Source organism: Bartonella harrusi, assembly GCF_024297065.1.
Classification (GTDB): domain Bacteria; phylum Pseudomonadota; class Alphaproteobacteria; order Rhizobiales; family Rhizobiaceae; genus Bartonella; species Bartonella harrusi.
On the sequence record NZ_CP101114.1, the window covers coordinates 2,106,199 to 2,163,869 of the forward strand.

At 38.8% G+C, this 57,671-nt stretch carries 37 protein-coding genes and 4 pseudogenes (2 of these 41 only partly in view); 13 read left to right on the plus strand and 28 right to left on the minus strand.

Features of this window, described 5'->3' with window-relative positions; translation table 11 throughout:
- Together NMK50_RS09935 and NMK50_RS09940 are read left to right on the plus strand one after the other, a co-directional pair.
- Window positions 1–826 carry the final stretch of a lysine--tRNA ligase gene (locus NMK50_RS09935; protein ID WP_254770325.1) on the plus strand. It extends 836 nt beyond the left edge of the window, so 826 of the gene's 1,662 nt are visible here — the last part of the coding sequence; its start codon lies off the left edge, out of view; the stop codon is at window positions 824–826.
- A complete protein-coding gene (locus NMK50_RS09940; RefSeq protein ID WP_254770326.1) occupies window positions 826–2,403 on the plus strand; it encodes a peptide chain release factor 3 in 1,578 nt (525 codons plus the stop codon). The genes NMK50_RS09935 and NMK50_RS09940 overlap by 1 nt, the downstream gene beginning before the upstream one ends.
- Before the next feature lie 114 nt (window positions 2,404–2,517).
- Here the strand turns inward: NMK50_RS09940 and trxA are convergent, their stop codons facing one another.
- The 11 genes and pseudogenes from trxA to NMK50_RS09995 all read right to left on the minus strand — a co-directional run bounded on the left by trxA (window position 2,518) and on the right by NMK50_RS09995 (window position 20,982).
- Window positions 2,518–2,841 (minus strand): thioredoxin, encoded by a 324-nt coding sequence (gene trxA, locus NMK50_RS09945; protein WP_254770327.1) that lies wholly within the window; start codon window positions 2,839–2,841, stop codon window positions 2,518–2,520.
- A 109-nt stretch (window positions 2,842–2,950) separates the two neighbouring features.
- On the minus strand, window positions 2,951–6,427 hold the full coding sequence (gene addA / locus NMK50_RS09950) for a double-strand break repair helicase AddA (RefSeq protein ID WP_254770328.1): 3,477 nt from the start codon (window positions 6,425–6,427) through the stop codon (window positions 2,951–2,953).
- Window positions 6,424–9,537 (minus strand): double-strand break repair protein AddB, encoded by a 3,114-nt coding sequence (addB, locus tag NMK50_RS09955; protein WP_254770329.1) that lies wholly within the window; start codon window positions 9,535–9,537, stop codon window positions 6,424–6,426. The genes addA and addB overlap by 4 nt, the downstream gene beginning before the upstream one ends.
- Before the next feature lie 274 nt (window positions 9,538–9,811).
- Complete coding sequence (gene tsaE / locus NMK50_RS09960) at window positions 9,812–11,305, minus strand: tRNA (adenosine(37)-N6)-threonylcarbamoyltransferase complex ATPase subunit type 1 TsaE (protein ID WP_254770330.1); 1,494 nt, start codon at window positions 11,303–11,305, stop codon at window positions 9,812–9,814.
- Window positions 11,306–11,357: 52 nt separating this feature from the next.
- Window positions 11,358–13,823 (minus strand): PAS domain-containing sensor histidine kinase, encoded by a 2,466-nt coding sequence (locus tag NMK50_RS09965; protein WP_254770331.1) that lies wholly within the window; start codon window positions 13,821–13,823, stop codon window positions 11,358–11,360.
- Window positions 13,824–13,859: 36 nt separating this feature from the next.
- On the minus strand, window positions 13,860–15,257 hold the full coding sequence (gene ahcY, locus NMK50_RS09970; protein ID WP_254770332.1) for an adenosylhomocysteinase: 1,398 nt from the start codon (window positions 15,255–15,257) through the stop codon (window positions 13,860–13,862).
- 399 nt (window positions 15,258–15,656) lie between these two features.
- Window positions 15,657–15,911, minus strand: a pseudogene (locus NMK50_RS09975) (Arm DNA-binding domain-containing protein); the annotation flags it as partial.
- 516 nt (window positions 15,912–16,427) lie between these two features.
- Window positions 16,428–17,426 (minus strand): complex I NDUFA9 subunit family protein, encoded by a 999-nt coding sequence (locus NMK50_RS09980; RefSeq protein WP_254770333.1) that lies wholly within the window; start codon window positions 17,424–17,426, stop codon window positions 16,428–16,430.
- A gap of 42 nt (window positions 17,427–17,468) precedes the next feature.
- Complete coding sequence (locus tag NMK50_RS09985; protein ID WP_254770334.1) at window positions 17,469–18,788, minus strand: bifunctional folylpolyglutamate synthase/dihydrofolate synthase; 1,320 nt, start codon at window positions 18,786–18,788, stop codon at window positions 17,469–17,471.
- A gap of 4 nt (window positions 18,789–18,792) precedes the next feature.
- Window positions 18,793–19,713, minus strand: coding sequence for an acetyl-CoA carboxylase, carboxyltransferase subunit beta (accD, locus tag NMK50_RS09990; protein WP_254770335.1), 921 nt, complete (start codon window positions 19,711–19,713; stop codon window positions 18,793–18,795).
- A gap of 546 nt (window positions 19,714–20,259) precedes the next feature.
- Entirely contained in the window at window positions 20,260–20,982 is a 723-nt protein-coding gene (locus NMK50_RS09995; RefSeq protein ID WP_254770336.1) for a sulfate transporter family protein, read from the minus strand.
- Between the two features lie 663 nt (window positions 20,983–21,645).
- On the opposite strand from NMK50_RS09995, the pseudogene NMK50_RS10000 reads away from it, so the two are divergent.
- A pseudogene (locus tag NMK50_RS10000) lies at window positions 21,646–21,926 on the plus strand (integrase arm-type DNA-binding domain-containing protein); the annotation flags it as partial.
- Between the two features lie 220 nt (window positions 21,927–22,146).
- On the opposite strand, the gene coaBC reads toward NMK50_RS10000, so the two are convergent.
- The 4 genes from coaBC to gyrB all read right to left on the minus strand — a co-directional run bounded on the left by coaBC (window position 22,147) and on the right by gyrB (window position 28,531).
- Window positions 22,147–23,544, minus strand: coding sequence for a bifunctional phosphopantothenoylcysteine decarboxylase/phosphopantothenate--cysteine ligase CoaBC (coaBC, locus tag NMK50_RS10005; protein WP_254770337.1), 1,398 nt, complete (start codon window positions 23,542–23,544; stop codon window positions 22,147–22,149).
- A gap of 62 nt (window positions 23,545–23,606) precedes the next feature.
- Window positions 23,607–25,193 carry a 2-polyprenylphenol 6-hydroxylase gene (gene ubiB, locus NMK50_RS10010; RefSeq protein WP_254770338.1) on the minus strand — a complete coding sequence of 529 codons (1,587 nt, stop codon included), beginning with the start codon at window positions 25,191–25,193 and terminating at the stop codon, window positions 23,607–23,609.
- A gap of 1 nt (window position 25,194) precedes the next feature.
- On the minus strand, window positions 25,195–25,977 hold the full coding sequence (ubiE, locus tag NMK50_RS10015) for a bifunctional demethylmenaquinone methyltransferase/2-methoxy-6-polyprenyl-1,4-benzoquinol methylase UbiE (RefSeq protein WP_254770339.1): 783 nt from the start codon (window positions 25,975–25,977) through the stop codon (window positions 25,195–25,197).
- A 121-nt stretch (window positions 25,978–26,098) separates the two neighbouring features.
- Window positions 26,099–28,531, minus strand: a complete 2,433-nt coding sequence (gene gyrB / locus NMK50_RS10020) for a DNA topoisomerase (ATP-hydrolyzing) subunit B (RefSeq protein ID WP_254770340.1) — start codon at window positions 28,529–28,531, stop codon at window positions 26,099–26,101.
- Between the two features lie 898 nt (window positions 28,532–29,429).
- Here gyrB and NMK50_RS10025 point away from each other — a divergent pair.
- Window positions 29,430–30,314, plus strand: a complete 885-nt coding sequence (locus NMK50_RS10025; protein ID WP_254770341.1) for an ABC transporter substrate-binding protein — start codon at window positions 29,430–29,432, stop codon at window positions 30,312–30,314.
- Window positions 30,315–30,326: 12 nt separating this feature from the next.
- On the opposite strand, the gene NMK50_RS10030 is transcribed toward NMK50_RS10025, so the two are convergent.
- The gene (locus tag NMK50_RS10030) at window positions 30,327–31,859 is read right to left on the minus strand and encodes a YifB family Mg chelatase-like AAA ATPase (RefSeq protein ID WP_254770342.1); all 1,533 of its coding nucleotides are present in this window, start codon (window positions 31,857–31,859) and stop codon (window positions 30,327–30,329) included.
- A gap of 400 nt (window positions 31,860–32,259) precedes the next feature.
- Here NMK50_RS10030 and NMK50_RS10035 point away from each other — a divergent pair, with 400 nt between their 5' ends.
- Together NMK50_RS10035 and NMK50_RS10040 are read left to right on the plus strand one after the other, a co-directional pair.
- Window positions 32,260–34,221, plus strand: a complete 1,962-nt coding sequence (locus NMK50_RS10035; RefSeq protein WP_254770343.1) for an autotransporter assembly complex protein TamA — start codon at window positions 32,260–32,262, stop codon at window positions 34,219–34,221.
- On the plus strand, window positions 34,221–38,867 hold the full coding sequence (locus NMK50_RS10040; RefSeq protein WP_254770344.1) for a translocation/assembly module TamB domain-containing protein: 4,647 nt from the start codon (window positions 34,221–34,223) through the stop codon (window positions 38,865–38,867). The genes NMK50_RS10035 and NMK50_RS10040 overlap by 1 nt, the downstream gene beginning before the upstream one ends.
- Window positions 38,868–38,975: 108 nt before the next feature.
- Here NMK50_RS10040 and NMK50_RS10045 read toward each other — a convergent pair.
- The 3 genes and pseudogenes from NMK50_RS10045 to infC all read right to left on the minus strand — a co-directional run bounded on the left by NMK50_RS10045 (window position 38,976) and on the right by infC (window position 43,892).
- A pseudogene (locus NMK50_RS10045) lies at window positions 38,976–40,158 on the minus strand (tyrosine-type recombinase/integrase).
- Between the two features lie 1,228 nt (window positions 40,159–41,386).
- Window positions 41,387–43,153, minus strand: coding sequence for an ABC transporter ATP-binding protein (locus tag NMK50_RS10050; protein ID WP_254770345.1), 1,767 nt, complete (start codon window positions 43,151–43,153; stop codon window positions 41,387–41,389).
- Window positions 43,154–43,373: 220 nt separating this feature from the next.
- The gene (infC, locus tag NMK50_RS10055; RefSeq protein ID WP_254770346.1) at window positions 43,374–43,892 is read right to left on the minus strand and encodes a translation initiation factor IF-3; all 519 of its coding nucleotides are present in this window, start codon (window positions 43,890–43,892) and stop codon (window positions 43,374–43,376) included.
- A 191-nt stretch (window positions 43,893–44,083) separates the two neighbouring features.
- Between infC and NMK50_RS10060 the strand changes: the two genes are divergently transcribed.
- Window positions 44,084–44,875: an alpha/beta hydrolase gene (locus tag NMK50_RS10060; protein ID WP_254770347.1), complete on the plus strand. Its 792-nt coding sequence runs from the start codon at window positions 44,084–44,086 to the stop codon at window positions 44,873–44,875.
- Here NMK50_RS10060 and NMK50_RS10725 read toward each other — a convergent pair.
- Window positions 44,872–45,012, minus strand: a pseudogene (locus tag NMK50_RS10725) (PBSX family phage terminase large subunit); the annotation flags it as partial. The gene NMK50_RS10060 and the pseudogene NMK50_RS10725 sit on opposite strands and share 4 nt — an antisense overlap.
- The gene (locus NMK50_RS10070; RefSeq protein WP_254770348.1) at window positions 44,993–45,325 is read right to left on the minus strand and encodes a hypothetical protein; all 333 of its coding nucleotides are present in this window, start codon (window positions 45,323–45,325) and stop codon (window positions 44,993–44,995) included. The gene NMK50_RS10070 and the pseudogene NMK50_RS10725, both read right to left, overlap by 20 nt.
- A gap of 173 nt (window positions 45,326–45,498) precedes the next feature.
- On the opposite strand from NMK50_RS10070, the gene NMK50_RS10075 reads away from it, so the two are divergent.
- The 4 genes from NMK50_RS10075 to dapE all read left to right on the plus strand — a co-directional run bounded on the left by NMK50_RS10075 (window position 45,499) and on the right by dapE (window position 49,283).
- Window positions 45,499–46,104, plus strand: coding sequence for a hypothetical protein (locus NMK50_RS10075; protein ID WP_254770349.1), 606 nt, complete (start codon window positions 45,499–45,501; stop codon window positions 46,102–46,104).
- Between the two features lie 215 nt (window positions 46,105–46,319).
- The gene (locus NMK50_RS10080; RefSeq protein ID WP_254771242.1) at window positions 46,320–47,111 is read left to right on the plus strand and encodes an alpha/beta hydrolase; all 792 of its coding nucleotides are present in this window, start codon (window positions 46,320–46,322) and stop codon (window positions 47,109–47,111) included.
- A gap of 17 nt (window positions 47,112–47,128) precedes the next feature.
- Window positions 47,129–47,896, plus strand: a complete 768-nt coding sequence (locus NMK50_RS10085; protein ID WP_254770350.1) for a M48 family metallopeptidase — start codon at window positions 47,129–47,131, stop codon at window positions 47,894–47,896.
- Between the two features lie 205 nt (window positions 47,897–48,101).
- Complete coding sequence (gene dapE / locus NMK50_RS10090) at window positions 48,102–49,283, plus strand: succinyl-diaminopimelate desuccinylase (protein WP_254770351.1); 1,182 nt, start codon at window positions 48,102–48,104, stop codon at window positions 49,281–49,283.
- Between the two features lie 89 nt (window positions 49,284–49,372).
- On the opposite strand, the gene hemW is transcribed toward dapE, so the two are convergent.
- Both hemW and rdgB read right to left on the minus strand, forming a co-directional pair.
- Entirely contained in the window at window positions 49,373–50,572 is a 1,200-nt protein-coding gene (gene hemW, locus NMK50_RS10095) for a radical SAM family heme chaperone HemW (RefSeq protein WP_254770352.1), read from the minus strand.
- Window positions 50,569–51,219: an RdgB/HAM1 family non-canonical purine NTP pyrophosphatase gene (rdgB, locus tag NMK50_RS10100; protein WP_254770353.1), complete on the minus strand. Its 651-nt coding sequence runs from the start codon at window positions 51,217–51,219 to the stop codon at window positions 50,569–50,571. The genes hemW and rdgB overlap by 4 nt, the downstream gene beginning before the upstream one ends.
- A gap of 332 nt (window positions 51,220–51,551) precedes the next feature.
- Here rdgB and hrcA point away from each other — a divergent pair, with 332 nt between their 5' ends.
- The gene (gene hrcA / locus NMK50_RS10105) at window positions 51,552–52,622 is read left to right on the plus strand and encodes a heat-inducible transcriptional repressor HrcA (protein WP_254770354.1); all 1,071 of its coding nucleotides are present in this window, start codon (window positions 51,552–51,554) and stop codon (window positions 52,620–52,622) included.
- A gap of 126 nt (window positions 52,623–52,748) precedes the next feature.
- Window positions 52,749–53,411, plus strand: coding sequence for a nucleotide exchange factor GrpE (gene grpE, locus NMK50_RS10110; RefSeq protein WP_254770355.1), 663 nt, complete (start codon window positions 52,749–52,751; stop codon window positions 53,409–53,411).
- A 101-nt stretch (window positions 53,412–53,512) separates the two neighbouring features.
- On the opposite strand, the gene thpR is transcribed toward grpE, so the two are convergent.
- The 5 genes from thpR to NMK50_RS10135 form a co-directional block, all read right to left on the minus strand.
- The gene (gene thpR, locus NMK50_RS10115) at window positions 53,513–54,052 is read right to left on the minus strand and encodes an RNA 2',3'-cyclic phosphodiesterase (RefSeq protein WP_254770356.1); all 540 of its coding nucleotides are present in this window, start codon (window positions 54,050–54,052) and stop codon (window positions 53,513–53,515) included.
- 575 nt (window positions 54,053–54,627) lie between these two features.
- On the minus strand, window positions 54,628–54,924 hold the full coding sequence (locus tag NMK50_RS10120) for an HPr family phosphocarrier protein (RefSeq protein ID WP_254770357.1): 297 nt from the start codon (window positions 54,922–54,924) through the stop codon (window positions 54,628–54,630).
- Between the two features lie 24 nt (window positions 54,925–54,948).
- Window positions 54,949–55,338: a PTS sugar transporter subunit IIA gene (locus tag NMK50_RS10125; protein ID WP_254770358.1), complete on the minus strand. Its 390-nt coding sequence runs from the start codon at window positions 55,336–55,338 to the stop codon at window positions 54,949–54,951.
- 132 nt (window positions 55,339–55,470) lie between these two features.
- Window positions 55,471–55,935, minus strand: a complete 465-nt coding sequence (locus NMK50_RS10130; protein WP_254770359.1) for an HPr kinase/phosphatase C-terminal domain-containing protein — start codon at window positions 55,933–55,935, stop codon at window positions 55,471–55,473.
- 22 nt (window positions 55,936–55,957) lie between these two features.
- A protein-coding gene (locus tag NMK50_RS10135; RefSeq protein WP_254770360.1) for a sensor histidine kinase crosses the window boundary here: on the minus strand, window positions 55,958–57,671 show its 3' portion. The gene runs 68 nt beyond the window's last position; 1,714 of the gene's 1,782 nt are visible here — the last part of the coding sequence; its start codon lies beyond the right edge, outside the window — the gene reads right to left on this strand; the stop codon is at window positions 55,958–55,960.

A 57,671-nucleotide genomic window follows, 5' to 3' on the forward strand; every position in this document is an offset into this window, starting at 1 on the left:
AATTTGCAAAGTGCTTGGTGGAAATCCACCAGAAGGCTTTAACTATGAGCTCTTTTTGGATGATAAGGGGCAAAAAATTTCTAAATCCAAAGGAAATGGTTTAACCATTGATGAATGGTTAACCTATGCACCAACGGAGAGTCTCGGGCTTTATATGTTTTCAAAGCCCAAAACAGCCAAACGACTTTATTTTGATATCATTCCAAAAGCCGTTGATGAATATTATGCACATCTTTCAGCTTATGATCGTCAAGGATGGCAAGAACGGCTTAATAATCCTGTATGGCATATTCATAATGGTTTTCCTCCGCAGGTTGATTTGCCTGTATCCTTTGCCATGCTCCTGAATTTGGTAAGCGCTTCAAATGCTGAGAATAAAGAGGTTCTTTGGGGCTTTATTTCTCGTTATGCTAATGGTGCAAATGCACGAACTTATCCGGAACTTGATCAGTTAGTGCAATTTGCCATTAAATATTTTGAACTTTTTGTCAAACCAAACAAAAAATTTCGAACACCAGATGACAGTGAACGAACAATATTAGCACAAATAGATGCAAAATTAGCCAGTTTGCCTGAAAATTCTGATGGAAACATGCTTCAAAATGCGCTTCTTGATGTTGCACGTTTAACGGAGCGCTATCAAGATTATAGTAAAAAAAGTCCTGAGGGGGGGCCGGGTGTTTCAAATGTCTTTTTTCAAATGCTCTATGAAGTTTTATTAGGGCAAGAACGAGGACCACGATGGGGATCCTTTATTGCCTTATATGGGATTAAGGAAATGCGTGCATTAATTGCTGAAGCGCTTGCACGATCTGCGGGGGAATAATGGAAAAGAGAGTGCAAGAAGTAAAGCGGCGTCGCACCTTTGCGATTATCGCTCATCCAGATGCGGGAAAAACAACGCTAACAGAGAAGCTGTTATTATTTGGTGGAGCTATTCAACTTGCTGGTGAAGTGAAAGCGAAAAAAGATCGTATTCAAACTCGTTCTGATTGGATGAATATAGAGCGGGATCGCGGTATTTCCGTTGTGACATCAGTGATGACGTTTGAATATGAAGATCATATCTTTAATTTGTTAGATACTCCAGGGCATGAGGATTTCGCTGATGATACCTATCGCACGCTTACGGCTGTTGATAGTGCTATCATGGTGCTAGATGGTGCGCGGGGAATTGAGCCTAGGACACTGAAATTATTTGAGGTGTGTCGGATGCGCGATATTCCTATCATTACTTTTATTAACAAAATGGATCGTGAAGCGCGTGATCCTATAGAACTGTTAGATGAAATTGAAGAAAAACTCGCACTTGATACCGCGCCAATAACTTGGCCGATTGGTACGGGTAGAGATTTCGTTGGAACATTTGATTTTCATCATAATCGTTTTCGTCAAAAAGATAGTGAGGTGATGCAACAGACGGTTTCTGGATCAGATGAGGTTGCAAGTTTGCTTCCTGAAAACCAACGTTTGTCTTTTATTGAAGGGGTCGAACTTGCGCGAAGTGCCTGTAAAAATTTTGATCTTCAGGCTTTTTGTGAAGGACATATGACACCGGTTTATTTTGGTTCGGCTTTACGAAATTTTGGTGTTCGTGATTTGATCAATGCGCTTACTGATTTTGGTCCAAGTCCTCGAGATCAGGTTGCAGATCAACGCAATATCATAGCAACTGAATCTAAAATGACAGGGTTTATTTTTAAGATTCAAGCGAATATGGACCCTAATCACCGCGATCGTATTGCATTTTTTCGGGTATGTTCGGGAACACTTGAACGTGGTATGAAGACAAAATTAGTAAGAACCGGAAAACCAATCACACTTTCTGCTCCACAATTTTTCTTTGCGCGCTCGCGGCAAATTGCTGATCAAGCTTATGCTGGTGATATTGTAGGCATTCCCAATCATGGAACGTTGCGGATTGGTGATACCTTAACGGAAGGAGAAGATATTCTCTTTAAAGGTGTGCCCAATTTTGCACCAGAAATTTTACGTCGTGTTTGTTTGGGTGATCCAATGAAAGCAAAAAAACTCAAAGAAGCCTTACAACAAATGGCTGAAGAGGGGGTTGTACAATTATTTATCCCTGATGATGGGTCACCTTCTCTCATTGGTGTGATTGGTGCTTTGCAAATTGATGTTTTAAAAGAACGATTGAAGGTAGAATATGGCTTGCCAGTGGGTTTTGAATCTGCACGCTTCAATATATGCCGTTGGATTTCAGCACAGAGCAAAGATGAATTGCAAAAATTTCTTAACAATCACCATTCTGCTATTGCGTATGACCTAGAAGGTGATCCAGTTTTTTTAGCAGAAAACCATTTTTCATTGAAGTATGAAGCAGAACGAGCGCCGAATGTAAAATTTACAGCTTTTAAGGATTATCAAGTCCGCTCTGAATAAAAGAACAATTTCCTGATGGGTGTTTTTTGCAAGAAAAAAATTTTCTTAAAAAAAATCAAACAAAAGGAGAGCTCTAGTCTCTCTCCTTTTTAGGAAAGCCATCATAGATAGATTTTAACGAAGACCATCTTTGATCCATTCAGAAACACGCCCCTTAGAAGCGGCTCCAACCATATTTGATGAAACTTTTCCATTCTTTAACATCAGTAAGGTGGGAATTGAACGCACTCCATATTGAGTAGCCAATTCGGGATTTTCATCGATATTGACTTTAGCAATTTTAACTTGGTTTTGCATTTCCATTGCAATTTCATCTAAAATCGGAGCAATCATTTTGCAAGGACCACACCACTCTGCCCAGAAATCAACCACAACAGGGGTAGAGGAGGTCAAAACTTCACTTTCGAAATTGCTCTTATCAACTTTTACACATGTCATTAATTTATCCTTTATATTCACTTCTATAGATTGGTACGATAACGCTTCATATCAAGTTATATTGCAAAGATAAATAATAGAGGTCTTTGTAAAAAAAGGTTTTTTCCGTTTATAAAGCAATTTCATCAAGAAGCGCCTCAAGTTTTTCCGGAGGAAGTTTAAAAATTTTCACTTCTTTGCTGTAGACAAGAAGAGCTTGAATCTCTTTTTCGGGATGAATAGTTTGCAACAATTTTCGATAAAGAGCCATTTGTAATAAATAGTGTGAGGCAATGGCGGATTCATCTTCTGGCGGAGTTCCAGTTTTAAAATCAGCAAAAATAATACTGTCTTGTGTGATGTATAAACGGTCAATTTGACCGGAAATTGCTTGTTCTTTTCCACGAATTTTTACAATACCCATTAAGGGGACTTCAGCGCGTGAATCGGCAGAAAAGAGGGATTTGAGGTAGGAGTGCTCTAAAATTTGCCAAACGTGATGAAGGGCTTTTTCTTTTTGGGCTTCATGCCAATGAGAGGCTTTGGTATTGAGATAGTGTTGGGCATAATCGCGACGTTTTTTCAGGGGGAAATTGGGTAGATATTGCAGCAGTTTGTGAACAATATGACCATATTCAATGTAAAAAGCTTTATTGGTATTTTTTTCTCCTAAAACAGGTGAAAGACTATATTGCTTTGTATTGGAAAAAACCTCATTATCAGCCTCAATGGAAAGACTCGCAACGGAGGGTCTTAATGGTTTTGGTAGAGCTGGTTCTGCTGGGACTTTATGGAAGAAAAAATCGGGTAAAGGTGGAAGCGTTTGGTTATTCGCATGAAGTCCTTCTTGATTGATTATGGCGTGAGAAGCGGGCGTTATACAATAGCGCCAAGCTGCAATATCTTCAGCAGGACCTTTTATTGGCACTGCGTGTGGTTTGAGCGCTTTTGTTACCAATTGTAGCCATGTACCAGAGGCGGCTTTTTCATTTTTATAACCACAAACAAATAATCGATCTTCAGCACGTGTCATTCCTACATAAAGCAGACGTTTATATTCTTCTTCTGCACGCTCTTTTAAATACGAAAGTGCTTTTTCAGAGGGTTTTATGTTAAACTCCGCGTTAGGATGCCAGATAAAAGCTTGTTGATCGCTCAGTTGTGTATTGTTTGAAGAGATTTTCAGAAGGTGTGGTGCATGTTGAGGATGCCAAATGGCGCTTCCAGGGTCGACGAGAAAAACAACCGCAGCTTCCAATCCTTTAGCAGCGTGAACAGTCATAATACGAATTTCTTCATGATTTTGATCAAATTCGCGTTTAATTTCTGGTTCACTGACACTGAGTGTTTCCAAAAAAGCTTGTAACCCTGGCAATCCGGTTTTTTGAATAGTGAGTGTATAATCCATAAAAGCATCGAGGATGTCATTTGCTTCTGATCCTAAACGAGAGAGGATTTTTTGTCGTCCTTTATCATCGTTGAGAACATGGCTATAGAATTCAAAAACCGGTATTTTATCCACGAAAGTACGGTATTTACTCAATTTTTCAAAAGCATCTTTAAAAGAAAGATGCGATGATGCATGTATACAAAGGCTCTGCCAAAGGGAGCCTGTACGGTGTGCTGCAATTTGATAAAGTTCTTCTTCGCTAAGCGAAAAAAGAGGGCTTTTTAAAACACAAGCAAGAGATAAATCATCTTTTGGTTGCAAAACAAAACGCGCAAGTGCCATTAAATCACGTATACTAATATGATTGGTAAGCTGTAAACGATCAGCGCCTGCTACGGGAATATTGCGCTTTTTAAGTGCACGAGAAAGCGCAGAGACAAATTCATCACGCTTACGAACCAAAACCATGATATCACTTGCACGCATTAAGCGCCCTTTTGCGGGCAGCATTTCTCCTTTATTCAACCAGCTTGCAATGGTTTCAGCAATTTTTTCCGCCAAACGTATTGCCGGCGTATCTAAATGATCAACAGTTATATGCCAATCATTAGGAAATTTATGCGTTTCTTTGGAAAGAGCATCCCATAAAACAACTTCACCTGGACTATGAACACGAATAGCTTCATGCACCGTTTTTGTGTTTTCTGCAGAAAGTCCTTTGTAATTTTCTGGTGTTTCAAAGACAAGATCGACACTTTTAAGCACATCAACTGTAGAGCGGAAAGAATAGTTTAGTTGTATTTTTTCAAATTTCTGTTTTGCTTGCTGCACTTTTTTTTGAATTATTCGTCCATTTGCCGCAAAATTTTCTGGAGCAGCACCTTGAAAAGAATAAATGGATTGCTTTTCATCTCCAACGGCAAAAAGAGTACGTATATTTGTGCGTTGACTATGGCCTGTGAAAAATTCCTGCGCGAGAAGTTGAACAATTTGCCATTGTTCAGGGTTGGTATCTTGTGCTTCATCAAGTAAAATATGATCAAGACCACTATCAAGTTTATAATGCACCCATTGGCTTGCACCTTTACGTTGCAATAGATGGAGTGTTCGTTCAATGAGGTCATCAAAATCTAACAGGCCATTGGCTTTTTTTAAATTCGCATAAATTTTAAGGTAAAGTGCACAAAGTTGAAAAGCAGCCCTGTTGAGTGTGAGAACTTTTGCACATTGATATTTTTCTAAAAGAACAGAAAGCTTGCTTTGTTTGTCTTCAATCATTTGTTGAATAAAAGGCCAAATTTCATCTGATTTTTTAGAAGAGAGAGGTGAAAAATTACGGGGGTCACCGTTCTTTTTAAAATAAACATTTGTAATAATATCGATGATGGTTGTCTCATCACAAGTGGTTTTTAATTGGGAAAGTATTTCAATTGTCTCCTTGGTACTTTTATTACCATAAGTTTGACAATGCGTAAGAGCATAAAGAGGAAGACGAGCAGTTTGTTGAATTTTTTCCAGCAATTGTTGTTTGGTTTCATCGGGCGCTAAGTTAAACAACGCATGTAATTTTTCTTCTGCGTTTTCAGATAGAAGTGAAGATAAAAAAACAGACAATTTATGTTGTTTTGCGATTGCTTCATCCAGCAATTGATTAAAAGTGTGCTCGCTAATAACTTGAAGGAGGCGTTTTAAAGCGGATTGCGCATCTTTATGCTGCAAAAGCAGACGACGAGATTCTTGTAATAATTTTCTGCGGTTGACATCATCGATGAGTTCAAAATGTCCAGCAATATTGGCTTCTAACATAAAGTGATGCAAGAGAGATTCACAAAATGCGTGAATAGTTTGAATTTTTAACCCCCCCGGTGTTTCGAGGGCACGAGCAAAGAGTTGACGTGCATAGGTTAATTTTTGTGCATTGATGGGTTTATTTTCGAGCTTTGATAAGGTTTTTTGAAGCTGTGCATCATCAAGTTCATTCCAACTGGAAAGTATACGAAAAATCCGCGATTGCATAACAGCGGCGGCAGCTCTCGTATAAGTAAGGCATAAGATACGTGCTGGAGGAGTACCATTTAAGAGCAAACGAATAACACGTTCGGTTAAAACGTGGGTTTTTCCAGAGCCTGCATTTGCAGAAACCCATACATTTTTTGTCGGATGTGTTGCCGTTTTTTGTGCTTCAAGGGCTGCTTCAGGGATAGAAAAAAGAGTCATGATTGATCTGCTTTCTGAAGTCCACTTGACCATTCCCATAACCGTGCCAAATGATCATAATCACCTTCATATTGTTTTTTTAAAGGAACTGCGTGTGAAAGATAGCCTTGTTGTGGATTGTTATAATATTCCATTAATGCCATAAGCTGTTGCCATGCTTTTTCACCGAGACTAATGATACTTTGGTGCTCTTTTTCTGAAAAAATTGATTGAGGAGTAATTTTTCCTTTTTTATTGAGAGCAATATAAAATAAATTGACAGGAATAAGATCTTGAAAATCTGTAAAGGCACCTCGCATAAGCAAAGCTATTTCCAATGCCAATTGTGGAAAAAATAAATCACGAACTTGTTTTGATGAGGGAGGTGTGCTGGTTTTAAAATCAACAATTTCAACCATTTTATTTGGCAATACGTCAATACGATCCGCACGCCCTGAAAGCGTTACACCTGTTGTTCCTATCGGTATTTTTTGTGAGACCACTTCTATATATCGCTTTCGAGGCCCTAAACTTTGTTCCCATTGGAGTAAAAATGGCGCAAGATTTTTAAAATTATTCCACCAGATTGTTTCAATATCGGCAGGCAAATTCAATTTATCGAATTCATTACGTCCGATATTGAGAAGTGCGTCCAGTGCATTTGTAGCATTGGGATTTTTTATTTTTGTACAAAAGGCAGCAAGAATAGCGTGATAAAGTATTCCACGTTCAGCAGCACTAGGAGCGTTGATGAGGGCTTTAAGCGGTTTGAGATGCAAGATTTTTTTGGCATAAATTGCATAAGGATCATACCGCAATGTTGCAATTTCAGTGATTGAAAAATGACGTGGACGCATATCAAGAGGGGGGACAGGACAAGGGCGTTCTGCACAGGCGTTCATATTAGTGTTATCAAGCATTTTCGCCCAATGAAGCAATATTTCTCCTCGTGCACGGATTTGTTGCCAAACCTGTTTTCCTATAACTGTTTCCAAGCGTTGTAACCAGCGTGAAGGAAGGGAAGGAGCATGATTAACCCTTAGTGCTCTGCTCATCACTACCTTATTCATTCCCATAGCCCATTGAAAATCATGGGCAGAAAGGCCAATACGCTTTTCTGGTGGTTCAAGTGTTAACATCATTTTCATCTGTCGTGATAAAAACGCATCATTGCGGGTTGTAATCGGCCATGATCCTTCATTAAGACCACCAATGACCACAGTATCAACCGTTTGCAAGCGTGATTCCAAAGTGCCCCAAATGAATAAACGTGGATGTCCTCCGGGAGAAGGGGTGACAGAACGGGGCGCTATCAGAGCGGAAAACATGGCAGGCCATTCGCAAAGAGAAAATTTTAATTCTGATTGATCACTAACCAATTCACGCAAAAAAGTTACTAAAGCTTGTCCTGCTTCATGTTGATAAAGAGATACAAGAGAATTGTTTTCATCACGTCCAAAATTTTCAAAAACTTCAACGGTTGCTATTGCAACTTCATGAAGTGTGTATTCCTTCTCTTGTTTTATGAGAGATGCTAATGGCTCGACAGCTTTGACCAAAAGATGACAAAGAAACCGTGCTTCTTCACACTTTTGTTGATCTAGAACATCAGTTTCAGAAGGATTACCGAAATGTATTTCTATCCATTTTTCGAGAAATTGATCGCATTCACAAAGATTAATACGGCTTGTATTTTCTCGAAGAACAAACAGTTCAAAATTTTCAGCCATTTCACGTAAACGATGCCGGTTTTGTCCGAGCATTGTGAGAGGATGTTTGAGAAGCGAAAGAAGAGCAATTGGATCATGAGGTTGAAATATATTTTCTAAAAGAAGCCGTAACAAGGTTGAAGGCAACGTTTGTGCAAGTGGAAGACCACCTGAATCATTTGCTTCAATTCCAAAACGTTGTAATTCAGCGGCGACACGGCGTGCTAAATTACGGTCATTTGTGATAAGAGCAGCTGTTTTTTGAGGTTCTTCAATAGCATTGCGTAAGGCAACAGCGATGGTCAGAGCTTCTTCACGCTCGTTGATAGCTTCAATAAATGACCAGCCAGCACAAAGTTGTTCATAATCATCGCGGATAATTTTTACCCAGTGGTCTGTTGTAGAGGCTGGTCGAAATGCTTCTGATAAAAGAGCCATACGCCTTTTCTGTGTTGCACTTTGTTGACCAATTTCGCGAACATCAATACGTTGACATTTCATGAGAGAGAGAAGTTTTTTTAAATGATATTGAGGATGACTAAAAGCATTCCTCGTATGATCAACAACATCACAATTTGTTTTTTCTTTATGGATTACGCCTAGTGCTTCCCATTGTTCTTCATCCATATGAAGATCAAGTCCAGGAAGAACAACGGCTCCTTTGGGGTGAGAGGCAATCACTTTTAAAAGCGCAGAAACTGCGGGAATAGAACCGGATATACCAGCTGCTAGGATAGGCTTATCAGGTTTTGTATGGCATAAAGCCTCAGCATGTATTTTGAGTGCTTGATTGCGCCATTCTGCTGGATTACTCCGTTGTCTTTCTTGTAAAACTTTTGGCCAATTTTCTGTAACAATAGTGAGAAAATCGAGAGTTATTTGCCACCATTCAGCGATCATATCGGGTGCAATTTCTTTAAGTTTTGACCAATCGGCAGCTTCTGTTTCGATTTCATCCATTAAGTTTGCTAAATCTTGAGCAAGCCAAATTGCATCGGCAGTATGAGTGGGAATAAGCACATCTTCTGTTCCAAACATGGCACGCAAATGTGCCGGCAAATTTTCACGCCAAGGACGAATAAGGCGTGCTAAAAGCAAAAGACGTTCGGTATTACCAATGGGGGGATTCAAGGTCTTGGTATGGTTTTCCAGAAAAAGGAAACCTTCTTCATCCAGATCTCCTAACGGACGAATAGTTGGCAAGAAGGTTGATTTTGTGCCACTTCTTTCAACGAAGGCGGTACGTAAAGCGCGGGCAGCACGGCGTGTTGGCACATAAATAAGGGTATCGGTAAGAGCTATTTGGATATCACCATTTGGTGCAAAACTCTCAATAAGAGCACCAGAGAGCAGGGCATCAACAAAATGCGGTAGAAAAGCAGTTCCCGGAGAAATAGAAAAGACTCGTGGTTTATAGGTCATGTAATCTCGTTTGGAATGCGTAGAAATGTTTCATATTATGAATGATTTATGTTCTCTCTACTGTATACAATTTTCATGAAGAGAGAAACTAAAAAGCGAAATTTGTACAGTGAATGTTTCAACTGAGGTTAAACAGTTAACTTTCCAGATAATCTCTGTTTCTTTTCATCAAAGGTTTGGAAAAAAGGGTCATGAAAATCTCTTTATTTTCACATTTTTTAGCAAAAATACTTTAATGAGACGAAGAGTATCCAAGGATTAAAGGTATGAGATTTTATTGTGCTTTTAAAAGAAGTCCTGCGTCTTGATAAAATCTTTGTAAAGGTGCAAGCATTGGATGTGAAAGATTGCGAGCAAGATAATCTTGTATATGGGGAAGATACTTAAGATAAGATGATTTTCCATCTTGTTGGTGAAGACGTATGAAAATTCCTAGAATTTTTGAAGTCCGTTGAGCGCCTGCAATTGCATAAAGCGTACGCAATTCCTTTTCATCAAAAGAGCGTGCTGTTTTATGGCGTGCATGACAATAAGCATCGAGAATTTTTGTCTCAAGTGTTGGAGAAATAAATGTGCGAGCATCTTGTGCTAAAGAAACAAGATCATAGGCTGTTGGACCTTTTAAACCGTCTTGAAAATCAAGAAGACCAATACGAGCCATTCCTTCCTGATGCATACGCCAAAGAATATTGGGGGAATGATAATCACGCATAACAAAAGTATTTTCTCCTTGGATCAACCTATCGAGATAGGGTTGCCAACAGCTAAAAAAGGCTTTACGCTGTTCTTGATCTACGCTCTTTTGTGTTTGAAAAGGCAAATACCAATCAAGCAATAAGGAGAGCTCTGATTGTAATGCTTGGCAATCATAGGAGGGAATTTGAAGCAAAAATGTTGCAAATTGCTTTTGTGAAGGCCACAATTTTTGATGAAAGGAAGCCAGCAATTGGCTACAAGCAATGTAACGCTCTTCTATAGGATGAGCATTTTTATCTAAGAGCCCTTCACGGCCGAAATCTTCTAAAATCAAAAGGCCTTTTTCAAAGTCTTCGACAAAGATATGAGGGGCAGAAAATCCGTTGTCTAAAATAAGCTGGTTAATGCCAACAAATTGACGAATGTCCTGTGCAAGATATGCCATTGTTGCATAAGAGAGATCTGCGTTTTGTTTCTTCTGCATCGTTTGTGCATCCATGAGGATTTCTTGATGATTCCCATCCTTGAGAAGTTCATAGGTGCGGGTGGAGGCATCATGAGCCAAAAAGTGACGATGAACATGACCGCGATTATGGTTTTTTAAAAATGTACGAATAGCAAAAGATTTCTGGAGACGTTCAGTAGCATATTGTGCTGATGTAAGGGACACATAACGCCCATGGTCTTTATATTGTAAAGTGAGAGCAAAGGTCGCTTGTCCTAAAAGATCTTCACTTTTTTCTGGCCATTCAATAAGTAGAATATTTTTCTCATGTGCTTCATAAAGTCCTAATTCATCAATTTCTTCTGGTATAGAAAGGCGATAAAGATCAGCATGAATAATGTCAAACTGTGGTAGTTGATAGCTTTGAACAAGAGTGAAAGTAGGGCTTGGTACATCCAGCGTATTATCGTTAGCAAGGGTGTGAATGATTGTCCGTGCGATGGTTGATTTTCCTGTACCAAGATCACCTTGTAGTGTTACAAGGTCACCTGATTTTAAGGCGAGGGCTAGATCTTGCGCAAAAAGCTTCGTTGCTTCTTCATTTTCAAGAAAAAAACTAAAATTCATAAACCGTTCCGTGAAATGGATGTACAAAATTTTTTAATAAGAGAGAACGAGATTAAAGCACTTTATCTCCTTTGGAAATCGGGAAAAAACATTTAACCGTTGTTCCTTGTCCAGCACCGGTAAGAATTTCAACATGTCCACCGTGGAGTTCAACAAAGCTTTTAACAAGGGATAAACCAAGACCTGCTCCAGCACGTCCACCATGATGTGAATGGGCGGAAAAGCGTTTAAAAATACGGTCCAGAACATCTTTTGGAATATCAGATCCTTCATTATGAACACTAAAGACAATATTATCATCTTGTTGGTCGGCACAAAACTCAATCGTGCTTGCTTCTGTTGCAAAATTAATGGCATTACTGAGGACATTAACAAAGATTTGATGCAAACGTGTTGCATCAGCGTAGATAAGATTTAAGGATGGGGAAATTTGTTGTGAAAGCACAATATAACGCCCATTAACACGCTCTTCCACACGTGTTACGGCTTGCACCATAGCATCGGCAATATTAACGGGTTGTATATCTAGCTCCATGATACCAGCATCAAGGGTTGCAAGATCAAGGATATCGTTAACAATATTCAAAAGTGTGCCTGATTCGGAATGAATATGTCCAAGATATTCTTTTTGACGTTCGTTGACAGAGCCGAAAATTTGATCACGTAAGATATCAGAAAATCCAATAATATTGGTAAGGGGCGTCCGCAGTTCATAGGAAACATGTTGAACGAATTCATTACGCAAACGATCAGCACTTTCTAAAGCTTCATTTTTTTCTTGAAGAGCGCGCGCGATATGAACACTGTCTGTAACATTCACGAAGGTCACCATCGTCTGCCCATTGGGAAGCGGGACCAATGTATAATCAATAATCATTCCATTTATAAGATCCATACGTCCTGAACAGGTGTCGCGTTTTTCATCAAAACCTGTAATAAATTTGGTAAATTGGTCCCATTCTTTTCCCATGGTTAAGGGAGCACAATGGCTTTGTAATTGCGTAATATGGGTACCTTCCACCAATAAATTATAGGAAAGAGACCATAATTTTGATAAAGCAGGATTCGATAAACGAAGACGTCCATCGGTACCAAAAACCACCACACCTTCTGAAAGTTTATCAAGGGTTTCCCCCTGTATTTTAATGAGCGTATTATAACGCCGTTCAAGATCTATTTTTTCTGTAAGGTTTTCATAAAGCCAAGTGACACCCCCTTGTGGATGAGGACTAGAAATAACACGTACTGTACGTCCATCTGGAAGATTCCAAATTTGTTGATTCGATTCCGTTTGTTGATAGGCTTTAAAAAGTTCTTCTTTCCATGTTCGCCAATCAGGATGTTCAGCAAGGAGACCTTTTTCACGCAAACGTTCAAGTAGCAGTGTATGGTTCGGTTCACTTTCTAAAAACGTGCTCTCCAATGGCCATAAAATTTTAAAAGCTTGGTTGCAAAATTTTAATTTCTGATTGATATCGAAAACAGCCACTGCTGTTGAAATTTTATCAAGTGTTTCACAATGATTTTTCTGTACACGTTTTAGTTCATTGGCGAGATTTTCATATGTGCTGTCATCATGGGCAAAAGCTGCCATTCCTTCGGCTGTCGTAATTCGTGTGAGGTGAAAACAGTGGCGTTCTCCATCAATAACTGTATGAACATGCTCTTGAAAAATCGTTTCTGTCTCATCTGTTTTGCGTTGTGTTGTTTCATTGAAAAGATCATCGACTTCATGACTACCTTCTCGAAAACCTGTTATTTCCCTAAAGGCGCGATTAACAAAACAAACCTTTCCTTCACAATCGCGTATCCATACGGGTTCTTGAATACAATCAAGCAGATTGCGCTGCATTCTTAGTTCAATAAGGATTTTAGCGATATCTTTCTGTAAATGGGCATTTTCACTCTGCTGTGTTGAGATGTCTTGAAAACGTGCAATGGCTACTGTTCCAGCGATGACTCCTGTTACCTGTAACAAAACATTGTTTTTGGTAGTAACAGAAAGCTCAAAAGGATGAGACTTGCAACGCAATTGCGTTAATGCATAGTTAAGTTCTCGCAAAGAATTTTCTTCAAGCCAAAGCTCAAAATGCTGAAAATCTTGCTGCACAATTCCCGCTTTTTGTAATGTGGGAATATTACCAACCATACGAGGAAAAACCGTTGGATTTTCCCAAATAAGAAGCAATTGCCCTGTTTCTTCTAGGAGCCATTCATAATATTTAAGTTTTTCAGAAAAATCTACTTGAAGAGCCTGTAGAGGCTTTTGTGAAGCTTTTTTCACACGCATAATAACTGCTATACATGTGAGAAGTGAAGCACAAGAAATCCCTCCACACAATGCTAAAAAAAGCCATGGTCCCTCTGGTAAAGTGAATGCAAATGGTAAATGGATTTTCGATGATTGTGCAACAACGTCTGTCAGGAAAAAAAGGACAAAAAGACAAAAAGTATGCGTACAGATTCGGATCATTTTGTAAGCTTTCTCTTTGGGGGTAGAATCACCAAAGCGGAGCACGGCACTTTTTCCTTTTTTTTAACCCAAGGAAACATTTTAGTAACGATAATGATCTGGTTTATAAGGTCCTTGTGGTGTAACTCCAATATATGCAGCTTGTTCTTTTGTTAAAACGGTTAATTTTATTCCTAACCGATCAAGATGAAGCCGTGCAACTTTCTCATCGAGGTGTTTAGGCAAAACAGCCACTTCATTTTTGTAGTATGCTCCATGGTTAAAGAGTTCAATTTGCGCTAAAACTTGGTTGGTAAATGAAGCTGACATGACAAAAGAGGGATGTCCTGTCGCATTACCAAGATTAAGTAAGCGCCCTTCAGAGAGCAAAATAATACGTTTTCCATCAGGAAAGGTGATCATATCAACTTGAGGTTTAATATTCGTCCATGGCAAGTTTCTAAGGGCTGCTACTTGGATTTCATTATCAAAATGACCAATATTTCCAAGGATACACATATCTCTTACTTGCCGCATATGGTCTAAACGAACAATATCTTTATTGCCGGTTGTTGTGATGATAATATCGGCATTCGCAGCGGTATCATCTAAATAAACAACTTCATAGCCATCCATCGCTGCCTGAAGAGCACAGATTGGGTCAATTTCTGTCACTTTAACGCGTGCGCCAGCACCAGAAAGAGCGGCTGCGGAACCTTTACCCACATCGCCATAACCACAAACAATAGCGGTTTTGCCAGCTATCATTACATCCGTTGCGCGTCGAATACCATCCACCAATGATTCTCTACACCCATATTTATTATCAAATTTTGATTTTGTGACACTATCATTGACATTAATAGCAGGAAAAGACAAAAGTCCTTGCTTTTGTAATTGATGAAGACGGTGTACCCCTGTTGTCGTTTCCTCACTCACACCTTTAATTGCTGTGCGTTGGCGTGTGAAAAATCCTGGTGTGATAGTCATACGTTTTTGAATTTGTTTAAAAAAAAGTTCTTCTTCTTCTGTTTTTGGATGAGAGAGAACATCGTTATTTTCTTCTGCAAGGCATCCCATCAAAATATAGTTTGTAGCATCAGCTCCATCATCTAAAATAAGACTTGAAGGATTGCCATCAGGCCATTGAAAGATAGCATCTATGTAAGTCCAATATTCTTCAAGCGTTTCACCCTTGACAGCAAAAACAGCCGTCCCTGTGGCTGCAATAGCTGCTGCTGCGTGGTCTTGTGTAGAAAAAATATTGCTAGAACTCCACCGTACATCAGCACCAAGAGCTTTCAATGTTTCAATTAAAACAGCTGTTTGAATGGTCATGTGCAAAGAACCAGAAATACGTGCACCGCGCAAAGGTTGGCTGGAAGAAAACTCTTTACGACAAGCCATTAACCCAGGCATTTCTGTTTCGGCAATATCAAGCTCTTTACGCCCATAGGCAGCAAGCGCAATATCTTTGACAACATAATCTGGAGTTGCCATTCTTTATTCCTTTAAAATTATTTTATCCTAGAGGATAGGAGAAGTCCAAAAAGACGGTAAGAGAAATTAAAAAAAAATGCAAGCCAATAGCACGACTTCTTTATATGAAAAATCCTTTTCAAGTTTCTATAAATTGATACAAAAAGACGCATTTAGAAAGTCAATTATGATATTACCGATAAAATTGAGAGGGATTTAAAGAAAATTGTCTTGAGTAAGCGAAATTTAGCAATATTTATCTGTATTTAAGCTATAAGGAAGAAAGCGTAAGAAGAAAGGCTGTTAAAAGATTATATTTTCTTAAAAAACAATAACATATATGAATAATACCAATACAGCTATTTTTTATGACATAATGTTTATTCGATTTAAAAAAATAGGGTCTCATAAAACGCATGCTCTATTATGTTCTATAAAGGGGTTTCTAATAGGGTTACGTTCACGAAGAATAGAACGCCATTGTTTTGTGCATTCATGGGCTTGTTTTAAAGAAACATCTCTTAAAGCACCAAGCCCTTTTCACGTTGCCGCCCTAAATGGTATATCGGTAAATCCATTGAGCAGCACCATTTTTGGGCTTGTGAAGAAGCAACCCGGCACCATCATACTCTTTACCGGCCTCAATGTTGCGATAGCCTTTGCATCTAAGATGATAGAGACATTTTAATTCCTTTCTAAACTTTTTTATCCATACATCAGCCTCGTTTGTGACATGTAAGTAAGAGGTTTTGATTGATTCAACATAAGCAAGATTGAAATGAGAAAAACTTACAATATTCGGGCGTTTCATTCAATAGGCAAAACGATAAATTATCAATATAAATCAATGTTTTGTCTGTAAATAAAAGCACATTCATAGGAAGAACCATTCTTATACTGATTATGATCAGTCAAAATCATAATTATATTTCCTAATGTCAATCTTGCCCGCATTCTCGCATCAAGATGGTTCATAAACAGGTATCTTGGGTTCGTCTTCACACCATTTTAATCTACAGAATGCTTTCTTTTATGAGATGTAAAAAAACATTTTTATGCATTCTGAACGCAAGAAATCGAAATGAAAAAATACTTATTCTCTTCAGCATTGTAATTTTAAATAGAAAAAAATAAATGATTATAAATCAATATCACTGTTTGTTTTTTGCTTCATCCTTGCAAGAATATTTGCTAGGCCATTAAATTTTTGGAAAACTGACCTTGTGGACGAAATCTCCAGAGATAACTTGGCAAAAGAGCGACCATTGCTTTGGGGGTAATCCCTACACCTTCTAAAGTATATCCATTTTCTCTCGCTTCTTGAGAAACAATGTTATCTACTTGTAGGAAACGTATCTGATTATTTGTAACAAGTGTTGGTACAAGGGGCAATTTACCAAGAGTTCCTAAAACACCTCCACACAATAGCCCGACAGAAAGAGGCATAGAGAGAGCTCTTTTTTTACGGTGAATGATTTTTAAAATATTTTCAAGGGCATTTTGGAATGTGATAATCTGAGGACCACCAAGATCATAACTTTTTCCAGAAAGAACCGGCTCTTCTAAAGCTCGCACGACAAATTCAGCAACGTCACCAACATATACGGGTTGCAATTTACTTTGCCCTCCTCCAAAAAGAGGCATGATTGGTAAAAAACAAGACAAGTTTGCTAAGCTGTTAAAGAAACAATCTTCTGGACCAAAGATAACCGATGGGCGCATAATAATTGCTTGAGGATGCTCGTCTTGAACAATTTCCTCACTCATCGATTTGACACGTGCATAAAGAAAGGAAGCGTTTTCATTTGCGACAAGGGTTGACATATAAAGAAGCGGTATACCAGCTTCAGCTGTTAATTCAGAAACATTCTGTATACCGTCAATTTGTGTTTTTTGAAAGTTTGCTTGATTTGCTTGTGTTAAGCTACCAGGAAGAAACACGGCTCCTTCTGCTCCAAGCAAGGCTCGTGCAACAGAACCACGGTGCGTGATATCAGTTTTGAGCATTTGGGTTTGTCCCACTTCTCCTATTTGTAGCATGTAATAAGCTTTTTGCGGATGACGAACGGCAATACGAACGCGATAACCTCGTTTTGTTAAGGCTTCAACGATATGCCGCCCTACAAAACCAGAGCCGCCAAAAACAGTAATAAGTTTAGGATGTTGATAAAGTGCACAATCAAGTTGCATAATTACAGATCTATCTTTCAAAGCTCTATGGATAATCAATTTCTAACATGGTGGTGTTTTATTGTCACGTAAAATATCGCCGGCAAGGTAAAGGGACCCACCAATAAGGACAATTGCATTATTATGCTCTGTATTAATTTTCTTTAGAGTATCTTGTAGATGGGCTTGGGGGCTGGCAAAGAGCCCTACTTTTTGAGCGGATTCTGCTAAATTTTTTGGACAAATACCAGCAGTGTTGTCTATTAATGGAACTGTATAGATCTTATCTACGAGATTGGCGAGAGGGCGAAAATAACCGACAGCATCTTTAGTGTTAAGCATACCAGCGATCATAACAAGAGGACGGTTTGTTTTTTTTCTCCATTGAGTAAGTTCCTCTGCAATAACTTTTCCAGCAGCGGGATTGTGACCACCATCCAACCATAAATCAATATTGGGAGAGAGTTTATCAACTAAAGATCCATGAGTAATATGTTGCATCCGCGCGGGCCAATAAATATTTTTCAAAGCATGACTTATGGCTTGTTCTGAAAGTTGAAAACCCGCTTGAAAAATGGCTTCGAGAGAAGCGCCTGCATTGGCAATTTGATGAGCACCAATGAGATTAGGAAGTGGAAGATCCATGAGACCTTGATTATGTTGAAAGACCATACGCCCATGTTCTCTATAACTTTGATAATCTTGATCAAACAGAGAGTAAGGTGCTTTATTTTTATCTGCAATAGATGTTAAAATACAAAGGGTATCCTGGTGGTTTTGCTTACCGATAATGACAGGAACTGCTGGTTTGATAATGCCACCTTTCTGAAAAGCGATTTCTGCAATTGTGTTTCCAAGAAAAATCTCATGATCATAATCAATGGGCATAATAAGTGATACAGCTGGCTTTTGAATCACGTTGGTAGCATCAAAACGTCCTCCTAACCCAACTTCTAAAATTACAACATCAGCTAGATGTGTACTAAACAGCATAAAAGCGGCAGCTGTAAAAATTTCAAAAATAGTAATTGGTTCTTGACGATTGATTTTTATAATTTCACGAATTGTTTCAGCCAATTGGTTCTCTGTAACAAGTTGCCCCCCCCCTTTTTCGCCTAATCGGCAACGTTCATTCCAATGAACAAGATGGGGTGAGCTGTAGACATGAACACGATAGCCTGCACTTTCCAAAAGAGCACGACAAATTGCACAAGCAGATCCTTTACCATTTGTTCCAGCAATGTGTATAACAGGTGCAAGTTTTAAATGTGGATTGCCAAGATTCTCTAAAAGATGAAGAATGCGCCCTAAAGAGAGATCAAATTTTTTGGGATAGTTTTTTAGTAAATCATCCACCATTCCTTGTATTTGGCTTTTCTCCATGCGGTTACGCAGCTGCTGTGTTAGAAAGTGATACCTGAGAATGTGTTGGAGATGGGCTGGAAGGGTGAACGGCCGCAGGTTTCTTCATCATCAAGCGTAGAAGCCGTGCAATGGTAGCTTTCATTTCTAAACGCGATACAACCATATCAATCATACCATGTTCGAGTAGGTATTCACTGCTTTGAAAACCCTCTGGTAAAGTTTCACGGATGGTTTGTTGGATGACACGTGGTCCAGCAAAACCAATCATAGCGCCTGGTTCGGCAATGTGGATATCGCCAAGCATAGCGTAAGAAGCTGTAACACCGCCGGTAGTAGGATTGGTAAGAACCACAATATAGGGCAGCTTTGCTTCTTTCAGCATTTCAATGGCTACGGTCGTACGGGGCATTTGCATCAAAGAGAGTGTTCCTTCTTGCATACGTGCACCACCAGACGCGGCAAAAAGAACTAAAGGGCATCTTTCAGCAATGGCAGTCTCAAAAGCTTTGATGATAGCTTCTCCTGAAGCCATACCGAGTGATCCCCCCATAAAGGCGAAGTCTTGAACGGTCGCTATAATTGGCAAACCCTCAATAGTACCGCGTGCATTTAAAATATTGTCATTAACGCCAAGTTTAGAACGATAATCTTTTAATCGATCAATATAGCGTTTTTCATCGCGAAATTTCAAAGGATCTGTTACAACTTTTGGATTTTCGAAAGGTGTATAAACACCATCATCAAAAAAATGCATGAGACGATTTTTGGCACTGATACGCATGTGATAACCAGAACTAGGAACGACATACTGATTCATCTCCAGATCTTTATGGAAGACCATCTCACCGCTGGTAGGATCTTTAATCCATAAATTATCTGGAATTTCACGGCGTCTCAATATAGAATTAATTTTAGGACGAACATAATTTGTGATCCAGTTCATCTTTATAGCCTCTCTTTAAATATTATACACTTTTGTACCATTTGAAAGAAGATAAGATTTAAATGATTAAATTCGCTTCGCAAGCTCAACAAATGAACCCCTTTAATACTTTTACAAGTATACGTATAGCTCACCTTCCATTGTCTTTTAATTTTCTTTCCGATGTCATAATGATTATTTGCATTAAGAGTATTCCTTACAACAAATCTCTCAGCATTTTAAATAACTATACTCTCTGTTCTCTTGCTTTGATATCAAAACCTCTTCTCTGCATTGACAAACGCTCCATTGGCCCCTGATAAAACGAATATCTCTTTAATCATGAACACCAATAGTTTTGAAGCAGAGAAACCTTGCATTATAAAATATCAATAAGACTATGACGGTTCATAAAAACAATGGGTATGACAACACCATGTTAACGAACTGCCAGTACGAGAGCAAGATTTTTTTAAAGAGATTCTTTGATGAGAGGGGTGAAAACGAACGTTTAAATTTTAAGCTCTCTATTTTCATACACTTTTGTAGATTTTAAGTGAACGCGTATCATTGTTTTTGTGTGGCATGTCTATTGGTTTTTTGGGAAAGCATTTTGTGTAAGTGCGTCATAAAAGCGGCTGCGAAAAGCGGCGATGCTAAATTAAGAACGGGAATTGAGACAAAAAGTGCGATCAACAATCCTGCGCCAAAAACTGTTGTGTAATGAACGTGTAAAAAAGCATGTGCTTCTTTCTCCGAGCGAAAACGGTAGGCAGCAAACACAAAATATTCACGACCAAGTAAGAAACCATTAATAACATAAAAAGCAATCAAATTGACACCTGGCACAAAAAATAAAATAAAAGCGATTCCATTACCCACAAGACTTAAAAGCACAAATTTCAAGGAAAGAATGAGAGAACGCCCAAATGGCAGAGCATGTCCAATAGGTTCGTTTGGATAATCTTCTTTTTCAATAATTTCAGCAGCAGAATCAATGAAAAAACCACCGATCATAGCGGTGATTGGAGCAATCAAAAAAGCCATCAGCAAAGCTAAGCCAAGATTAAAAATGATGAGCATACCAAATCCCAACCATCCTGCCCAACTGGGTAATCCCGGAAGAAAATCAGCAATCAAAGGCCAAAAGTAGGATAGAAAAAGTTGACGTACACATAACCATAAAATAGCAAGTACCACAAAGGTAATTCCCAATGCTTTTAAGATCATAATGCGATATGGCGAGGTTATCAGACGTTGTAAAGCCCGATAGGCAGCAGTAAAAATCATGATAACTCAATAAATAAGAAAAAAACGGTAAAGACAAGAGAGAGCTTAAAAAGCGTTTTAAATATGCACGTATTTTCACAAATTCTACAATTTTTTTGATAAAGAATAGACAGCCAAAAGGTCGTATTTCTTATAATGCTGTAAAATATTTTTTCGGTACGGTGATATAAAGCGCATTCATTGATGGTGAAACATATAGTGTTATCACGGTATAATTTCGACGTTCTTCTGCATCAACTCAGTATAGAAGTGTGAGTTTGAAAACAATAGTGAATTGAGAGTTTTTTTCATAGATTTTATAAAGTAAATTCCATAAGCGGCTAGTAGATGCAAATTTTTTGAGAGAAATCAAGAGAATAACAGATTGTTGTGGGTTAATAATGTTTGTTTTGTAAGGCTGCGATGAGGAAAATTTTTATACATGGAAGAAAATCACGAGAGAATTTTTCTATAATGCTGAGGAATAAACAATAGACGCGATGCAAAGTATTGATTTATAAAGATAATTTATCGTTTTGTATGTTGAATGTGACCCCCGAATATTGTAGGATTCTCTCATTTCAAATCCTTTTATGTTGAATCAATCAAAACTATGTTTCTATACGTCATAAGCGGGGCTGTCGTGTGGGTAAAAAACTCTAAAGTAAGGCGAAAACGTCTCTTATGAAACGTCTAAATACTAAGGGCTGTCGCAATATTGGGGGCTGGCAAATAGTATGCTGCTGCTGGCTTGTACCTTCATAAGTGTAAAGATGGTGGTACTCAATGGCTCTTATGCTATACTATCCGAGTGCCGTCGTGAAATGGGCTTGGGTGCTTTAAGATATGTCTCTTTAAAACAATCCCGTGAATATGCAACCCAATGGCGTTCTGTTTTAGATGAGGGTTGTGACCCCATTAAAGAACGTGAGAAACAAAAGCGTGAAGCAGTGCGATACGTACATGGCAATGAGGGTCACCCATGCTAACCATTTTACAATAACTGAAATCAGAGGAATTTTTCTTTCTATAGTTTTTTTGTCCAAAGAAGATCATCTCTCAATGAGAAACATTATCTAGGTAGTTTTAGGTGGTGTGGTAAATAAATTTTATTTTTTTTCACATTTTTATGGTATTCAACTCTCTAGCAATTTCTTTTTTTATTTGAAATAGAGAAAATTTCTTTTATTGATAAGCAGGGGGCTGAAGATCAAAAAATGACACAATAACCTTTGCTAATTTTTGTGCGATTTGTTGTTTACTCATGTGCGGCCATTGTTCAACAGTGTCTTTACTCACAAGACAAACTTGATTTGTGTCAGCGCCCATGACGCTTGTACCATCAGCGTGAAGAGAAACATCATTGGCAAGAATGAAATTCGCTCCTTTTTCGATACATTTTTTTTGCGCATTGACAATAACGTCAGAGGTTTCAGCAGCAAATCCAATTACTAGAGGCGGGCGATTTGGAGCATGTCCAATTGTTGCCAAAATATCAGGATTTTCAACCATTTGTAAGGATGGTGGTGTTTGATGGTTATGCTTTTTGATCTTGTTTATAGATTGTGTTTGGCTACGCCAATCGCAAACGGCGGCGACAAAAATAGCACCGTCAGCAGGCAATGCATCTTGAACAGCTTGTAACATTTGACATGCTGTTTCAACATGAAGAGTTTTGACCCCTTGTAGGGCGGTAAGATTAACTGGTCCACAAACAAGTGTCACTTTGGCGCCCAAATTTGCAAGAGTTGTTGCAATGGCATGGCCTTGTTTTCCAGATGAACGATTAGCAAGATAACGTACCGGATCAATGGGTTCATGGGTAGGACCAGAAGTAACAATAAAATGGCGACCAACAAGGGGTTTTTCTTGCACACCTAAAAGAGTTTCTGCTGCCGCGACAATCGTGAGGGGATCACTCATGCGTCCACAACCTGTTTCATTGCGTTCAGCCATTTCGCCAACTTCTGGTCCGATGATATGAACACCATCTGTTCGTAATGTTGCAACATTACGAACAGTTGCTGGATGGGTCCACATTGCTGGATTCATGGCTGGTGCAATTAGGAGTGGACAGCGTGCCGCTAAAAGCACACAATCAGCCAGATCATCTCCTATACCATTGGCTATTTTGGCAATGCGATTGGCTGTAGCTGGAGCTAAAATAATCAGATCAGCATCGCGTGCCAAGCGAATATGACCAATATCATGCTCTTCTTCACGTGAAAATAAATCGCTATAGACCATATGACCACTGAGAGCTTCGGCGGCTAAAGGCGTAATAAACTTTTGTGCCGCTTTTGTTATAATAATGTTTAAATGTGCTCCACGCTCTTGCAATCGACGAATCAGATCAAGGGCTTTATAAGCAGCAATACTTCCACCAATAATAAGAAGCAGTAATTTTGATTTCAATGATTGCGATTCAATGACGCTTACTTGAGAGGGAGATAGAGATTGTGTGACAGGGTTACTTAAAATACGGCGGACTTCTTCTTCCATGGAAATGCCATTTTTGGCGGCACGTATGCGTAAAGCTTCTTTGATTTCAGGAGAGAGATTGCGAATAGTAATACTAGCCATAAAAGACCTCCAAGAAATAAATTGATTGCAATGATTTCACATTTTATAGCATAGTGAGTGGATTAGAAAAGATGAAAAAAGTAAAAAGTAAGGCAAACGCAACAAAACGCAATGATGAACAGACTATAACGACCATAGCGATTGGTACGACTTTGCTCACGCGCAAGTTGCTTAAGAGTGACCGGTGAAAGATGAAATCCGGTTTTTACCATTTGGTTGAGGTCTTCTTCCATCCGTTGGAAGTTTTCTATCAATTGCGGTGTTTTGCGTGCCAGAGAAAGGAGAGTTTGTGCGCCTTCATTGAAGTCTTTTGCAATTCCAATGGGCCCTAAATTTTTACCAATCCATTCTCTAACAACTGGTTCAGAGGCTTTCCACATATTAAAATGAGGGTCCAATGTGCGTGCGACACCTTCAACGACAACCATAGTTTTTTGTAGCAATAAAAGTTCAGGACGTGTTTGCATGTCAAAGAGCTCAGTAACTTCAAACAGCAGTGTAAGCAATTTAGCCATAGAAATGCTTTGCGCAGATTGTCCGTGAATGGGTTCACCAATAGCGCGATTTGCTTGAGCAAAGCTCTCAATATTATGGTGTGGGGGCACATATCCTGCTTCAAAATGAGCGCGTGCTACCCGATGGTAATCGCGGGTAATAAAGCCATAAAGGATTTCAGCAAGAAAATGCTTTTCTTTTTTACCTAGCCGTCCTGTAATTCCTAAATCAACAGCAACAATACATCCCTTTGGATCTACAAATAAATTACCAGGGTGCATATCTGCGTGAAAAAAACCATCACGCAATGTGTGACGAAGAAAAGATTGAATAAGCGTAATTGCAAGCACTTGCAAATCAAAACCCGCCTCTTTGAGAGTAGAAATTTCAGATATTCTAATGCCATCGACCCATTCCATGGTTAAAACATTACGGCCTGTTCGCTCCCAGTCAACTTGTGGAACGCGAAATCCTGTATCCTGTTGAATATTTTCAGCCATTTCTGATATGGCAGCTGCTTCTAAACGTAAATCCATTTCAATACGTGTCGTTTGTGCCAAGGTATCAACAACACAAACAGGGCGCAGTCGTCGAGAGGCCGGTATATAACGCTCTTGTAAATGAGCAATGAGATAAAAGCTTCTAAGGTCTCTAGCAAAACGAGTTCTGATATTGGGACGGATGACTTTAACAGCACATTTTTTTCTATGACCAGCTTCATCATCGTATTCAGCTACATGAACTTGAGCAATAGAAGCGGCGGCAATAGGGGGATAAAAGTTTACAAAGAGATCATCGATAGATCGATCAAGCGAACTTTCAATTTGAGCAATAGCAGCAGCGCAAGAAAATGTTTGCACACGATCTTGTAGTTGCGCCAAATCTGCTGCAATATCATGTCCAACAATATCGGGTCTGGTAGCAAGAAATTGACCAAGTTTTATGTAAGAAGGACCGAGTTTATTAATGGCATAAGAAAGATTTTCAGACCTTCGCTTTTGTTTTGTTTTTCGTCGCGCTAACACACCTGCGATACGATGACATAATGCTGGAAATCCTTGAAGATCATCGTGAGGCAGGGCACTTAAAACACCTTCACGTGCTAAAACCCATCCGGCGCGCATCAATTGAAAATAAGTAGAAATTTGCACCATTTTAAATTTTCCAACCTGAATGCAGCGCTGCGATTGCTCCTGTAAGATTGCGGTAAGATATGCGCGAAAAACCGGCTTGCTTGATCATATGGGCAAAATCATCTTGTTTAGGAAACTTGCGAATAGATTCAACCAAATAACGATAAGCATCGCCATCACTTGCAATGATTTGACCAAGTTTAGGGATAGCATGGAAAGACCAAAGGTCATAAAGTTTGTCAAGCCAAGGCATCTCGACATCTGAAAATTCTAAACATAAAAAACGCCCACCCGGTTTTAAAACACGAAAAGCTTCTCTAAGGGCTTTATCAATATGAGGCACGTTGCGGATTCCAAAGGCAATAGTATAAGCATCGAAGCTTCGATCTTCGAAAGGTAGCTGTTCAGCATTGGCTTCAACAAAATCAATCAAAGGAGCGAGGCCATTTTTTTGTGCACGTTTTTTGCCAACGCTAAGCATTGAGCCATTAATATCAAGTACTGTAGCATGTGCTTTTTGGCGTGAAGCATTAAGGATTCGGAAAGCGATATCACCAGTCCCTCCAGCCACATCAAGCACCTTCCAATTGGCAAGTGCTGGCGGAGAAAGCCATGCAACCATAGAATTTTTCCACACACGATGTAGCCCTAATGATAAGATATCATTCATCATATCATAGTTTTCAGCAACGGAGTGGAATACACCATTAACCATAGATTGTTTTTGCTCTTCATTAACTTTTGTAAAGCCAAAAGAGCTTTCCATACCACCTTTGGTTCCAACACGTTCTGTTTCAGCTGTCATGTGCATGACTTTCCTTCGTTTTTCTTTTTTTATCGTAGATGAAGTGTAGAAGGAATATTCAAATACGAAAAATATCTTATAAAACTGCGATGTTTATACAGCTAGAAACAAAAGAGTACCTTTAGATATCAAGATTGGCAACGCTCAAAGCATTATCTTGAATAAAAATTCGTCTCGGTTCAACTTCATCACCCATTAAGCGAGAAAAGAGTGAATCAGCATCCGTTGCGTCATTGATTTTAACTTGTAAAAGAGAGCGTGCCTCAGGATCAAGGGTTGTTTCCCAAAGCTGTTCAGCGTTCATTTCTCCAAGACCTTTATAACGTTGGAGAGTAATACCTTTTTTACCATTTGTAAAAATACTTTCCAATAAACTCATAGATCCCAAAATGCGTTCTGATTTATCTTTGCGGTGTAGGAGTGGTGGAGGGTTATATATTTCTATGAAACTTTTAGAAACACGATCAATTTGACGCGCATCCGTTGAATTGATCAGTCCGGCATCCAAAGTAATAACATCTTTAACGCCGCGTAAAATACGTTCAAAACATAAACTTCCATCTGGTCTGTATTGACCGCTCCAACCACGTTCTATGTCATCAGCGATTAAATCAAGGCGTTTTGCAACTGTATCAGCTATTTTTTGTGCTTTCTCTGGTGTTGCAAAAGTTTCAAGATTAAAAGCCCCAACAATTGCTGCTTGTTCCACAACTGTGCGGTCATAGCGTGTATGAAGACCATTTAAAAGTTGGCGTAACATACGAGCATCTTCAGCAAGTTGGCGCAAATCAGCACCCGCGCGCATCTCACCTGTTGACAATTCTAGAGTTGCTTCTTCCAATCCAGCATTGATTAAAAATTCCTCAAATGCTGTCTCATTTTTGATATACTGAGAAGATTTCCCGCGCGATACTTTATAAAGGGGCGGTTGAGCGATATAAAGATGTCCTCGTTCAATCAATTCAGGCATTTGTCTGAAAAAGAAGGTAAGCAAAAGTGTGCGAATATGCGCACCATCGACATCAGCATCTGTCATAATGATGATTTTATGATAACGCAATTTATCTGGTGAAAATTCATCTTTACCAATGGAAGTTCCAAGAGCAGTAATAAGAGTTCCAATCATATCTGATGAAAGCATTCGGTCGAATCGTGCTCGTTCAACATTGAGAATTTTACCGCGCAGGGGCAAAATCGCTTGATTTTGACGGGAGCGTCCACTTTTTGCTGAACCACCAGCAGAATCTCCCTCAACGATAAAAATCTCCGATTTTGCTGGATCTCGTTCTTGACAATCAGCAAGCTTTCCGGGTAGAGAAGTGATATCAAGAGCGCCTTTTCGTCTTGTGAGTTCACGCGCTTTACGTGCAGCTTCACGTGCTGTTGCAGCTTCTACCACTTTACCAATAAGCAACTTTGCTTCATTAGGATGCTCTTCTAGCCATGCGGAAAGACCTTCATTGACCAAATTTTCAACAATAGGGCGCACTTCAGAAGAAACCAACTTATCCTTTGTTTGAGAAGAAAACTTGGGATCAGGAACTTTGACGGAAAGAATAGCGGTGAGTCCTTCACGACAATCATCACCCGTTAAGTTCACTTTTTCTTTCTTTGCAATGCCTGAAGATTCAGCATACCCATTAATTTGGCGCGTTAAAGCGCTACGGAAACCTATTAAGTGGGTCCCACCATCACGTTGAGGAATATTATTTGTAAAGCATAAGACCTTCTCATGATAGGAATCATTCCACCATAGGGCAACGTCAACGCTCATCCCATCCTTTTCATTGGCAATGTAGATAGGGGTATTCAACAATGCTTTTTTTGTTTGGTCAATATATTTGACGAATTCAACTAACCCACCTTCATAATGGAGCTCAACAGATTGAATATCAGCATGACGTTCGTCAACGAGAAGAATATGAATACCAGAATTTAAAAAAGCGAGTTCACGCAAACGACGTTCCAAAGTTTCAAAATCAAATTCCACCATCGTAAAGGTTTCAGAGCTTGGTAAAAATCTGATTTCTGTTCCACTTTCTGCGTCACAATCGCCAATAATACTTAAAGGAGAATCAGCAACGCCATGTGTAAATGATATTTGATGAATTTTACCATTGCGTTTGATTTGCAATTTGAGCCAAACAGATAATGCATTCACAACAGAAACGCCAACGCCGTGTAATCCACCTGAAACTTTATAAGAATTTTGATCAAATTTTCCCCCCGCATGAAGCTGTGTCATGATAACTTCAGCTGCTGAAATCCCCTCTGTCGGATGGATATCTGTTGGAATTCCACGTCCATTATCGCGAACAGAACAAGAACCATCAGCATGGAGTGTGACATGTACAAGAGTAGCATGACCAGCTAAAGCCTCGTCAATAGCATTATCCACAACCTCATAGACCATATGGTGTAAGCCTGAACCATCATCTGTATCACCAATATACATACCAGGACGTTTACGTACAGCATCAAGACCTTTGAGAACTTTGATGGAAGCGGCATCATAGTCACCAATCTGCATTGGTGAGGTTGTTTCATCACTCATAAGTTAATCCATTTCTCTATTCAATTTGCAATATTTCATCAACTTTTTCGAAGTTTAACGTTCTGTCCAGTTATCTATGGAATAACCATGTCAGATATTTACCGTATATCAGATTGATATTCAACATCTGTTGATCCCTAAGGAACGAATGATTTTTGTACCGGCAAACATATTGTATTATATTTATATATCAAAGGCTAAAAACAAGCAAAATTGATTTCATGAAGTTTATTTGCCACTGGGTATTCATGTCCTTATGGGAATCAATACTCATTTGGATCTTGTGACGACACCAAAAGTGAGATGATAGTGTTTTTTCGTGAGAGGACATAAAGCACAGTTTTTGTGCTTTTACGGGCACTCCTTCTATGATCTAGAAGTGCGTGATTGGATAGAACTACGTTATTTTTTATATAGTTTTACGTAATGTTTAAAAAAGGGTGTATCTTTTCATATCATATTTTGGGCATGCAAGAGATTAGATCAACCTATCTGGTGGAATCAAAAATATGTACAGTTTATTGTTTATAGTAAAAAATCAAAATGCGTTTTCTTAAAAGGAAAATTTTACGTTTGTAAAAAACACCAGAAATATTCTCGGTTTAACAAAGATGTTTAGAGGAAAATAAAATCAAAAAAAGTTCAGTTTTTTATTTACATTTCAAGCTCGAAAACCACTTCCTGACAAAGGGTTTTATTTTGTGTATTGATGTGAAGAAGTTCTCGAGAAGATTTATTCCTATCTGTTCTGAAAACGAGAGAGAAACTGTTGTTTTTAAAATTTTTTGAAAGAACAGCAGCACTTTTAATCCATAAAGGGACAGATATTTCAGCAAAGTGCATTAGATATTATAAGTAAGAAGAGTTGCATTATCACTTTGAAAATGGGGGGAAAATTTTGCTAATAAAAAAACTTATAAATGGATTCAATGTTTTTATTGGAGTTTTGTATGTAACATGGGGATTTTTATTTTCCTCTTTCGGAGAAGCTGAAACAACAGCAGGGCTTCCCTCTTTTTTTGGTTCACATGAACATTTTCTACAACCTGATACGAAAAATATAATTCGTTTGCGTTTTGTAACAACATTTGATTTTCCTCCTTTTAACTTCCTTGACAAAACAGGGTATCTTGCAGGCTATAATATCGATTTATTGCGTGCTATTTGCGCAAAATTAAACCTTGAAAAAGTCTGTGAGGTAGAAGTTGTTCCTTGGCAAGAACTTATCGATCACGTCAAAGATGGTGGTGCAGAAGTCATTATTGCTGGTTTGAAAGAAACAATGAAAACACGTAAAGATCTTTTTTTTACAAGGTCTTATTTGCGTTTTCCAGCTCGATTTGTTGCATCAAAATTTATCGCGTCTCAACTTATGAATTTTGATGGGCTAATAAGCGATCAACTAACACATTTAAACAGTGGATTATTATTTAACAGTGCTCACGAAAAGTTGTTCCATAGTTATTTCCCTAAAGCCAAATGGCAAGGATTTAAAGACAGAGCAGAGCTTTATCAGGCGCTCCAGGATCATAAAATTGATCTTATTTTTGATGATGGCTTTGCTTTATCATTATGGCTAAATAATCCAAAATCAGCTGATTGCTGTCATTTTGTTGGAGGGGCATATATAGCTCCTCAGTTATTGGGGCAAGGGATGCAGCTTGCTGTTGCCAAAAAGAACGAAAAATTAATTGATGTACTGAATTATGCTCTAAAATCTTTAGAGAATGATGGCAAACTTGCAGAACTTTATCTGCGTTATTTTCCAATTGGTTTTTATTGATGAAAATTTTTCTCAAGAATGTACTGTTAATCTTTCGGTACCCAATCGGTAAGAAATAGCTTCCGCGAGATGATGGCGTGATAGGTGGTCGGCTTCTTCGAGATCAGCAATGGTGCGTGCAACTTTAAGAATGCGATGATAGGCGCGTGCAGAAAGGCGCATTTTTTCACTCACATCTCGTAAGAGTTTAGTAGCGTTCTGGTCAGGAACGGCAATTTGTTCGATGATTTTAGCAGGACAATCGCCGTTGGTACGAATATGGTCAAGATCCAATGCTTTAAAACGTTTTTCTTGAATGGCACGACACCGTGCAACACGTTTTGCAACATCACAGCTTTTTTCTGATTGTTCTGGTTGCATAAGATCCATAGCTGTGAGTGCAGGAACATCAATCCGTAAATCAATTCTATCGAGTAAAGGACCAGAAATACGGGATTGATAGTCAATTTGGCAGCGTATGCCTCTTGCACAAACAATGTCTTTTTCTCCTGCCATACCACATCGACAAGGGTTCATCGCGGCGATGAGTTGGAAGCGGGCAGGATAGCTGATATGATGATTCGCACGGGCGATAACGCATTCTCCACTCTCTAAGGGTTGACGAAGAGAATCGAGGACTTGCGGAGGAAATTCCGGCAATTCATCGAGAAATAAAACACCATTATGCGCCAGTGAAACTTCTCCTGGTCGTCCTTTAAGGCCACCACCGACCATTGCAGCCATGGAAGCAGAATGATGCGGAGCACGAAACGGACAATGGCGTGAAATGCTATTATGAACTGTCTCTCCTGTGATAGAAGCAATCAGAGAAACATCTAAAAGTTCACGACTATCAAGAGGGGGCAAAAGAGAAGGTAAGCGTTGAGCTAACATAGATTTTCCTGCGCCAGGAGGGCCGACAAACAAGAGATTATGCCGCCCAGCGGCGCAAACTTCTAATGCGCGTTTGGCCGTTTTTTGTCCTTTAATTTCGCAAAGATCTGGAAGATCGGTTTGAATTGTATATTGGCGTGGTTGTGGACGTTTTTGAATTTGGGTTCCTTTAAAATGATTGACCATGGTAAGAAGCGTTTCGGGAGCAAGAATATTCATCTCTTCATGAGCCCATGCTGCTTCAGGTCCACATGAATGGGGACAGATCAGTCCTTTATCGAGTGCTAAAGCTGTCATTGCGGCTGGTAAAACGCCATTGACAGCTGTGATAGAACCATCCAATGATAATTCGCCTAGGATAACGTAATCTTGTGCGACTTCAGGAGGAAGAATCCCCATAGCAAGCATTAAGCCTACAGCAATTGGCAAATCGTAATGTGATCCTTCTTTAGGTAAATCAGCTGGTGCAAGGTTAATAGTCACACGTTTGTTAGGCAGTGAAAGTCCACAAGCGTGAAGAGATGCCTGCACCCGTTCACGGCTTTCAGCGATTGCTTTATCCGCTAATCCAACAATGGCCATTCCTATTTTACCAGGGGAAATCATGACCTGTACATCAACAGGCACTGCTTCTAGACCGCAAAAAGCAACAGTTGTAACACGCGCGATCATCAGTTTATTTTCCCCCTTTCAGCTTAGCAGAGACAAGCATATCTCTCCATAAAAATCAAGCAGACTCTATGGTTTTTGGAGTGAAGAGATCTATATACCTGTGAAAGCTTTTTAGTGTAATTGTGAAAAATAATTTGCACAAATTTAACCATGATTACATGCGGTTAAATAAAACATTTATAATGCGTTAAGTGAATATGGTAGGAAAAAAGCAGCAAGGCTGTTTGTGTTGCATAGCAATGCTGAATTTTTAAATATTAAGAGAAGGAAAAGCTATGCTTTAAAAGCAAAGAATGTGATTAAACATGTGAAATATCTAGAACAAGGTATATTTATCTTTTTTGTTTGACGCTATTTATAGTACAAGATGATGTGAAGTGTATTGAAGGTATCTGATTTGATGGTATATCAGGTGGGCGTTTTTTTTAAATCAGGGACCATACGCAATCTATTGATAGGTCTATGCTTCGCTTGTGCTTTTCCACAACCACTTGCGGCGTTTGAACTGTTTGGTATTCCTCTTTTTGGTCAAAAGAAAGCAAATTCCTCTTCGTATAATGGCAACGCTACGGAGAAATTTTATAAAGTTGATGTTGTTGCACCACAGGGAGCACCATCAGAAGGGATTAAAATCGTTAAAGCTGTATCTTCTCTTGTTGCTGATCAAGATAAAGCATTTAATTCTTCTGGTTTATTAGCAAAAGCGCGTTCAGATTATCGGACAATTCTCTCTGCTCTTTATGCTGATGGGCGTTATGGTGGTGTTATTAGTATTCAGATTAATGGGTTAGAAGTTGCTGATTTAAGTCCGGTAACTCAGCTTCCCAGACAATCTCATATTGTTATTACGATTGATGCTGGCCCCCAATATGTTTTTAGTACCGCAAGCGTTGATAAAGTTGCTCCATTTGTAAAATATAAAACCAAGAGAATGCCTAAAATTGAAAAATTGGGTTATAAAGTTGGGACTATTGCCAAATCTGAAACCATTTTAAAAGCGGAACGATGGGCGATTGAAGGGTGGCGTCGACAAGGTTATGCTAAGGCTCAAGTTATGAAGAGTGAGGTCGTTGCTGATCATGCTACCCATCTCATTGATGCGCAGATTACTGTTGATCCTGGACAAGAAGCTTATTATGGCCCTTTACGGGTGCGTAATATTAGTAAGAAGCCAAGTGTAGACTCAGCCTATATTGCATGGATGACGGGGTTGAAAGAAGGTCAAAAATACGACTCTGATGCATTAGCCAAGGCGAATGAAAGACTTACACGACTTAATGTTTTTCGTGCTATGAATATACGTGAAGCGGATACAATAAATCCTGATGGTAGTTTACCGCTTACACTTGTCTTAGAAGAACGTAAACCACGTCGTTTTGGTGTGGGTGGTAGCTATTCAACATTAGATGGTACTGGTTTTGAAGCTTATTGGATGCATAACAATCTTTTTGGTCACGCGGAACATCTTAAAATGGAGACGAAAATAAGCGGTATTGGCAGAAAAAAAGAAAAATCATATAATCTAAAGAATTTTGATTATCTTCTTGGCGGTATCTTTATAAAGCCTGGTATATTCACTCCTGATACAGACTTGAGGTCAGAACTGAAAATACAGCAAGAGGTTCTAGATAATTACACAACAAAAGCCATCAAAGGGAAGTTGGGCCTAACGCATATCTTTAATGGAAATCTATCGGGACAAGTTGCTGTAGAAGTTTCCAATGGTTATTCACGCGATATCTATTTTGGGAGCCGTAATTTTACAATGATAGGCTTACCAACTAGTTTGATTTACGATAGTCGTAATAATAAGCTCAATGCGACAAAAGGTTTGTACGGTGAAGTGTTTATTGAACCTTTTTATGAAATACGTTCGCACAATTTTGTAACAAAAATGACTGTAGAAGGTCGTTCTTACTGGGCACTAGATGAAAAAGAACGTTTTGTTTTTGCCGCACGAGCAAAGCTTGGTACAATTCTGGGGAGTGATACAGCACACGTTCCTTCGGATACGCTCTTTTTTGCTGGAGGTGGGGGGTCTGTCCGTGGTTATGCTTATCGCAATATTGGGATCAAAATAGATAATGACGCTGTTGTTGGTGGGCGATCACTTGTTGAGGGTACAACAGAGTTACGTTTTTCTTTAAATGATAAGATAGGGCTTGTTAGTTTTCTTGATGGAGGATTGGTGGGGGAAAAGGCGCGATTTGATTTTTCTCAAAAGATTAAATGGGGAGTCGGTATTGGAGGTCGTTATATGACAAGTCTTGGGCCTTTGCGCGTTGATTTAGCTTTTCCTCTTAAGAGAGAAAAAGGCGATCCTCGCATCGGTTTTTATGTGGGAATAGGACAAGCATTTTAATGAAAAAAACTGTACGTTTATCGGCTTTCTTATTTGGATTTTTATTTTTTTTGCTCAGTGTTCTTGTTTTTGCGCAAAGAGGCAATTCATCCGCTAGAGAAATAACAGAGGATAATCGCTCATGGTTTATTTCTTTGATTGAACGCAGGCTTTCAGCGCCTAATCGTCAAGTTCGGTTTCATAATGTGCGAGGAGCACTGTCTTCTCAAACATCAATTGATACGATTACTGTGAGTGATAAAAAAGGTGTATGGCTTAAAATTACCAATGCTAAAATGGATTGGAACCGCTTATCGTTGCTGAGGGGGCGCATGGATATTAACCAGCTTTCTCTGGAAAAGATTACAGTTTTACGAAAACCACAAGGCAATTCTTCTTTCATGTCTTCTCTGGAAGTGAAGAAGTTTTCTTTACCAAAATTGCCCCTTGCCATTTCTATCGATACGTTTACCGCTCAACATGTGATGTTTGAACAGGAGCTTTATGATTTTTTTGCTGATATATCCTTAAAAGGGAGCCTCACTTTAGCCAATGGTGTTTTTGATGCTGATTTGGCAGCGCGTCGTCTAGATGCACAGGGATCTTTTTCCATTTTAACGAAAATATCCAAGAGCAATCGTACAGCAAAAATTGATATTTCTGCTGATGAACCGCAAAATGGTATTTTGGTGAATGTTTTTAAAATTGAAGAGCGTCCGGCATTAAATTTTACCATTAAAGGGGACGGTACGTTTGATGATTTGCCTATCAAACTTTCTTTAAAAGTTGATCACCATCCTATTTTAAAGGGTGATGTGATGCTTGCAAGTGTTGCAGAAGAGCACAGTCTTTCTACTAAACTCGTGGGCACGCTTAGCTCTTTAATGTCCCCTCAATATCGGAGTCTTTTTGCATCTGATGTCACGTTAAAAGCAGAGGCAAGAATGACAGAAAAAGGCGTGACACACCTTGATCATATGGTGATTGAGGGTAAAGCGATGAATGTTGTGGCCAATGCTGTAATAACAGCAGATGGATTTTTGCGGCGCCTTTTTATTGATGGCAAAATGGCTCTTGATAAGGAAAATGGAGCGATGCGTTTAACAACATCAGAAGGACTGATGCATGCTGATAATCTTGCTTTGAATATTGACTATGGTCGTGAGGGGCAACAATCGTGGAATGGTCAGCTTGTTTTACATCATTTGCGCAATAAAAATATTCATATTAATGATGCACTTTTTGTTATGGGGGGAGTGAGCGAGAATCTTGATAATCCAGCTTCTCGTCACGTCGGCATTCAGGTTAAGGGAACGCTTCGAGGAATTGAAAACAGTAAAGGCACGCGGATAGAGGGTCTCGGACAAACAGTTGATGTACATCTAGATACAGATATTGTTTCTCGAAATCCCGTTTTGATTCATGATTTTAGTGTTACGGGTCAGGGTTTTTCTGCTTGGTTAAAAGGGAAAATAGATCACTTTGTTTTTAAAGGTGATCTTGGTTTAAAAGCACAAACACTCGTTCCTTTCAGCGTATTGAGTAAACAGCCGCTCTCTGGGAGTGCAGATATTAAAGCCAAGGGAAAGATCGGCTTGATCGATGGTATTTTTGATCTGGAATTATCAGGGATGGCCGATAATATGCAAATAGGCACAGACTTTTTCAATCGTTTATTGAAAGGAAAAATGACCCTTTCAGGTGGTATTGCCCACAACAAGATAGGTTTAATGTTACGTCATTTGGATTTGAAAAATCAATATGCAAGCATAAAGGCAGATGGTCATTTTTCAAGTGAGAACGCTAAGATGGATTTGTCTGCTCAAATATCTGATCTCACCAGAGTGGATCCAAGAATAAAGGGTACGCTCACAATTCATAGTACTGCGAGAGGGCGCAATAATCTTATAAAATTTAGCACACAGGCTCACGTTACTGAAGCGTTTTTAATGGGGGAAAAACTTCAAAAGACAACGCTCACGATGCAAACGTTCATGGATAATACATTATCGGTCCCTTCTTTAACAGGTTCGATAAAGGGTGAAGGAACTTTTGCTAAGAAGCCATTATCTTTATCTGTTTCTTTTAAGGATTCTAATCACATTCGAAAACTTGAAAATATCGACATTAAAGGGGGAAGCGCAAAAATAACAGGTAATCTTTCTCAAACAGAAGGTTTGGTGAAAGGCGTTATGCATATTGATGCTGATGATATTTCAGATCTTGCTGCGTTATTTTTGCAGGAAGGCAGTGGAAAGGTAAAAGGAGACTTTATTTTTGATGAACAAAATGGCAAACAAAAAGCGAATTTAAAGGCGCATATTAGCCGTTTAAGTTTTGCAAAAAATAAAATTAAAAAATTGGAAGTCAAAGCAGATATATTTGATCCTTTTGGCAGGGCACAGCTTGAAGGTTTTATCAATGCAGAGCATGTCCAAACGCCTTTGATGATGGTTAATCATTTAAATGCTCAGGCCAATAGAAAGAATGGGCAAACAGCATTTACTGTTCAAGCGATGTTGCATAATAACACAAATGCACAGCTTTCTGGACGTATGACTATAGTAGGACTTCCAGAAGGTATAAAACGAGAAGTGCAGATTGAAACGATAGATGTGAAACAATCCAATCTTCACATGACATTACCTCAATCGGCTACAGTCATTTTTGATAAAGACGGAATGACGGTAAATGAATTAGAGATTGCGGTCAATGGGGGTAAGATTAAGCTTGCAGGCAATGTTCAAGAGACTGTTAATCTGCAGCTTGCAATGAATGCACTTCCTGTTGCTTTAGTTAATCTATGGAAATCTAATCTTGGAGCGGCTGGTACTGTAACAGGGCAAGTGATGATTCGAGGTCATTTAAAAAAACCTGATATAACTTACGATATCAAAGGTGAAGGGCTGACAACCCTTGCTCTTCAAGATAAGAAAATCATGCCTTTTATGCTTACGGCTACAGGTAAAACAATAGATGAAAATCTGAATTTGAATGCAAATTTAACAGGGGAGGGAGTACAAGCACAAGCTAAGGGAAGTATATCTTTAGAGAAGAACAAACTTGATCTGCATGTGAATTTGCAAGATTTGTCTGCACATGTCGTTAATAGTTTTATTGAAAAGCAAGCGCTTGAAGGAACGATTATAGGCAAGGCCGATATTGGTGGAACAATAAAGGATCCATCTGCTGATTTTGAACTTTCTAGTCAAAGCTTTACCGCTATGACGCATAAAGGACCTCTGTTGATTAATATGCATGCTCGTGGTTCTTACAAAAAATCGATTGTTCATATTGAGAATGTGCAAGCCACAGGAGATAAAGGACTCGATCTTTCCATTAATGGGCCTGTTTCTTTAAAGGGTTCAGCAACTAAATTGAACGTTAAGGGAACAATGCCGCTTGCTTTTATAGATTTTTTGTTAGCTAAACGTGGTGCACATGTAACCGGTACAGCGAGAATTGATACAACTCTACAAGGAATATTATCACAACCACAATTGCTAGGAAATTTTTCTGTAGCCAATGGTAGTTTTTTTGATTCAAAAACAAACTTGGGATTGAACAATATCACAATTGAGGGCAAACTAAATGGCGACCATATTCTTCTAGAAAAAGCGTTAGCTTCTTCTTCGGACGGAGGAAAATTATCCGTTTCAGGCCGTATCTCTAATGATCTACAACCAGATTTGATATTTGATCTTGATCATGCCAATTATAACGATGGTTCGATGGTTTTTGCAACATTGTCAGGAAAGATGACAATGACGGGTCATTTTTTAGATAATCTTATTATTGGTGGTGATATCACAGTTGAAAAAGCTGAAGTTTTGGTTCCTGATCATTTTCAAAATGCAAAGTTTCTTGATATTAAAAATAAGAATTTAACAAAATCGATTAAAAAAACACTTGAACGTGCTGAAGTTAAAAGCTCTGGGCAAAGCCGTGATGCTTCTCAAGAATCTTCTTCTGTTATGCTGTTAAATATGCGGATTAATGCGCGCAATCAATTTTTTGTACGTGGGCGAGGGTTAGACACTGAACTGGGAGGACGTATCAATATAGCGGGTCCATTAAATGATGTTCATCCTGTTGGTGAATTTCAGATGATTCGTGGGCGTTTTGATATTCTTTCACAGCGTCTCAATTTCGATCAGGGACAAGCGAGTTTTAGTGGAAATCTTAATCCTACCGTTTATTTTGTGGCAAACAAAAACAGTGGTGATATTCGTGTCACTGTTACTGTAAGCGGAACAATTGATGATATTGATGTTCATTTTTCTTCACAACCTAATTTGCCGCAAGATGAAGTTTTGGCGCGTTTAATTTTCAATCGCTCTCTTAGCGAATTATCGCCATTTCAGATTGCACAGCTTGCGGCAGCAGCAGCGGAACTTGCTGGTGCTTCTAATACATCCTTATTGAACACTCTACGCTCTAAAATTGGTCTTGATGATCTTGATGTGATCGTTGATGAAAAGGGCAATACGGGCTTACGCGTTGGACGCTATATACACAACAACATTTATTTAGGCTTTGAGGCGGGATCAGGTGGAAGGACAAAAGGAACAATTAATTTGGATATTTCACGTCATCTCAAAGCTAAAGGTGCGGTAGGGAATGAAAAGAATTCTAGCATTGGTATATTTTATGAAAAAGACTATTAGAAATTGAAACTCTGAAGTCCAATTGCTTAAGTTTTTTCTACCTTATTCCCTAAATTATAGGAAGTTTGAAGCGTAAACCAAAATTCTATAAAAGAAATTTTTATCGAATCATGAGAAGATGTATCTGAAGCGTTTGATTTTTTTACCACGTTTTCTGATGAAGGAGAGCCTATCATTGAGAGCAGCATGTCTTTGTTCTAAATAATCAGTACGACGATAGGCACGCTCTACTTTACCCCCGATCGTATGACCTAGAATGGTTTCTGCTACCTCAAAAGGAGCATCCGTTGTTTCTGCGAGTCAATCGCGTAAACTAGAGCGAAAACCATGCGGATAAACTTCAAGTCCAGTTTTTTTCATATAATGTAACATGCACCAAACAGAAAGGGGACCATGACCTGATGCAGAAAAAAAGAAATCATTACGAGACATTAAGCGCGCTTGTTTCAAAATTTCTAATGCTTCAGATGATAAAGGCACGCGAAATTCTGTTGTAGCATTACGCCTTCCTTTCATATTTTCAGCAGGAATAATCCATATATTCCCATCAATCTGATCTTTATGAATATGACACAAGTAATTGCTACGAACACCTGTCAAAATAAGCAAACGCAAAGCCAATTGTGTTAGAGTTTGTGTTTTGCAAAGTGTTTTATAAAAATCCGGAACACTTCTCCAATCCATTGCTGGTCTATTCGTAGCTTTATGACGTTGTTTGCCTAACAAGGCTTTTGCTTTTTCTGTCACTTGTAAATCAACATCCAATCCCATTGCAGCAGCATGTTTGAGATAGAAATTAAGGCGGTTTAGTGCTTTATAGGCAGTCCCAGCTTTTGTGTGTCAGATGGGAGCAAGCGTATTGCGTATATCTGTTTGGGTAATTTCTGAAACCGGTATACAATCTAATTTAGGAAGAATATGAAGTTTTAAAGGTGAAAACCACTCAGCATTTTTACCATCTTCTTTTAATTCAGCTTTACGGTTTTCAAAAGCATCGAGAGCAATATCTTTTAAATAATGGAGATTGCGCATTGCTTCACGCTTTTGTTTATCGCGTTCTTTAATGGGGTCACGACCCTCACGAAGAACAAAACGCCATTGGGTTGTACATTCACGGGTTTTTTTTAAAGAGATATCTTTTAAGGCACCGATGCCCATCTTACGACGCCGCCCGTGGATGATATATCGATAAATCCTCTGAGCACCACCATCTTTACGCTCATGAAGGTGCAAACCGGCACCATCACCAGCCCCAAATGTTGCGATAACCCTTGTTATTTAGACGATTCACTAAAGGCCATTTTTGCTCCTTTCTTTAGAGTTTTCTACCCACATGATAACCCCGCTTATGATGTGCAGAAACATCTTTTTGATTGATTGAACATAAGAGGATTTGAGATGAGAGAATCTTACAATATTCTTGTCTCTCATTCAACATGCAAAATGATGAATTATCGTTATAAATCAATGTATTGTAGTGCTACTAATGTGTATATCTTGCACATCTCTGGTTGTTTTAATCTTATTTTATGATGTTGCTTATGAATAAATGGTAGAATACAAGATCTATGCGTTACCACTTTTTTTTACAATCATAAGCTAGTGGCTAGCGTCATTATTCTATTTGTCAGCCTACAATGTAAAAATGCCTAGATTTATAGAAATAACTCATCATTTTGCATGTTGAATGAGAGACACGAATATCCTAGGATTCTTTCATTTAAAACCTGCTTATGTTGAAACAATCAAAATCATCCTCTTGTACATCACAAGTGAAATTATCGCGTGGATAAAAACACGAGAAGAAAGGCATAAAAATGTCTTAATGGATCGTCTGAATGTAAGGGTTATCGCAACATTTGGGGCTGGTGATGGTGCCAGCTTAACGACTATTATTATCTTGAGACAATTCATGAGAGTCATATTTATTTCTTCTTAAACGCTTTTGGGTTCTCTTATGATTTGCAATGAGGGCATCTTTACGGTGTTGGTTTTCTCGTTCAATAGAAAGAAAAATCCATTGTAAATGAATATGTTTTTTTATTTAAGCGATAAGGGATGGCAAGTAGTTACATACCTTTTCCTTCTCTTAGCACTTCTTCACATATTGAGCTTTTCTCATAACTTGCAGCATAATCTATAAGAACGGTAGAGGGATGAGTATAGAAAGATAGTCTTGGTCATTACAGATTCATTATCATAATCATTGGTAAGTTCTTTTTTATGTTAGCTTTCTTTTTGCACATTAGTGAGAATGTTTAGAAATATTGGATCACATTTTTAGATAAAAGAAAGCCTCACTATCGAGTCTTTATTTTAAAATGAGATGATTTTTTTAACAAAGCAGAAGACAAAGTTTTTATTTTTCATGGGAATCCCTACAATTTTTTAAACGAGCTCTCAATGTTTACGTATCACTCTTATTAATGCAATACTTCTCCGAAAGTACATTCTTATTCTTTATGAGGGAATGAGGTTCTTATCTCTTTCTTCTACCAATTTTATTGAGATGTATAGATCTAGGATGTTTGCTTTTCGAATTGAATGTTATGGAGTTTTTTGTAAAAACCATTTTTCTTTTCTAGTAATTCTTTTTGTGTTCCTTGCTCAACCACTTTTCCATTTTGTATGACAGCAATTTTATGGGCGCGAGCAATCGTTGAAAGGCGATGAGCGATGATGATAATTGTGCGCCCTTGAGTAAGATGATGAAGGGCTTCATTAATTTGTTCTTCAGTGTGTGAGTCTAAAGCACTTGTTGCTTCATCAAAAATGAGAATTTCACCATCATGAAGCATTGCCCTAGCGATAGCGATTCGCTGTTTTTGCCCACCCGAAAGATTACAACCATTATCGCCTATCTGCGTATCATACCCATTGGGGAGTTCCACAATAAAGTCATGGGCATTGGCTCTTTTCGCTGCTTTGATGATATCATCATCACGAGCACCTTCTCTTCCAAGCCCAATATTATATTTAATGCTTCCTTGAAAGAGAAACGTATCCTGTCCTACATAAGCTATTAAATTTCGAAGAGAACGGAAAGTCGTATAGCGGATGTCTTGATCATTGATCAATATGCGTCCTTGTGTCGGGTCATAAAGGCGCATAATTAAATTAATAAGGGTTGATTTTCCTGTTCCGGAAGGTCCTACCAATGCGGTCATTTTTCCAGGTTCTATTTCTAGATTGATGTCTTTCAACACCGTTTTATTATCTGAATATGCAAAAGAAACATTTTCAAAACGGATGCCTCCTTGTTTTTTATCCAGATCTTTAGCTGTTTCATGTTCTATAATCGTGAGAGGATGATCGAGTATTTCGTACATTGTACGGATGTTAACCAAGCCTGCTTCAATTTTAACACGTATATTTGCCAGCCTTTTTGCTGGTTCGTAAGCAAGAAGCAACGCGACAATAAAGGACATGAATTCCCCTTGAACACCTGTACGTTGGGTAGCAAGATATCCGGAAAAACAGATAATACCGGCAATAGCAACACCAGCGAGTGTTTCCATAATCGGATTTGTAATAGCTTGAAGCGTTGCAATAGTATTTGCTTGTTTTTCAACATTACAAATGGCTTTTTCCATACGTTTTTTCATGAGTTCTTCTAATGAAAAAGCCTTAATAACTCGAATACCAATAGAACTTTCTTGTACAATTTTGATAATTTCACCAATTGACAAGAGTTCTTTTTCCACAAGGCTGCGAACATGTTTTAAAGCCATGCGGACTCCGAAAAAAGCCATTGGTCCCACTATTAAGGTAATGGCAATCAACGTAAAATTTTGAATCAACATGACAAGCAATAGGCCACTAACGGAAAGCAAGTCACGCACAAAAGTTGTGATAATTGTATCAATGATATTACGTATGGCTGTCGCGTTGTGGGTTACACGGACAAGCAGGTCAGATGAAGTGTTGTTGTGATAAAAAGAGACGCCCTGTTCCATAAGACGTGCATAAATTTTACGCTGTTGTTCAGCAACGATGCTGTTACCTGCTTTACTCAAGAAGTAAGTTTGGGCAAAAGTCGCCATTCCTTTGAGAATAAAAATGAAAGCAATGATACTAGAAATTAAAACAATCAGAGCAAAATTTTGCGCATCAATAATAGAGTTGACAACATCACGCATAATCCATGCGCTAGCCGCAGTTGTACAGGAAATAATGATCATTGAAAAAATCGCTGCACTATACCAACGCGCGTGCTTATAAAAATTTTCTTGCAAAAGCCGGATGATAAGATGTTTATCAAAAGTAGAAATTTGTTTTTTGCTCATGAAGCGCTTCTATATTTTATCGTCATTTTATGCAAGATTGAAGCACTCTTATTAAAGATTTAGTCTTTAATAATAAAAAGAGGAGTCTTTTAATAAAAATTCTAACACATATCCACCACTCACTTAAAAGCACCACACCACCACTCTGTGATGCTTTTAAATCATATCTGATAGTCTCAACTCTCGATAATTTGCATTCTCTACATAATTCCAATGGCAATTATTTCGCTGCTATTACCATCATCATTTGACGACCTTCAAGTTTTGGCTCAGATTCGATTTTAGCAATTTCACTTGTATCTTCTTTAACACGCTGAAGAAGCTTTAATCCAAGATCTTGGTGTGCCATTTCACGGCCACGAAAACGCAAAGTAATCTTCACTTTATCACCATTACCAATAAAGCGGTGAATAGCTTTGAGTTTGACGCCATAATCATGAACATCCACATTTGGACGCATCTTAATCTCTTTGATTTCGATGACCTTCTGTTTTTTACGTGTTTCAGCTGCTTTTTTTTGGGTTTGGTATTTCAATTTTCCCAAATCGATAATTTTACACACGGGCGGTTCGGCATTTGGTACGATTTCAACCAAATCAAGCCCTGCCTCTGCAGCCATAGCAAGTGCTTCTTGTATTGAAACGATTCCCTGATGTTGTCCCTCGTCATTGATAAGCTGGACGCGAGGAACTCTAATATCCTGATTTGAACGCGGCCCATCTTTTTGAGTAAGTGTCATTTTAAATGGTCTACGAATGGTTTATGCTCCTTAATTTTAATTTATCTACAACGTGATTTAATATACAATTATACACAGAAAGACAACTAGAATTCGTGCTTTTTTCATATTTGATTTATGACTTTAAGGTCTAATTTGGAAGTCAAAGTTTTTCTTTTATGAGCAAAAGTATTTTATAGAGGAAAAGAATAATGGATGAGAATATTCCTTGCCAATTTTTTTCATTTGAAGACACTGCTCTTGCGGTACGCTATCGTAAAGGTGGTGGCTCTCTTGGTTTGGTGTGGCTTTCTGGCTACCAATCTGATATGTTAGGAAACAAAGCGATGTTTGTTGATCGTTTTGCTCAGAAGAATGATCTGTCTTGTTTACGTTTTGATTACTCTGGTCATGGAGAGTCTGGGGGTGATTTTTTTCGAGGAACGATTTCACGTTGGGTTAAGGAGAGTTTAGCGATTTTTGAAACCTATTGTGAAGGACCACAAATTTTGATTGGTTCCTCTATGGGGGGGTGGATAGCTTTAAAGCTTGCAATGATATTAGCGCAGAAAAACAAAAGGCTTGCTGGTATGGTGTTGATTGCACCGGCTCCTGATTTTACGCAAACATTGGTAGAACCAGCATTAGGTCCAGAGGAATGGAGAATTTTAGAAGAAAAGGGGTATATCGAGCGACCAGCAGTTGGTGATGCAGAGCCGATGCCCTTTACAAAAGCGCTCATTGAAGATGGACGAGACAACTGTGTCATGAAGGGATGTATAGATGTTGGATGCCCAATCCATATCTTACAAGGGATGGAAGATGAGGATATACCCTATCAACATACTTTGACTTTACTGAATCATTTACCTTTACATGATGTAACATTGACACTCGTTCGTGATGCCGATCATCGCTTGTCGCGTCCGCAAGATTTGGATTGCCTTGAAACGGTGGTGAGATCATTGATTGACCGAATTAATGGAGAGGATCAAATTCATTGATGATGAAGATATGCTGCCATCAAGGCAAATGATCTTGTCTTTCCTGACCCCCGTCCTCCCCAAGCCGCACGCACTGCTGCCGTGCCTGAAAAGATTGGTATCAGCTTTGGTACTATCTTAATCTGTCTTATCGTCATCGATTAAAGGAGCGATTTCAACACGCCCTATGATCTTTACTGCTCCACCATCCTCACCAGTAACCTGTAAAGGCAACACCTTGCCAAGCAGTGCTAAATAAGCAGCGGGGCAATCCATTGCTTGCTTTTCCAAATAAGAGATTAAGCCCTCATTGCCTATTTTATTGCCGGCATTCTCAGCAGCCCTCACCACTGCCTCTTTTAAAATGCGAGTCATCTTATTAGGAATGCCTTTTGCACGCCCTCTTCCAGCTCTTGGTGGTATCCATTTTCGTTTGACTGGTGGAGTTGGCTCTGTATTTTCTGATGTCATAAAATACGCCCTCCCGATAATAAAAAAACCCCGCATTTGCGGGGATTTTGAACTGCACTGCCCCTCGTCTAGACACAATACGACCAAGTACAGTGCTGTCATTAAATACTATTTGCAACATATTGTCAACAACAAAATAACACATATTGATAGATTTAAAGGGAATCGGTTATATGAAAGGGCTAAATAATGAGCTAAAGAGAAAATTGATGTTAACAGCGCATCTTAGAAAGATTATTCTATCAATAATAATATTCCAAGGACTTTTCTTAACAAGCTATTATACTTTAGCAAACCAAAATACAAAGCTACCAAATGGCCCCTCTCCTAGATATGTGATATTAAAAGATGGAAGATGTTATCGTGTGGGTAGTCCTGTACCAATACCAAGTCTTGGTGCTGGTGATTATGTAGTTGATTATCATCCTTACAGGAATAAACAAGGAAATAACGAGTGTTCTTGCATAGGCGACCCTGTACCAGAGCTTGGTGATGATGTTTATGTAGCTGATTATCCTTCTTACAGTAATAATTGTAGAATTGATACTGTAGCAGAGCTTAGTGATGATAGAGGTAAAGGCAACAAACAATTAGAGGCATTCATATTTGAGTGGTTCACAGTAGCGTTTATAGTAACCATTATCATTGCTATAATGTCTATTCCGATTAGTTTACTTTGGCGTTTTAAATTCAAGATTTCTGCATGTTTATTTGCAATAATGACTGTATTATCTGTTATTGCTGTATTTATCATAAAAATTATTTTTGAATTGCATTAAGAGCAATGCGCAATGAATTTACAAGATGTGGTAGTGTTTGATCTTCTATAACAAGATATTGTAGCAATGTATGACTATTTCTGAACAGCATTTTATTTTTTCTGGTTGCATTGTGCCTCTTTCATATTTGATTTATGATTTTAAGGTTTAGTTTGGAAATGGAGATTTTTCTTTTATAAGTAAAAGTGTTTTATAGAGAAAAAGAATAAAGAATGATGAAGAGTGATATTCCTTGCCAATTTTTTTCGTTTGAAGATACAGCTCTTGCAGTACGCCACCGCAAAGGCAGTAGCTCTCTAGGTTTGTTTTGTCTTCATGGCTATCTATCGGACATGTCAGGAGATAAGGTGATGTTTGTTGATCGTTTTGCACAGAAGAACGATTTGTCCTGCTTACGTTTTGATTATTCTGGGCATGGAGAATCAGGCGGTGATTTTTTTCAAGGAACCATTTCACGTTGGGTTCAGGAAAGTTTAGCGGTTTTTGAAGCTTATTGTGAGGGGCCACAAATTTTGATTGGCACCTCTATGGGGGGATGGATTGCTTTAAGGCTTGCTATGATGCTCGCACAAAAAAATAAGAGGCTTGCCGGCATGGTCTTGATTGCGCCAGCCCCTGATTTTACAAAAACACTGATAGAATCAGGGTTGGGTCGCAAGAAGTGGAAAATTTTAGAGGAAACAGAGCATGTGGAACGATCTGCAATTAGTTATACGGAACCGGTTCCCTTTACAAAAGTATTTATTGAAGATGGACGAGACAATTGTGTCATGAAGGGATGCATTGATGTTGGATGCCCAGTCCATATTCTACAAGGGATGGAAGATGTTGAGATACCCTATCAACATACATTGACTTTACTGAATCATTTGCCTTTACATGATGTGACATTGACCCTCGTTCGTGACGCAGATCATCGCTTTTCGCGCACCCAAGATTTGGATTGTCTTGAAATGGTGTTGAGATCATTGATGGACCGAATTAATGTGGAGGATCAAATTCATTGATGATGAAGATATAATGTATGACCGTTTATGAGCAGCATTTTATTTTCTCTGATCGCGTTGTGCCTCTACAGATACGTGAACATAGGGGAGTGCGCCGTCTCACATTACGTGTTGATGCGAGCGGGCAGAGGATTTGCGTCATCACACCACCAGCGATAAGCCGTTGTTCAGTGCAAAGTTTTATTGAAAAGCACCGATCTTGGATTGAAGCGCGTCTTACTTGTGTAAAAATTTCTCATGAAAATTCTTATCTCAAAGAGGGTGCTACAGTTCCTTTATTGGGGGTTTCACATACGATAAGGCATAAGACAGGGCGTGGGGTAACGGAAATTATTGCAGGGGATGTGGGACAACAACCGCAAATTATTGTTTATGGACAATTAGAATATTTGCCAAGGCGTATTGCTGATATTTTAAAAAAACAGGCTGCTTTCACTATAACGCCTTTGGTTGCATATTATGCGCGGAAAGTAGAGCGTAAAGTAAAGTCGATTAGCTATAAAGATACGAAAAGTCGTTGGGGATCTTGTTCGATAGACAAACGGCTTTCTTTTTCTTGGCGCCTTATTATGGCGCCAAAAGAAATTGTTGAATATGTTGTTGCACATGAGATTGCCCATCTTGTTGAAATGAATCATGGGCCAAAATTTTGGGCTCTTTGTGAAAAACTTTGTCCAGAAAGTAAAAAATATCGCACTTGGTTGAAGGAAAATGGTCGTATGTTGCAAGCGATTAATTTTCATTCGTATAGGTCCGATGGGTTTGAAAATGTAGAGAACTTTTGAAGAGAACGCTCTTTGATGGAACTTTTGAGTGAACTTTCCATTATATAGGTACTTCATCATATGATGAAGAATTCATTGAAGCGCTCAGCACGATTGTCTTCCCCTACTTGGTCTGCTGAGTATCTTCAATGTTTTTTCTTTATCTTTTGGATAATTCAGCTTAATAATCTTGGATAATTTTTAAGTTCAGATTGGAAAAGCGCTTATGCCTGTCCTTACAGATCCACTTCAGCTTTTACAGGCACTTATTCGTTGCCCTTCTATTACACCTCATGAAGCGGGTGCTTTATCAACTTTGGAGCAATTTTTAAAGGAGATGGGGTTTCATGTTGAACGTCCTGTTTTTGCGGATAAAAATACCGAAGATATTGAAAATCTTTATGCAAAAATGGGGAAGAGCGGGCCGCATCTGATGTTTGCTGGTCATACCGATGTTGTGCCACCAGGTGCGTTGGAAAATTGGACATATCCTCCTTTTGAAGCTGTCGTAAATAAAGGAAAATTATACGGGCGAGGCGCTGTTGATATGAAGGGCGGAATTGCTTGTTTTGTTGCGGCGTTGGCGCGAGTCCTTGAAAAACAGTCTCTTAAAGGGACAGTGAGTCTTCTGATTACGGGTGACGAAGAAGGTCCTGCCATTAACGGTACGGTTAAACTTCTCAAATGGGCAAAACAAAAAGGTGAAAAATGGACTGCGGCGCTTGTGGGAGAGCCGACAAGCGTAAAATTTGTTGGTGACGTCATAAAGATTGGTCGCCGAGGGTCAATTTCGGGTATCATTACAGTGAAAGGTCGCCAAGGTCATGTTGCATTTCCTGAGCGGGCAGCTAATCCATTACCTTTAGCAAGTAAGCTTATTCAAGCATTGACATATACTACTTTAGATCAAGGGACAGAAAATTTTCAACCAAGTAATTTAGAACTGACAACGATTGATACGGGCAATTATGTAGCGAATGTTATACCAGCACAAACGACGATTCGTTTTAATATACGCTACAATGATCTTTGGACAAAAGAAACGCTTAAGATAGAGATTGAAAAGCGCCTTGCTTCAGTAGAGCTAAACAACAACAAGAATCAAGACCCCTACTATCATCTTGAATGGATTCCAAGTTTGGGGGATGTTTTTTTGACCAAAAATGATAAATTCATTACAATTTTATCAAATGCTATTAAAAATATAACGGGGAGTATGCCAGAATGTTCAACTTCAGGGGGCACGTCGGATGCACGATTTATTAAGGATTATTGCCCAGTGGTTGAATTCGGTCTACCAGGGCAAACAATGCATATGGTGAATGAGTGTGTAACTCTTGAAGCATTGGAAACCCTCACTTCTGTTTATGAACGTTTCATTATTGATTTTTTTGCGCAGACAAAATGATTGTCTTTTAAAGAATCTGCCTCTCAAATTGAAGACCGTAAAAATTATGCAATGAAGTAATATAATGGCGAGTTAAAATCATAGGAATTTTAGTTTGCCAATTGGCTAATGATGTGGTCAAGAAGAATGCGTCCTTTGCTTGTCGCTTTTAAGCGCTGGTTTCCTGACATTTCTATAAGCCCTTGTTGTTGTAAATCGATAAGCTTTTCCACTGGTAAGCTCTTAGGATTTAAGGTTTCATAACGTGAAAGATCCAAGCCTTCGCAAAGACGCAGTCCCATGAGGAGCATTTCATTGGCTTGTTGTAATAGGGTTAATTGTTCTGTTTCAATACAGCCATGTCCAGTCGTTTCCACCAATTTGAGCCAATTTTCAGGGTGTTTTTCATTTATTGTGACATAACGTTTACAGTTTTCAATTTGAGAGATAGGTGCTTTTGAAGAGGGAGGGGAATGATTCGGTTTTTGTTCAATAAAGCGACCATGAGCACCTGGACCAAAGCCGGCATATTCATGATAACGCCAATAGAGAAGGTTGTGTGCTGATTCGGCACCGGGGATTGCATGATTTGAAATTTCATAGGCTAGAAACCCGTGTGTCGCAGTGATTTCTTGAGTAAGATGGTAGAGGTCTGCTGCAAGTTCTGAAGTGGGAAGAATAAGTTTTCCTGCGGCATGAAGCCGTTTAAAAGCGGTTCCGTCCTCGATAGTAAGTTGGTAGAGAGAGAGATGATCTGCTGCTAAATCAAGTGCTTGAAACAGTTCAGATTTCCATTGTTCTAACGTTTGTTCAGGGCGGGCATAAATAAGATCAAAGGATAAACGTGGAAAGATTTCTCGTGCCAAAGCAATAGCGGAAAGGGCCTGTTCCACATCATGAAGACGACCAAGTTTTTGCAATGCTTTGTCATTGAGTGCTTGTACCCCTAGGGATAAGCGGTTAACACCTGCTGTGCGATACCCACGAAAGCGTTCTGCTTCCACACTTGATGGATTGGCTTCTAGTGTAATTTCAACTTTATCATCGATTGTCCATTTTTTTGCAAGCGCTTGCAACAAGGCATCAACAGTTTGAGGCATCATAAGAGAAGGTGTCCCCCCACCAATAAAAATACTGGTAATATGTCGTGGACCTATTTTATGATATTGCGTTTCTATTTCGCGTTCAAAGGCGGTTACAAAGCGTGGTTGATCAACGCCATGAACCCGCACATGTGAATTAAAATCACAATAAGGGCATTTCGTTGCGCAAAAGGGCCAATGAATATAAATGCCAAAAAATTCATTCATGAGATTGTCAAAAGGTTTTCTGCTAAAAGCTTGAAAGCACGTGCACGATGTGAGAGAGGTGTTTTATCATTGAGTTTCCAGCCATGTTTTTGCTCCGTTGACATTTCGCCAAAGGTATTTTCATATCCATCTGGTAAAAAAATGGGATCGAAACCAAAACCTTTATCTCCACGTGGAGGCCAAATAAATGTGCCTTCAATGCTGCCGTGGAAATAGTCTGAATAACCATCAGGCCATGCAATACAAATGACCGATATAAATCGGCATTTTCGTTGGCTTTTTTCTAGTGCTCCGATTTTTTGCAGTTCATTTTCTATTTTTTGCATAGCTTTTGCAAAATTACGTGTACCATCGGATTGAAGAGCGAGGTCAGCTGTATAAACACCTGGTGCGCCGCCTAATGCATCTACTTCCAAGCCCGAATCATCAGAAAGAGCAGGAAGTCCTGTATTTTTTGCTGCTGCAAAGGCTTTGATATAGGCGTTTTCTTCAAATGTTGTTCCTGTTTCTTTTGGTTCTGGCAATCCGAGCTCTTTTGCTGATTGTATTGTTAAACCAAAGGGAGTGCATAAAGTGGTAATTTCATGTAATTTGCCGGTGTTATGTGTAGCAATGACAAGTTTTTTTGCTGCTGTTATGTTTCTCATAGAGATTTTTCTCCAGAAATGAACCAGAAATAAAAGGGAGCTATTTGATGTTAAAAACCTAAAAATCAGCTTAAATACTCAGTATAGACACACTTTGCTGGATTTTATACGACATGATTTTTGTATATTCATTGATATTCCATTGAGATGAAAATCTTTCGTATTTTATGAGACCAATGATTAAAAAGGCGTATAGTATGTTCCTTTTATATTATGGTAGCATTTTTATAATAAAATTATAATATGTTTTTGTACTACTTTAGATTATTTGACCAAACCTTGGAAAAACTTATATAAGAGAGAAGTGTTTTTAAAGTAGTGAAACAATTGTGATGAAACACAAACCTATTGACGATGAACTAAAATATCTTGATCAGCGTTCGCGTGATATTTTTCGCCATATTGTAGAGGCTTATCTTAATGATGGTGAACCTGTAGGATCACGAAATCTTTCACGGCTTTTACGGCAGACTTTATCTCCTGCGACGATTCGCAATGTGATGAGTGATCTTGAACATCTTGGTTTGATTTATGCACCTCATGTCTCTGCGGGACGAATGCCAACACAATCAGGATTACGATTTTTTGTTGATGTATTCATGGAAGCAGGTGATTTACCAAACGAGGAGCGAGAAAGCATTGAAACGCAAGTCAAGGAGGCTGGTCATGCACAATCAGTTGAGCATTTTCTTATCCAAGCAAGTCGTGTTCTTTCAGATCTTTCCCGCGGTGCAGGGCTTGTGCTAGCCACAAAACAGGAAGGAACATTAAAGCATATTGAATTTGTGCGCCTTGATAGAGAGCATGCCCTTGCTGTTTTAGTAACGCAACAAGGTGAAATTGAAAATCGTATTGTGCATTTGCCAGAAGGGGTTACGCATGCGCAATTGACAGAAGCAACGAACTTTCTTAATGCCCATATTCAGGGACTCACATTGAGTGAGGCAAAAGAAGAAATTGCACGTTTATGCTCAGAGACACGTGCTGCGCTCGATCATTTATCTCATCATCTTGTTGAAACGGGGTTAGCTGTTTGGGGAGGAGAAGATGCTGATCATAAAATGCATCTTATTGTTCGCGGACGTAGTAATTTGCTTGAAGATGTGAAAGTAGAAGAAGATTTAGAGCGGTTGAGACATCTATTTGATGATCTTGAAACACGTGAAAGTATGGCGCAGCTTCTCGATTTAACGGATGAAGGTTCGGGGGTTCGCATTTTTATTGGTTCAGAAAATAAATTATTTTCGCTTTCTGGTTCTTCATTAGTGGTAGCGCCTTATCGCGATTCAAAACAAAGAGTCATTGGTGCTTTAGGGATTATTGGACCCACACGGCTTAATTATGCGAGAATTGTACCCATGGTTGATTATACAGCTCAACTTGTATCACAATTGTTGCGTTAAAATGATTAGGTGAAATATTTATATTATAAACGCTTATTCTCTTTAAGATATGTAAATACCTCTTGATTTTTGTCTGCAGAATTTCGATATCGAGAATAATAAATCTTATGAAGGAATGGAATTTCTATGTCTGATGAAAAAAACAAATTTACTGACGCTTCATTTGAAAATTGCGATTTGAAGAATCCAACGGATCGCGCTGCGCTTAAACAAGCGGCTGATGAATTTTTAAAAACGCGTGAAGCGGAATCTCGTGCAGAGGTTGAAGAAGAAAAAGATGAATTTATCGATCCCTTGGTTGCTTTGCAGGATGAAAACAAAGAGTTGAAAGATCAACTTTTACGTCTTGTTGCCGATATGGAAAATCTTCGGCGTCGTACTGCGCGTGATGTAGCCGATGCAAAGGCGTATTCAATTGCGAGTTTTGCACGTGACATGTTATCTGTCTCTGATAACCTCAATCGGGCTTTGGAAGCTATTCCAGAAGGGGCAAAAGAGAATGATGCTGGCTTGAAAACATTAGCTGAGGGCGTAGAAATGACTGAGCGTGCAATGATAGCAGCGCTAGAACGTCATGGGGTGCAAAAAATTCATCCAGAAGGGCAAAAATTTGATCCTCACTTTCATCAAGCAATGTTTGAGATTCCTAACTCTGATGTTCCAGATAACACTGTTCAGCAAGTTGTTCAGGCAGGTTACATTATTGGTGAACGTGTTCTCCGTCCTGCTATAGTAGGTGTAGCCAAAGGAGGAACAAAAGAAGCTTCTGTTGAAGCTGATTCGACTTAAATTCTATGATAACATTATTGATACAAAAGCGTTAGCATTATCATCCCATATTCGTTAGGTATTTATAGCCGAGAATGAGAAAGGGTGTTTGAAACACCCTTTTATCCTTGTAGTGCCCATCTTCTTTTCACAATATACGGGACATCGCTTGAGGGAGATGGTGAGAACAGTAAAACAAAATAATCAACTTCAAAAGAAGGAAATGAAAAATCACCTCGAGAAGACAGATAAGGAGGAAGGTCTGCGGGTTTAATAGCAAGCAATCGCGCTAGAGTAATATGTGGGGTAAATTGTTTTTCATCAGGTGTTAAGTGCAAGCTGTTTCGAATAGATTGCATTTTTTCGTGTAGAAGATTGAGAGTTTCACAAGGTTCAATACGAACAACGAGAGAATGGGGAGCGTTTTCTGAACCAAAAACTTCAAATCCCCTTGGTTGTAGCACAAAAGGAGGGAGTTTTATTGTATCAAAGGCACGAATCAATGCATCTGCTACGGAGCTCTCAATTTCGCCAAAAAAAGATAAAGTGATATGGAAGTTTTGAGGGTTAATCCACTGCGCATTCGGTAAGCCATTTTGTAGCGATATAAGCGCTTGTGTTGTTTCTTGAGGAATTTGAAGAGCACTAAATAGACGTTGCATGTACTATCTCCTTATAATAAAAACGCCACGGTAAGCACAATGGCAGATTATGAAAATAAGTATATATCATTCAAAATAAGGCAATTATGGTAAGAAAGAATGGCTAAGAAATGTCTATAATGATGATGCATTCAACAAAACCTATATTTACATGCATTTTATCATAAACAATATGCAGTGGAAAAGCGTTATTCTCATGACCACAATAGCTTAAAAAGAGAAAAGTGAAGAGACTCTCATTGTGAGAATATTTTGACATTTTCTCAAGGGGCTTAAAAATGAGCCTTTTCAGCGAAGGATGCGTATTTTTATGATTTAATCATACATTCTCAGTATGATAACAGCTACAATATGCAACAAACATTCAAATATTATTGGTAAAAGAATACGAATACAAATATTATGCACAGCACAACGGCTTTAAGCCACACTCACGATAACCGTGATATCAATCATATAATGAATATGAACATTGATATTTTGAAGAGAAAACTAAGAAAGCCAATTCATGTCATGACGGGGGAAACGTTCTTTTCCTTCAAGAATAATCATTATGCTTTCTCTTGTGAGAAATTTTAGTTCTCTTCTCCAAATTTATTGTTTATCAGCTTTTCAAGAGCATTGAGAGCATCGGTTGCCTCTGGTCCTGAAACGCGGACGGTGAGGTTGCATCCGGGTGACGCAGCTAACATCATCAGTCCCATAATTGATGAGCCACCAACGATTTTTCCATCTTTTTCAACTTCAACAATGGCATTAAAATTGTCAACAGTTTGGACAAATTTTGCAGAAGCACGCGCATGCAGTCCACGTTTATTACAAATATTGAAATGACGACTTAGTTTAGAGGAAAGAGGGTTTTTGGAAAGCATCAGTGTTCATTATCCGCTATAAAATTATACTGGTACATTAATGTATTTACGCCCCGCTTCTTGTGCTATTCTTAAAGCTTCTGATAATGAAATATCAGGACATCGGCGAATAGAAATCAGTTTAATAAGCATAGGCAAATTAACACCGGCAATCATTTCAACACGTCCTTTTTCAATAGCAGGAATAGCCATATTTGATGGTGTTCCACCAAATACGTCTGTTAATATAATCACGCCATGGTTTGTATCTGTAGAGGAAATTGCGGCTATAATATCACTTCGGCGCTGATCTAGGTCATCGTCAGGATAGACACATACTGTTGCGAATTTTTCTTGTGTTCCAACAACATGTTCTACAGCATGTAGAAACTCAATAGCCAGCTCACCGTGCATTACAAGCACGAGTCCAATCATTTACACAAACTCCTGTTAACTAAAGATCCAACCATATTGGAGGAAAAAGCATTTTACAAGGCTTTGTCTTGCTGCCAAGAAAAATTTGCAAAAAAAAGGCAAAAAGAGCGATTTTTTCTTATTTGAAAAAAATTAGACAGATTTGCACCATATTTTTCTAAAAAAGAAGGCTTCAATAGCCTGACAAATAGCTGTACAATCGGCTTCATGAAGGCTAGGAAGTTTTAAAAGAGGGATGTGTATATCTGCAAATTGAAAAGTTTGATTTGTGGAAAAGCGTTCATATTCAGGTCCTAGAAGAATAACACAATCGATAGCTGTTTGTGTGTCGAATTCTATCGCATAAAGGCCAGCACCGCGAATTTCAATACCACCTTGCAAACCTTCAGGAGTATACCCGTAAAGCTTTCCATTTTCTACACGGAGAATTGTGTAATCATCACTGATAAGTTTTGCTTCCCGTTTTGACCACTCAGCACGATCAAGCAAAGAAAGTGTAAGGGTTGATTTTCCTGATCCCGATGGACCTATAATGAGCAACCCCTTTCTTCCTAGTTGGAGGCAATTTGCATGCAATATTTCATTTTCTGTTTTCATATCTTTTATCTGGATAAAAGATTTATTTTGCTAAGGGAAGCATAATAATAAAACGTGCACCAGTTTTACGCTTTCTAAATTTAGGATCAATAATATTTTCGGCTGTAATTGTTCCATTATGCGCTTCGATAATTTGCCGACTAATAGAAAGTCCGAGTCCTGAATTTTGCCCAAACGTATCTTCGTTTGGTCGATCCGTGTAGAAACGTTCAAAAATACGTTCAATATTCTCTGAACGAATACCAGGCCCATTGTCTTCAATAGTTAAAATAAGAGTTGAAGCATGACTTTTCATAGTTATAGAAATTTTACCACTATCACGGGGAATAAAAGAACGTGCATTTTCAATGAGATTGGAAATGACTTGTCCCAAACGGAGTTCATAACCCAAAACAAGATAGGCTTTTCCATGAGGACGTGGGATAATATGAAGGCTTATATCAATAACTTGTGTATTACGATATACTTCCTGAACAGCATGAACAAGACTTTCCAAAAGCAATTTCATATCAACGATCTGTGCAGTTTCACGCGCAAGCTCTGCATCTAGTCGGGATGCATCAGAAATATCAGTAATTAAACGGTTAAGACGGCGCACATCATGTTGAATAATTTCAAATAACTGCTCCTGTGCTTCTTCATTTTTAGCCAGAGGAAGCGTTTCAACAGCACTCCGTAATGAGGTAAGAGGATTTTTTAATTCGTGACTTACATCCGCAGCAAAACGTTCAATGGCTTCAATACGCATATAAAGGGCATTGGTCATATTCCGAATAGAAGCTGAAAGATGGCCAATCTCATCTTCACGCATTGAAAAGTCAGGGATTTCTACACGTTTATTATTGCCATTCCGCACACGGTTGGCAGAAGCAGAGAGTTTGCTTAGAGGATTTGCAATCGTGTGGGCTAAAAAGAGGGAAAGTACCACAAGCACGCTACATACAACGGCAAAGATTTTTAAAATAACTAGTCTTTGATCCTTTACAATGTCATCTATATCTGCATTTACGGTTGAAAGAAGAAGCGCTCCTACCACTGTACGATAGCGTTGAACAGGTACGGCAACAGAAACGATGAGTTGACCTTGTCTATTGCGTCGTTTGGCGGTAGTAAGAGTCCCCTTTAATGCTTGGTACAATTCAGGGTGAGCAATATCATTGTTTGTTGTTTGCTCTTTATCAGTAGCAATACCCTTTCCATAAAATGCATTTGAAAACCATGATGTAAGGTGTTGCCAAATGTTTTGTTCCGTTTTAAGTGGGGGTAAATTATAGCTAAAAACTTCACCACTCGAATAAAGAACGCGCGAATCAAGAAGTAAAGTAGCATCACGATCATAAATACGTGCCCTTGTTGTTTGCGGTGTGATGAGATATCGTAAAAGAAGGGCCACACGTTCAGAATTAATAGGAAAGTCCCAAGAGTCAGTTGATTGAGGTGCCGGTGTGATACTTTCTCCAGCCTGTAATTCTAAAAGTTTTTTAGGCTCAATAAAAATAGAATCTGTATCTACAGTTGCAGAAGCGGCAATGGCTCCAGCGATCAGTTTTCCTTGGGTGCATAAGCTTTTTATTTGCGCTTCAATTAAACCATCACGAAATTGATTAAGGTATAAAATGCCTGTTACCAGAACGGCAAGGGCAGCAATATTGAGTATAACAATACGACGTGTAAGACTAGAAAACAGTAGCTGTCTGAGGAGGCGTTGTATCCGACGGCACAAATGAACAAACACA

Coding starts and splice junctions, on each gene's coding strand:
- NMK50_RS09940 (WP_254770326.1), top strand. CDS start 826: ATGGAAAAGAGAGTGCAAGAAGTAAAGCGGCGTCGCACCTTTGCGATT.
- trxA (WP_254770327.1), bottom strand. CDS start 2,841: ATGACATGTGTAAAAGTTGATAAGAGCAATTTCGAAAGTGAAGTTTTG.
- addA (WP_254770328.1), bottom strand. CDS start 6,427: ATGACTCTTTTTTCTATCCCTGAAGCAGCCCTTGAAGCACAAAAAACG.
- addB (WP_254770329.1), bottom strand. CDS start 9,537: ATGACCTATAAACCACGAGTCTTTTCTATTTCTCCGGGAACTGCTTTT.
- tsaE (WP_254770330.1), bottom strand. CDS start 11,305: ATGAATTTTAGTTTTTTTCTTGAAAATGAAGAAGCAACGAAGCTTTTT.
- ahcY (WP_254770332.1), bottom strand. CDS start 15,257: ATGGCAACTCCAGATTATGTTGTCAAAGATATTGCGCTTGCTGCCTAT.
- NMK50_RS09980 (WP_254770333.1), bottom strand. CDS start 17,426: ATGCAACTTGATTGTGCACTTTATCAACATCCTAAACTTATTACTGTT.
- NMK50_RS09985 (WP_254770334.1), bottom strand. CDS start 18,788: ATGGAGAAAAGCCAAATACAAGGAATGGTGGATGATTTACTAAAAAAC.
- accD (WP_254770335.1), bottom strand. CDS start 19,713: ATGAACTGGATCACAAATTATGTTCGTCCTAAAATTAATTCTATATTG.
- NMK50_RS09995 (WP_254770336.1), bottom strand. CDS start 20,982: ATGATTTTTACTGCTGCCTATCGGGCTTTACAACGTCTGATAACCTCG.
- coaBC (WP_254770337.1), bottom strand. CDS start 23,544: ATGGCTAGTATTACTATTCGCAATCTCTCTCCTGAAATCAAAGAAGCT.
- ubiB (WP_254770338.1), bottom strand. CDS start 25,193: ATGGTGCAAATTTCTACTTATTTTCAATTGATGCGCGCCGGATGGGTT.
- ubiE (WP_254770339.1), bottom strand. CDS start 25,977: ATGACAGCTGAAACAGAACGTGTTGGAACCAAAGGTGGTATGGAAAGC.
- gyrB (WP_254770340.1), bottom strand. CDS start 28,531: ATGAGTGATGAAACAACCTCACCAATGCAGATTGGTGACTATGATGCC.
- NMK50_RS10030 (WP_254770342.1), bottom strand. CDS start 31,859: ATGATCGCGCGTGTTACAACTGTTGCTTTTTGCGGTCTAGAAGCAGTG.
- NMK50_RS10035 (WP_254770343.1), top strand. CDS start 32,260: ATGGTATATCAGGTGGGCGTTTTTTTTAAATCAGGGACCATACGCAAT.
- NMK50_RS10040 (WP_254770344.1), top strand. CDS start 34,221: ATGAAAAAAACTGTACGTTTATCGGCTTTCTTATTTGGATTTTTATTT.
- NMK50_RS10050 (WP_254770345.1), bottom strand. CDS start 43,153: ATGAGCAAAAAACAAATTTCTACTTTTGATAAACATCTTATCATCCGG.
- infC (WP_254770346.1), bottom strand. CDS start 43,892: ATGACACTTACTCAAAAAGATGGGCCGCGTTCAAATCAGGATATTAGA.
- NMK50_RS10060 (WP_254770347.1), top strand. CDS start 44,084: ATGGATGAGAATATTCCTTGCCAATTTTTTTCATTTGAAGACACTGCT.
- NMK50_RS10070 (WP_254770348.1), bottom strand. CDS start 45,325: ATGACATCAGAAAATACAGAGCCAACTCCACCAGTCAAACGAAAATGG.
- NMK50_RS10075 (WP_254770349.1), top strand. CDS start 45,499: ATGAAAGGGCTAAATAATGAGCTAAAGAGAAAATTGATGTTAACAGCG.
- NMK50_RS10080 (WP_254771242.1), top strand. CDS start 46,320: ATGAAGAGTGATATTCCTTGCCAATTTTTTTCGTTTGAAGATACAGCT.
- NMK50_RS10085 (WP_254770350.1), top strand. CDS start 47,129: ATGACCGTTTATGAGCAGCATTTTATTTTCTCTGATCGCGTTGTGCCT.
- dapE (WP_254770351.1), top strand. CDS start 48,102: ATGCCTGTCCTTACAGATCCACTTCAGCTTTTACAGGCACTTATTCGT.
- hemW (WP_254770352.1), bottom strand. CDS start 50,572: ATGAATGAATTTTTTGGCATTTATATTCATTGGCCCTTTTGCGCAACG.
- rdgB (WP_254770353.1), bottom strand. CDS start 51,219: ATGAGAAACATAACAGCAGCAAAAAAACTTGTCATTGCTACACATAAC.
- hrcA (WP_254770354.1), top strand. CDS start 51,552: ATGAAACACAAACCTATTGACGATGAACTAAAATATCTTGATCAGCGT.
- grpE (WP_254770355.1), top strand. CDS start 52,749: ATGTCTGATGAAAAAAACAAATTTACTGACGCTTCATTTGAAAATTGC.
- thpR (WP_254770356.1), bottom strand. CDS start 54,052: ATGCAACGTCTATTTAGTGCTCTTCAAATTCCTCAAGAAACAACACAA.
- NMK50_RS10120 (WP_254770357.1), bottom strand. CDS start 54,924: ATGCTTTCCAAAAACCCTCTTTCCTCTAAACTAAGTCGTCATTTCAAT.
- NMK50_RS10125 (WP_254770358.1), bottom strand. CDS start 55,338: ATGATTGGACTCGTGCTTGTAATGCACGGTGAGCTGGCTATTGAGTTT.
- NMK50_RS10130 (WP_254770359.1), bottom strand. CDS start 55,935: ATGAAAACAGAAAATGAAATATTGCATGCAAATTGCCTCCAACTAGGA.